The 57671-nt window shown below is 63.8% G+C and carries 44 protein-coding genes (2 of these 44 cut by a window edge); 33 read left to right on the top strand and 11 right to left on the bottom strand.

The features are described from left to right. Positions 1 to 518 carry the 3' portion of a recombinase RecA gene (gene recA, locus EBQ26_RS00510; protein WP_122237072.1) on the top strand. The gene continues 565 nt to the left of window position 1, outside the view, so only the last 518 of its 1083 coding nucleotides appear in the window; its start codon lies off the left edge, out of view; its stop codon occupies positions 516 to 518. Next, positions 518 to 1075 carry a regulatory protein RecX gene (locus EBQ26_RS00515; protein WP_122237073.1) on the top strand — a complete coding sequence of 186 codons (558 nt, stop codon included), beginning with the start codon at positions 518 to 520 and terminating at the stop codon, positions 1073 to 1075. The genes recA and EBQ26_RS00515 overlap by 1 nt, the downstream gene beginning before the upstream one ends. A 102-nt stretch (positions 1076 to 1177) precedes the next feature. Here the strand turns inward: EBQ26_RS00515 and EBQ26_RS00520 are convergent, their stop codons facing one another. Further along, on the bottom strand, positions 1178 to 2800 hold the full coding sequence (locus tag EBQ26_RS00520) for a YifB family Mg chelatase-like AAA ATPase (protein ID WP_122237074.1): 1623 nt from the start codon (positions 2798 to 2800) through the stop codon (positions 1178 to 1180). A 76-nt stretch (positions 2801 to 2876) separates the two neighbouring features. On the opposite strand from EBQ26_RS00520, the gene EBQ26_RS00525 reads away from it, so the two are divergent. The 11 genes from EBQ26_RS00525 to fdx all read left to right on the top strand — a co-directional run bounded on the left by EBQ26_RS00525 (position 2877) and on the right by fdx (position 11823). Next, positions 2877 to 4202 carry a methyltransferase domain-containing protein gene (locus EBQ26_RS00525; RefSeq protein WP_238944036.1) on the top strand — a complete coding sequence of 442 codons (1326 nt, stop codon included), beginning with the start codon at positions 2877 to 2879 and terminating at the stop codon, positions 4200 to 4202. 529 nt (positions 4203 to 4731) lie between these two features. Next, complete coding sequence (gene iscR, locus EBQ26_RS00530) at positions 4732 to 5256, top strand: Fe-S cluster assembly transcriptional regulator IscR (protein WP_122237076.1); 525 nt, start codon at positions 4732 to 4734, stop codon at positions 5254 to 5256. A gap of 33 nt (positions 5257 to 5289) precedes the next feature. After that, positions 5290 to 6504: an IscS subfamily cysteine desulfurase gene (locus tag EBQ26_RS00535; RefSeq protein ID WP_122237077.1), complete on the top strand. Its 1215-nt coding sequence runs from the start codon at positions 5290 to 5292 to the stop codon at positions 6502 to 6504. A 96-nt stretch (positions 6505 to 6600) separates the two neighbouring features. Further along, positions 6601 to 6987, top strand: a complete 387-nt coding sequence (gene iscU, locus EBQ26_RS00540; protein ID WP_122237078.1) for a Fe-S cluster assembly scaffold IscU — start codon at positions 6601 to 6603, stop codon at positions 6985 to 6987. Positions 6988 to 7008: 21 nt separating this feature from the next. Continuing rightward, a complete protein-coding gene (locus tag EBQ26_RS00545) occupies positions 7009 to 7335 on the top strand; it encodes a cupin domain-containing protein (protein ID WP_122237079.1) in 327 nt (108 codons plus the stop codon). Between the two features lie 26 nt (positions 7336 to 7361). Continuing rightward, positions 7362 to 7685: an iron-sulfur cluster assembly protein IscA gene (gene iscA / locus EBQ26_RS00550; protein WP_122237080.1), complete on the top strand. Its 324-nt coding sequence runs from the start codon at positions 7362 to 7364 to the stop codon at positions 7683 to 7685. A 171-nt stretch (positions 7686 to 7856) separates the two neighbouring features. Beyond that, entirely contained in the window at positions 7857 to 8372 is a 516-nt protein-coding gene (gene hscB, locus EBQ26_RS00555; RefSeq protein ID WP_122237081.1) for a Fe-S protein assembly co-chaperone HscB, read from the top strand. Positions 8373 to 8401: 29 nt separating this feature from the next. Beyond that, positions 8402 to 8764 (top strand): CidA/LrgA family protein, encoded by a 363-nt coding sequence (locus EBQ26_RS00560; RefSeq protein ID WP_122237082.1) that lies wholly within the window; start codon positions 8402 to 8404, stop codon positions 8762 to 8764. Further along, on the top strand, positions 8757 to 9479 hold the full coding sequence (locus tag EBQ26_RS00565; protein ID WP_122237083.1) for an LrgB family protein: 723 nt from the start codon (positions 8757 to 8759) through the stop codon (positions 9477 to 9479). The genes EBQ26_RS00560 and EBQ26_RS00565 overlap by 8 nt, the downstream gene beginning before the upstream one ends. A gap of 37 nt (positions 9480 to 9516) precedes the next feature. Then, on the top strand, positions 9517 to 11391 hold the full coding sequence (gene hscA, locus EBQ26_RS00570) for a Fe-S protein assembly chaperone HscA (protein ID WP_122237084.1): 1875 nt from the start codon (positions 9517 to 9519) through the stop codon (positions 11389 to 11391). A 93-nt stretch (positions 11392 to 11484) separates the two neighbouring features. After that, positions 11485 to 11823 (top strand): ISC system 2Fe-2S type ferredoxin, encoded by a 339-nt coding sequence (gene fdx, locus EBQ26_RS00575; RefSeq protein WP_122237085.1) that lies wholly within the window; start codon positions 11485 to 11487, stop codon positions 11821 to 11823. 101 nt (positions 11824 to 11924) lie between these two features. Here fdx and fdhE read toward each other — a convergent pair whose 3' ends face one another. From fdhE to putA, 3 genes are all read right to left on the bottom strand, one after another. After that, positions 11925 to 12917 (bottom strand): formate dehydrogenase accessory protein FdhE, encoded by a 993-nt coding sequence (gene fdhE / locus EBQ26_RS00580; protein ID WP_122237086.1) that lies wholly within the window; start codon positions 12915 to 12917, stop codon positions 11925 to 11927. 184 nt (positions 12918 to 13101) lie between these two features. After that, positions 13102 to 17376, bottom strand: coding sequence for an ATP-dependent RNA helicase HrpA (hrpA, locus tag EBQ26_RS00585; RefSeq protein WP_122237087.1), 4275 nt, complete (start codon positions 17374 to 17376; stop codon positions 13102 to 13104). A 163-nt stretch (positions 17377 to 17539) separates the two neighbouring features. Further along, positions 17540 to 21685 (bottom strand): trifunctional transcriptional regulator/proline dehydrogenase/L-glutamate gamma-semialdehyde dehydrogenase, encoded by a 4146-nt coding sequence (gene putA, locus EBQ26_RS00590; protein ID WP_122237088.1) that lies wholly within the window; start codon positions 21683 to 21685, stop codon positions 17540 to 17542. Positions 21686 to 21971: 286 nt separating this feature from the next. Here putA and EBQ26_RS00595 point away from each other — a divergent pair, with 286 nt between their 5' ends. From EBQ26_RS00595 to EBQ26_RS00610, 4 genes are all read left to right on the top strand, one after another. Further along, positions 21972 to 23816: an ABC transporter ATP-binding protein gene (locus tag EBQ26_RS00595; RefSeq protein WP_122237271.1), complete on the top strand. Its 1845-nt coding sequence runs from the start codon at positions 21972 to 21974 to the stop codon at positions 23814 to 23816. Between the two features lie 196 nt (positions 23817 to 24012). Further along, the gene (gene hppD / locus EBQ26_RS00600; RefSeq protein ID WP_122237089.1) at positions 24013 to 25101 is read left to right on the top strand and encodes a 4-hydroxyphenylpyruvate dioxygenase; all 1089 of its coding nucleotides are present in this window, start codon (positions 24013 to 24015) and stop codon (positions 25099 to 25101) included. A 130-nt stretch (positions 25102 to 25231) separates the two neighbouring features. Next, entirely contained in the window at positions 25232 to 25411 is a 180-nt protein-coding gene (locus EBQ26_RS00605; RefSeq protein WP_122237090.1) for a hypothetical protein, read from the top strand. A 90-nt stretch (positions 25412 to 25501) separates the two neighbouring features. Next, positions 25502 to 26119, top strand: coding sequence for a DJ-1/PfpI family protein (locus EBQ26_RS00610; RefSeq protein WP_122237272.1), 618 nt, complete (start codon positions 25502 to 25504; stop codon positions 26117 to 26119). Positions 26120 to 26369: 250 nt separating this feature from the next. Here EBQ26_RS00610 and EBQ26_RS00615 read toward each other — a convergent pair whose 3' ends face one another. Further along, complete coding sequence (locus EBQ26_RS00615; RefSeq protein ID WP_122237091.1) at positions 26370 to 28604, bottom strand: NADP-dependent isocitrate dehydrogenase; 2235 nt, start codon at positions 28602 to 28604, stop codon at positions 26370 to 26372. Between the two features lie 181 nt (positions 28605 to 28785). Between EBQ26_RS00615 and EBQ26_RS00620 the strand changes: the two genes are divergently transcribed. From EBQ26_RS00620 to EBQ26_RS00655, 8 genes are all read left to right on the top strand, one after another. Next, positions 28786 to 29640 carry a TatD family hydrolase gene (locus EBQ26_RS00620; RefSeq protein WP_122237092.1) on the top strand — a complete coding sequence of 285 codons (855 nt, stop codon included), beginning with the start codon at positions 28786 to 28788 and terminating at the stop codon, positions 29638 to 29640. Positions 29641 to 29725: 85 nt separating this feature from the next. Beyond that, positions 29726 to 30484, top strand: a complete 759-nt coding sequence (locus EBQ26_RS00625) for a class I SAM-dependent methyltransferase (RefSeq protein WP_122237093.1) — start codon at positions 29726 to 29728, stop codon at positions 30482 to 30484. A 247-nt stretch (positions 30485 to 30731) separates the two neighbouring features. Next, positions 30732 to 32039, top strand: a complete 1308-nt coding sequence (gene ugpB / locus EBQ26_RS00630; protein ID WP_122237094.1) for a sn-glycerol-3-phosphate ABC transporter substrate-binding protein UgpB — start codon at positions 30732 to 30734, stop codon at positions 32037 to 32039. Positions 32040 to 32396: 357 nt separating this feature from the next. Continuing rightward, positions 32397 to 34082 (top strand): L-lactate permease, encoded by a 1686-nt coding sequence (gene lldP, locus EBQ26_RS00635; RefSeq protein ID WP_122237095.1) that lies wholly within the window; start codon positions 32397 to 32399, stop codon positions 34080 to 34082. 81 nt (positions 34083 to 34163) lie between these two features. Next, positions 34164 to 34898 (top strand): transcriptional regulator LldR, encoded by a 735-nt coding sequence (gene lldR, locus EBQ26_RS00640; RefSeq protein WP_122237096.1) that lies wholly within the window; start codon positions 34164 to 34166, stop codon positions 34896 to 34898. A gap of 101 nt (positions 34899 to 34999) precedes the next feature. Continuing rightward, positions 35000 to 36175 (top strand): FMN-dependent L-lactate dehydrogenase LldD, encoded by a 1176-nt coding sequence (gene lldD / locus EBQ26_RS00645; RefSeq protein WP_122237097.1) that lies wholly within the window; start codon positions 35000 to 35002, stop codon positions 36173 to 36175. A gap of 313 nt (positions 36176 to 36488) precedes the next feature. Then, complete coding sequence (locus EBQ26_RS00650) at positions 36489 to 38822, top strand: arginine/lysine/ornithine decarboxylase (protein ID WP_122237098.1); 2334 nt, start codon at positions 36489 to 36491, stop codon at positions 38820 to 38822. 252 nt (positions 38823 to 39074) lie between these two features. Further along, positions 39075 to 41054, top strand: coding sequence for a recombinase (locus EBQ26_RS00655; RefSeq protein WP_122237099.1), 1980 nt, complete (start codon positions 39075 to 39077; stop codon positions 41052 to 41054). A 17-nt stretch (positions 41055 to 41071) separates the two neighbouring features. On the opposite strand, the gene EBQ26_RS12510 is transcribed toward EBQ26_RS00655, so the two are convergent. Beyond that, positions 41072 to 41254 (bottom strand): hypothetical protein, encoded by a 183-nt coding sequence (locus tag EBQ26_RS12510; protein WP_147473965.1) that lies wholly within the window; start codon positions 41252 to 41254, stop codon positions 41072 to 41074. Positions 41255 to 41300: 46 nt separating this feature from the next. Further along, a complete protein-coding gene (gene pepN / locus EBQ26_RS00660) occupies positions 41301 to 44072 on the bottom strand; it encodes an aminopeptidase N (RefSeq protein WP_122237100.1) in 2772 nt (923 codons plus the stop codon). A gap of 258 nt (positions 44073 to 44330) precedes the next feature. Between pepN and nrdF the strand changes: the two genes are divergently transcribed. From nrdF to kdsB, 7 genes are all read left to right on the top strand, one after another. Next, positions 44331 to 45290: a class 1b ribonucleoside-diphosphate reductase subunit beta gene (gene nrdF, locus EBQ26_RS00665; protein WP_122237101.1), complete on the top strand. Its 960-nt coding sequence runs from the start codon at positions 44331 to 44333 to the stop codon at positions 45288 to 45290. A gap of 136 nt (positions 45291 to 45426) precedes the next feature. Continuing rightward, positions 45427 to 46506 (top strand): EI24 domain-containing protein, encoded by a 1080-nt coding sequence (locus EBQ26_RS00670; RefSeq protein ID WP_122237102.1) that lies wholly within the window; start codon positions 45427 to 45429, stop codon positions 46504 to 46506. 42 nt (positions 46507 to 46548) lie between these two features. Further along, entirely contained in the window at positions 46549 to 48231 is a 1683-nt protein-coding gene (gene argS / locus EBQ26_RS00675; protein WP_122237103.1) for an arginine--tRNA ligase, read from the top strand. A gap of 36 nt (positions 48232 to 48267) precedes the next feature. After that, on the top strand, positions 48268 to 48984 hold the full coding sequence (locus tag EBQ26_RS00680) for an SPOR domain-containing protein (protein ID WP_238944038.1): 717 nt from the start codon (positions 48268 to 48270) through the stop codon (positions 48982 to 48984). A gap of 95 nt (positions 48985 to 49079) precedes the next feature. Further along, positions 49080 to 49463, top strand: coding sequence for a hypothetical protein (locus EBQ26_RS00685; RefSeq protein ID WP_122237104.1), 384 nt, complete (start codon positions 49080 to 49082; stop codon positions 49461 to 49463). Positions 49464 to 49708: 245 nt separating this feature from the next. Next, positions 49709 to 49897 carry a Trm112 family protein gene (locus tag EBQ26_RS00690; protein WP_122237274.1) on the top strand — a complete coding sequence of 63 codons (189 nt, stop codon included), beginning with the start codon at positions 49709 to 49711 and terminating at the stop codon, positions 49895 to 49897. 127 nt (positions 49898 to 50024) lie between these two features. Further along, the gene (gene kdsB / locus EBQ26_RS00695; RefSeq protein ID WP_122237105.1) at positions 50025 to 50801 is read left to right on the top strand and encodes a 3-deoxy-manno-octulosonate cytidylyltransferase; all 777 of its coding nucleotides are present in this window, start codon (positions 50025 to 50027) and stop codon (positions 50799 to 50801) included. A 92-nt stretch (positions 50802 to 50893) separates the two neighbouring features. Here the strand turns inward: kdsB and rlmH are convergent, their stop codons facing one another. Beyond that, positions 50894 to 51367, bottom strand: coding sequence for a 23S rRNA (pseudouridine(1915)-N(3))-methyltransferase RlmH (gene rlmH / locus EBQ26_RS00700; RefSeq protein WP_122237106.1), 474 nt, complete (start codon positions 51365 to 51367; stop codon positions 50894 to 50896). 120 nt (positions 51368 to 51487) lie between these two features. Between rlmH and msrAB the strand changes: the two genes are divergently transcribed. Continuing rightward, complete coding sequence (gene msrAB, locus EBQ26_RS00705) at positions 51488 to 53101, top strand: bifunctional peptide-methionine (S)-S-oxide reductase MsrA/peptide-methionine (R)-S-oxide reductase MsrB (protein ID WP_122237107.1); 1614 nt, start codon at positions 51488 to 51490, stop codon at positions 53099 to 53101. 228 nt (positions 53102 to 53329) lie between these two features. On the opposite strand, the gene EBQ26_RS00710 is transcribed toward msrAB, so the two are convergent. The 3 genes in view from EBQ26_RS00710 to EBQ26_RS00720 are tightly spaced (at most 23 nt apart) and all read right to left on the bottom strand, a layout consistent with a single transcriptional unit that may run on beyond the window. Then, positions 53330 to 53782, bottom strand: coding sequence for a type IV pilin protein (locus EBQ26_RS00710; RefSeq protein ID WP_275261421.1), 453 nt, complete (start codon positions 53780 to 53782; stop codon positions 53330 to 53332). 20 nt (positions 53783 to 53802) lie between these two features. Next, positions 53803 to 57318: a pilus assembly protein gene (locus tag EBQ26_RS00715; protein WP_122237109.1), complete on the bottom strand. Its 3516-nt coding sequence runs from the start codon at positions 57316 to 57318 to the stop codon at positions 53803 to 53805. 23 nt (positions 57319 to 57341) lie between these two features. Continuing rightward, on the bottom strand, positions 57342 to 57671 hold the 3' portion of the coding sequence (locus EBQ26_RS00720; protein ID WP_122237110.1) for a pilus assembly PilX family protein. It continues 447 nt past the right edge of the window; the window shows 330 of its 777 coding nt (coding positions 448-777); its start codon lies off the right edge, out of view; its stop codon occupies positions 57342 to 57344.

Consider the following 57671-nt stretch of genomic DNA (forward strand, 5'->3'; position numbering starts at 1 on the left):
CCGCCAGCATCAAGAAAACCAATTGCACCGTCATCTTCATCAACCAAATCCGCATGAAGATCGGCGTCATGTTCGGCAGCCCCGAAACCACCACCGGCGGCAACGCGCTCAAGTTCTACGCCAGCGTGCGGCTGGACATCCGCCGCACCGGCCAGATCAAGAAAGGCGAGGAAGTCATCGGCAACGAAACCAAGGTCAAAGTGGTGAAGAACAAAGTCTCGCCACCCTTCAAAGTGGCCCAGTTCGACATCATGTTCGGCAGCGGCATCTCGCGCGAAGGCGAAATCCTCGACATGGGCGTGGCCGCGCGCATCGTGGACAAATCCGGCGCCTGGTATGCCTACAACGGCGAAAAAATCGGTCAGGGCCGCGACAACGTCAAGGAATACCTCAAGGAAAACCCCGAACTGGCGCGCGAGATCGAAAACAAAATCCGCGCCAACCTGGGCGTGATCGCCGCCAACATCACCGAACTGCCCGACGGCGTGGATGAAGACGGCGTGCTGCACGAAGACTGATGCCCCCACCCACCGAAGGCCAGCCCCCCGGCGCACGCCGCACCCGCCCCCAGCCCAGCTTGCAGGCGCGCGCCCTGCAAGCGCTGGCGCGGCGCGAATACACATTCAGCGAACTGCGCCAAAAGCTCAGCCCCCATGCCCCGGATGCGCACGCGCAAGCCCATCTGGACGCACTGCTGGCCAACTTGCAGCGCAAAGGCCTGCTCAGCGACGAGCGCGCCGCCGCCTCGCTGGCGCGACAAAAAGCCAGCCGCTACGGCAACGCCCGCATCCGCCAGGATTTGAGGGCCAAAGGCGTGGACGCCGACACCATCAACGCCACGCTGGCCGAGCAAGACGATGAATGGGCGCGCGCGCAAGCCGTCTGGCGCGCGCGCTTTGGCGCCCACGCCCCGCAAGCAATGGATGAGGAAGCAGCCCCCACCACCCCCGAGCAACGCCGCGCCGCCTGGCAAGCACGCCAGAAGCAACAAGCCAAGCAAGCGCGCTTCATGCTCAGCCGTGGCTTTGCGCCCGATCTCGTGCGCAGACTGATGGATGGCGAGGCAGATGCTTGAAACGGCGCACCCAAGACAAATTACAAATCAAAAGAAAAATCACTATATAACCATCAAGCCGAAAAATATTGGTATTTTTTCTTTTTGATTAATCAATAAGCCCTACCCGCGCGCCCCCAGCAAAGCCCGCCGGTATTGGATGGCCTCGGCCACATGGGCCGGTGCGATGGGAATGGTGCCGGCAACCTCCGTGCCATCGGCCAAATCGGCAATCGTGCGGGCCACGCGCAACACGCGGTGCATGGCCCGGGCCGACCAGCCCATTTTCTCGGCCGCGCTTTGCATCAATTGGCGCGCCGCAGGCTCCAGCGGCGCAAAGCGCTCCAGTGCTTTGCCTTCGAGCAAATGGTTGGCGCAGCCCTGCCTCGCCTGCGCACGCTGGCGCGCCGCTTGCACGCGCTGCTGAATCGGGGCGCTGGCCTCACCCGGCGGCCCCTGCATCCACTCTTGCGGCGGCAGGGCCTGCACGTCGATATGAATGTCGATGCGATCGAGCAGCGGGCCGCTGATGCGCCCCTGGTAGCGCGCCACTTGATCGGGGGTGCAGCGGCAAGTGCGCGTGCGCGAGCCCCAATAGCCGCAAGGGCAAGGGTTCATCGCCGCAACAAGCTGGAAGCGGGCGGGAAATTGCGCCTGCCGTGCCGCCCGCGCGATGTGGATGGCGCCGGTTTCCAGCGGCTCGCGCAAGGCCTCCAGCGCCGCTTTGGGAAATTCGGGCAATTCATCCAGAAACAGAATGCCTTGGTGCGCCAATGAAATTTCGCCCGGGCGCGGGGGTGAGCCGCCCCCCACCAAAGCCACAGCGCTGGCGGTGTGGTGCGGGCTGCGCATGGGGCGGGCGTTCCAGCGCTCCCAGCGAAACTGCCCACCCAGGCTGGCCATGGCGGCGCTTTGCAACGCTTGGGCGGGCTCCAGTGCGGGCAGCAACCCGGCCAAGCGCTGCGCGAGCATGGATTTGCCCGCGCCGGGCGGGCCGACCATCAGCACATGGTGCCCGCCTGCAGCCGCGATCTCCAACGCGCGGCGCGCGGCCAGTTGGCCTTTGACATCGGCCATATCGGGGTAGCTGGGCGGCGGCACGCCAGCGGCAGGCTTCAGGCGCGTCATGCCAGGCCCTTCCGCCCCGCCCGCCTCCGCATCCCCGGGCTGGGGGCGGAAAAAAGCCACCACATCCAGCAAATGCCGGGCGCGCCAGACCACGGCATCGGGCGCCAGCGCGGCCTCCTGCGCGCTGGCCGGGGGCAGTACCCATTGCAGCGGCGTGGCGTCTTGGGTTTGCGGCTCTGCACCAGGCCAGCCCGCCATGTCTGGCTGCGCCTGCGGATCGTCCGTTTGCGCGGCCAGCACCATCGGCAACGCACCGCGCACAGGCCGCAGCGCGCCGGAGAGCGACAGCTCGCCCGCAAAGGCGAAGCCTTCCAGCCGCGCCGCCTCGATTTGACCGCTGGCAGCCAGAATGCCCAGCGCAATGGGCAGATCGAAGCGGCCCGAGTCCTTGGGCAAATCGGCAGGCGCCAGATTGACGATGATGCGCTTGTTGGTCGGAAATTCCAGCCCGCTGTTGAGAATGGCCGAGCGCACACGCTCGCGCGCCTCGCGCACCTCCACATCGGCCAAGCCCACCAGCGTGAAACTGGGCAGGCCATTGGCCAGGTGGACTTCCACGCTCACCGCCGGCGCTTGCAGCCCCAGCAAGGCGCGGCTATGCAGTTGGGCCAGTGCCATGTGTATGCCTCCTCAAAAATGCGAATTCCGACAAGCCTTCATAATGCGCCCCTTTTGCATCGCCCGCCCAAACTCCATGGACACCAACACTACGCTGCAAGAGCGCATCAAAGCCAACGATCCCTACATCAACCAAGCCTACCAACTGCTGGCGCAGAACAAGACCAAGGAAGTCGCCACGCTGTTGAACCATGCGCAGCGCAACACCACCGACGACCCGCGCATTTACATGATCGGCGCCCAACTGGCCGAGCGCACAGGCCGCTACGACGATGCCCTGCAAGCCCTGGAGCACGCGGTGGCGCTGACGCCGCAATGGTGGCCCGCGCAGTTGGAATATGGCTTGCTGCTGGCGCGGCTGGATAAATACACGCCCGCGCTGGAGCAGGCGGAAAAAATCTTCGCCCTGGAATCCACCGAACGCATGGCGCTGGCAGGCGTGATCGACATCGCCATCCGCTGCGGCGACCTGGGCAAAGCCGCGCAATACAACCGCCGCGCCCTGGAGGTATACCCCGACGACCCCGTGCTGGAGCTGAACCTGGCCCGCACCTTGCACCACAGCGCCCAATACGAACAGGCCCTGCCCCTGTGGGATCGCCTGATCGAGCGCGACCCCGAAACCATCGCCGCCCGCTATGGCCGGCTGCACAGCTTGATGGCGCTGGGGCGGCTGGAACAGGCGCGCGCCGATGTCGAGCACCTGCTGCACATCGATCCGCAAAACCCGGTTTACCTGTACTACCAGCAAGTGGTCAATGGCCAGCCCCCCAAGACACAGCCGCCCGAGCTGGTGCGCGAGCTGTTCGACGCCATGACGCAAAACTACGATTTGCACATGGTGCGCCGCCTGCGCTACGAACTGCCCAAGCTGATCGCGCAGCGCATCCTGGAAATCTTCCCCGAGCGGCAATTCAACCTCTTGGACCTGGGCTGCGGCACCGGCTTGCTGGGCCTGTACCTGGGCGCCATCAACGGCGCCATGGTGGGCGTGGATGTTTCCCGCGAGATGATGCAGCGCGCCTCCCTGCTGCGCGTGTACGACAAATTCCACAGCGTGGACCTGACCGACGCTGTGCGCGACACGCCCGCCAGCCTGTACGACATCGTCACCGCGCTGGATGTGTTCCCCTATATCGGCGATCTGTCGCCCATCATTGGCAACGTCCACCGCATCCTGCAAAACGACGGGTTTTTCTTCTTCTCCACCGAGGCCGCCGCCGAAGCCCCCAACGGCTACGTCTTGCAGGCCAACGGGCGCTACGCACACAGCCGCAAATACCTTGAGCAACTGCTGGCCGATGCAGGCTTTGCCATGGCCACACTGGAAGAAAAAACCCTGCGTTTCGAGGCCGACCAGCCCGTCAAAGGCTATGTCATCACGGCGCAAAAAGGCCACTAAGCACACAAAAATTACACAACAAAGGAAATAAAAAATTCAATTTCGGCAACACGAGCAATAAAAATTGAAATTTTTATTTCCTATTGATTGAAAAAACGAAACACATCACAAACACTGGCGCACGCCAGTGCACCGCCCGTTATTACCCGACAAAAATAATCAGGCTTCTGCTACAATCGCCGCCTTATACGAACTGAAGTCGCTTCAGCCAGAGCCAGCCCTGAACCGGCTGGCAGTTGACTGGACGTTGCGGCATCCCCAAAAGGCCCGCACAAGCCCCTCCCGACGATGATTGCCCGCCGCCTGTTTTTTTGCGCGGTTGGCCTGCGCAAACAAAACTGCCTGCGTTATGCGCGCGAACGCCGTAGTGGAGGAGCGATAGCGCGACCCGCCTTCTCCCTGTGGGTGGACATGCGCATTGCACGGGGCGTTTGAGTCATTTCCGGGCAGGGCTGCATGCCAATGCATGTGCCGCATGCCTTCATCCAGAAATGGAATTGGTCGAACCCACAACGAAAGGAGCCGCATCATGCGCTTGACTACCAAAGGGCGTTTTGCCGTCACCGCCATGATTGACTTGGCCCTGCGCGAAGGCAGCGGCCCCGTCACTCTGGCTGCCATCAGCCAGCGCCAGCAAATTTCCCTGTCCTATCTGGAGCAATTGTTCGGCAAACTGCGCCGCCACCAGCTCGTGGAATCCACCCGCGGCCCAGGCGGTGGCTACACACTCGCGCGCAAGGCGGAGGACATCACGGTAGCCGACATCATCGTCTCCGTCGATGAGCCTATCGACGCCACCCACTGCGGCGGCAAGGAAAACTGCCTGGGCGAAGGCATCCGCTGCATGACCCACGATTTGTGGACGGCGCTCAACCAGCGCATGGTGGAATTTCTCGACTCCATCACCCTGAAAAAACTGGTTGACGAGCAAATTGCCAAAGGCATCCAGGTGGAGGAGCGCAGCCCTGTGCGTCGTGCCATTTCTTCGGCGCCTGTGGTCAAGCCCATTCGCGTCAACGCCCCCAACTCCGTTTTTGCCCTGGGCAAGCCCTGACATACCGCCAATCGAACCCAAACCCACCCCACCATGACACCCCATTTCCCCATCTATCTCGACTACGGCGCGACCACGCCTGTGGATCCTCGCGTCGTCGAAGCCATGATTCCCTGGCTTTCCGAACACTTCGGCAACGCCGCCAGCCGCAGCCATGCCTGGGGCTGGGAGGCCGAAGCCGCCATTGAGAAAGCCCGCCAGCAAGTGGCCGATTTGATCGGCGCCGATCCGCGCGAAATTGTCTGGACCAGCGGCGCCACCGAATCCGACAACCTCGCCATCAAAGGCGCCGCCCACTTTTACCAAGGCAAGGGCAAGCACCTCATCACCGTCAAAACCGAGCACAAAGCCGTGCTCGACACCATGCGCGAGATGGAGCGCCAGGGCTTTGAAGTCACTTATCTCGACGTGCAGGAAGACGGCCTGCTGGATCTGGCCAAGCTCGAAGCCGCCATGCGCCCGGACACCACCCTCGTCAGCGTCATGGCCGTCAACAACGAAATCGGCGTGGTGCAAGACCTCAACGCCATCGGCCAGATGTGCCGCCAGCGCGGCATCATCTTCCACGTCGATGCCGCCCAGGCCACCGGCAAGATTGCGCTGGACATGCGCACCATGCCCATCGACCTGATGAGCCTGGCCTCGCACAAATCCTACGGCCCCAAAGGCATTGGCGCGCTGTATGTGCGCCGCAAACCGCGTGTGCGCATTGAGGCGCAAATCCACGGCGGCGGCCACGAGCGCGGCATGCGCTCGGGCACCTTGCCCACCCACCAAATCGTCGGCATGGGCGAGGCCTACCGCATCGCCCGCGAGGAGATGGACAAAGACCGCGAACACGCCGCCCGCCTGCAAAAGCGCCTGCTCGATGGCCTGAGCGACATCGAGCAAGTCTTCGTCAACGGCAGCCTGGAGCAGCGCGTGCCCCACAACCTCAACATCAGCTTCAACTATGTCGAGGGCGAGTCGCTCATCATGGGCATCAAAGGCATTGCCGTCTCCTCCGGCTCGGCCTGCACCTCGGCCAGCCTGGAGCCCAGCTATGTGCTGCGCGCCCTAGGCCGCAGCGATGAGCTGGCCCACAGCAGCCTGCGCATGACCTTTGGCCGCTTCACCACGGAGGAGGAAGTCGATTACGCCATCCAAACCATCCGTGAAAACGTCACCCGCCTGCGCGAACTCAGCCCGCTGTGGGAGATGTACAAGGACGGCGTCGATCTCAGCACCATCCAGTGGGCAGCGCATTGATCCCGCTGCCCACCTGACCCGCTCCCCCCCTGTTTCCCATCAAAAAACGCTGGCCTCCTTTCGCAACGCCAGCAACCAGCCCCATAAGGAACCGTCATGGCCTATTCAGACAAAGTCATCGACCACTATGAAAACCCGCGCAACGTCGGCTCCTTCGACAAGGACGATGCTACTGTGGGCACCGGCATGGTCGGCGCGCCCGCTTGCGGCGACGTCATGCGCCTGCAAATCAAGGTCAACCCCGCCACCGGCGTGATTGAAGACGCGCGCTTCAAAACCTACGGCTGCGGCTCGGCCATTGCCTCCTCCTCGCTGGTGACGGAGTGGGTCAAAGGCAAAACGCTGGATGAGGCCGAAGCGCTGAAAAACAGCGTCATCGCCGAAGAACTGGCGCTGCCGCCCGTGAAAGTGCACTGCTCCATCCTGGCCGAAGACGCGATCAAGGCCGCCGTGGAGGACTACAAGAAAAAGCACGCCTCCTGATTTTCCCCGCGCCCCGTTCTCATGGCACTGCCTCACGCCCAGCCCGGCCAGCCCGTTGACGTGCGCCCGTACGGCGCAGACATCGCGGCGGCCCAGTCCGTCGCCCTGTTCAAATCCAGCGGGCTGGAAGTGATGCGCCTGGTCTTGCCGGCCGGGCGCCACATGCCCGCGCATCAAGTGGCAGGCGAGATCACCATCCACTGCCTGGAGGGCAGCGTGCAGGTGCATTTGAGCGATACGCCTGCGGCACTGCTGCCAGCCGGACACTTGCTATACGTGCCCGGCGGCGTGCCGCACGCGCTGACAGCCTTGCAACCCAGCTCCGTGCTCGTCACCCTGGCGCTTTGAAGTCTTTCCACCGTCACATCTATCCCATGGCCGTAACACTCACCGAAGCCGCAGCGCGGCATGTCAGCAAATACCTCGCCAAGCGCGGCAAAGGCATTGGCGTGCGCCTGGGCGTGAAAACCACCGGCTGCTCGGGCCTGTCCTACAAGCTGGAATACGTGGATGAAATCGCCCCCGAAGACCAGCTTTTCGAGCAGCACGGCGTCAAGCTCATGGTCGATCCCAAAAGCCTGGCCTACATCGACGGCACGGAGCTGGACTACGTGCGCGAAGGGCTCAATGAGGGGTTCAAATTCAACAACCCCAAGGAGCGTGATCGCTGCGGCTGTGGCGAGTCCTTTCGTGTGTAAGCCGCACGCACTCCCTCACAGCGGGCGGCACATGCCGCCCGTTTCGTTGCTTGCACGGCTCGCCTCAACCCCATTTTTTACAAATCAAAGGAAATACAAAAAAAACCGTTTCGGCAACACAGGAAACAAAACTTCAATTTATTGTTGAACATTGATTTATAAAACCAAGCCATGCCTCTACAATCCACCGATTTTGAACTCTTCGACCTGCCCGCCCGCTACAGCCAGGATCTGGCCGTGCTGGATGCGCGCTGGAAGGCCTTGCAGCGCCAGGCCCACCCCGACAAATTCGCCGCCGAAGGCCCTGCCGCCCAGCGCGTGGCCGCGCAATGGTCGGCGCGCATCAACGAGGCCTACCGCCGCCTGAAAGACCCGCTGCAACGCGCCGCCTATCTGTGCGAGCTGAACGGCGCCCCCATCAACGCAGAGAACAACACCGCCATGCCCGCGGCCTTTCTCATGCAGCAAATGCAATTGCGCGAGCAGGCCGATGAGGCTCGAAGCCCCGCCGATTTCGACGCCCTCGAGGCGCTTGCACGCCAAATGCAGCGCGACATGCAGCGCACGCTGGAGCAGCAAATCGACGTCGCGCAGGACTGGGCCGCCGCCGCCCAAAGCGTGCGGGCGTTGATGTTCTTGCACAAGCTCGGCGATGACATCGATCGGCGCCGCGACGCGCACGCCTGAGATTGGCCGAGACTGCCCCCCTTCATCCCATGCAAGCTCTGCAAGGCTTCACCCTGATACTGCTGATGCAAGCCATTGGCGAGGGCATCGTGCGCCTGCTGCACCTGCCCTTGCCCGGCCCCGTCGTCGGCATGGCCTTGCTGCTGCTGGCGCTGAGCTGGCCGCCCATGCGCGCGCCGGTGCAGGCCTGCGCGGATTTTTTGCTCTCCCACATGGCGCTGCTGTTTGTGCCCATCAGCGTTGGCGTCATCAGCCAGTTGCCCCTGTTGCAGCAATACGGCGTGCGCATCGCCATCGTGTTGCTGGTCTCCACCGTCGCCGGGCTGGCCGTCACAGCCTGGTTCATGCAGGCGCTCATGCAAAGACAGACGAAGGGCCCCGCCGATGAATGACTTTGCGGCCTTTTTCACCTACCTCTCCAGCACCCCGCTGTTCGGGCTGACGGCCACCCTGGGCGCTTACGTGCTGGCCAGCGCCGTCTATCAGCGCCTGCACGCCAACCCCTGGGCCAATCCGGTGCTGTGGTCGGTCGTGCTGCTGATTGCGCTGCTGCTGGCCACCGGCATGCCTTACGAGCAGTATTTTTCCGGCGCGCAATTCATCCACTTCTTGCTCGGCCCGGCCGTCGTCGCCCTGGCCTGGCCGCTTTGGCTGCGCCGCCACATCATGGCCCGGCATCTGAAAACCCTGCTGCTGGCGGCGCTGATGGGCCTGCTCTCGGGCTGCGGCCTGGCCGTGCTGCTGGGCTGGGCGCTGGGCCTGCCGCCCGATGTGCTGCGCTCACTGGCTGCCAAGGCCATTACCGCGCCCGTGGCGATGGGCATTGCCCAGGCCATCGGTGGCCTGCCCGAGCTGGCGGCCATTGTCGTGCTCATCACCGGGCTGCTGGGCGCCATCGTCGGGCAATACGTGTTCAAAATTGCCCGCGTGCGCCCCTGGGCCGTGCGTGGCTTTGCCCTGGGCGCGCAATCGCATGGCATCGGCACCGCCCGCGCCCTCAACGTCAACGCCGAAGCGGGCGCTTTTGCCGGCCTGGCCCTGGGCCTGCAAGCCCTGCTGGGCGCCGTGCTCATCCCTTTGGCCGCGGCCCTGCTGCGCATGTTTTGAAAGCATGCCAGCACGCCGCCCCTTACAGAGACACTCCATGACCTTGCTGCAAATCTCCGAACCCGGCCAATCGCCCGATCCGCACCACCAGCGCCGCATTGCTGTGGGCATCGACCTGGGCACCACCCACTCGCTGGTGGCCGCTGTACGCCACGGCGTGCCCGAGTGCCTGCCCGATGCGCAAGGGCGCATCTTGCTGCCGTCGGCGTTGCGCTATCTCGCCGGGGGCGGCCGCCGCATCGGCTACGACGCGCTGCCAGAGCCTGCCGCGCCGCACGAGGCCGATGCGGCCAACACCATCACCTCCGTCAAGCGCCTGATGGGCCGCAGCCTGGCCGATGTGCAAGGCGCAGACAAGCTGCCCTACGCGCTGCTCGATCGCCCCGGCATGGTGGCCGTGCAAACCGTGCAGGGCGAGAAATCGCCCGTGGAAATCAGCGCCGAGCTGCTGGCCACGCTGCGCCAGCGCGCCGAGGACACTTTGGGCGACGAGCTGTGCGGCGCTGTCATCACCGTGCCCGCCTACTTCGACGACGCCCAGCGCCAGGCCACCAAAGACGCCGCCCAGCTTGCCGGACTGAACGTGCTGCGCCTAATCAACGAACCCACCGCCGCCGCCATCGCCTACGGGCTGGACAACGCCGCCGAAGGCATTTACGCCGTCTTTGACCTCGGCGGCGGTACCTTCGACATCTCCATCCTGCGCCTGACCCTGGGCGTGTTTGAAGTCATCGCCACCGGCGGCGATTCGGCCCTGGGCGGCGACGATTACGACCAGGCCCTGGCCGATTGGGCGCTGGCGCGCAGCGGCCTGGCCGCCCCGGCCACGGCGGGCGACCGCGCCGCGCTGCAAGCCGCCGCGCGCGCCACCAAGGAAGCTCTTTCACAAGCCGACAGCGCACCCTTTGTCGCCCAACTCTCCACCGGCCCCATCGAACTGATTTGCCACACCAGCGATCTGGATGCCGCCACCGCCGCCCTCACCCAGCGCTGCATCAGCGTCGCCCGCCGCGCCCTGCGCGATGCCAAGCTGGCGGTGGCGGATGTGCAAGGCGTGGTCATGGTGGGCGGCTCCACCCGCATGCCGCTGGTGCGCCGCGCCGTTGCCGAGCTGTTCGGGCGTGAGCCGCTGACCAACCTCAACCCCGACGAAGTCGTCGCCCTGGGCGCGGCCATCCAGGCCCACCAGCTCGCGGGCAACCGCAGCGGCGACGATCTGCTGCTGCTCGACGTCATCCCCCTCTCGCTGGGCATTGAAACCATGGGCGGGCTGGTCGAGCGCATCGTGCCGCGCAACCAAACCATCCCCATCCGCCTGGCGCAGGAATTCACCACCTACCAGGACGGCCAAACCGCCCTGGCGCTGCACGTGGTGCAAGGCGAGCGCGAAATGGTGCAGGACTGCCGCAGCCTGGCGCGCTTCGAGCTGCGCGGCATTCCCCCCATGGCGGCGGGCGCGGCGCGCATCCGCGTGACCTTCCACGTCGATGCCGATGGCCTGCTCAGCGTCACCGCCGAGGAAACCACCTCCGGCGTGCAAGCCAGCGTGCAAGTCAAACCCAGCTACGGCCTGGCCGATGACGACATCGCCCGCATGCTGCGCGAGAGCTTTGACAGCGCCGAGCAAGACATGCAAACCCGCGCCCTGGCGCAGGCCCGCATCGATGCCCAGCGCCTCATGCTCGCCACCGCCGCCGCGCTGGAAAAAGACGGCGACTTGCTCGACAGCGCCGAGCACGCACGCATCCAGGCCCTGCTGGCCACGCTGCAAACCCAGATCGAGCAAGGCAGCGCCGCCGCCATCGAAGCGGCCAGCCACGACCTGGCCCACGGCACCGAAGCCTTTGCCGCCGCGCGCATGAACCGCAGCATCCAGCAGGCGCTGGCGGGCAAATCCATCGGCCAGCTATGAACCAAACCCGGCTTGATCTGCATTGATCTTCCTCGATCTGCATAGATCTGCAATTCACCCCCCACGATTGACCCACCCTCTCCGGCGCACACCATGCCCAAAATCACCGTCCTTCCCCATGCCGAAATCCTCCCGCAAGGCAAAGAAATCGAAGTGCCCCCCGGCACCTCCATCTGCGAAGCCTTGCTGGAAAACGGCATCAAGATCGAGCACGCCTGCGACATGGTGTGCGCCTGCACCACCTGCCACGTCATCGTGCGCAAGGGCTACGACTCGCTCAACGAACCCGAGGAGCAGGAGGAAGATTTGCTGGACAAAGCCTGGGGCCTGGAGCCGCAATCGCGCCTGTCCTGCCAGGCCATCGTGGCGCGCGAAGACCTGACCGTCGAAATCCCCAAATACACCATCAACCACGCCAAGGAGAACCATTAAGCCTTTTGAATTACAAATCAAAAGGAAAAGAAATACCCCTATTTCGGCATGATGGGTATAAAGTCACATTTACCTATTGGAATAATTGCAGCAAAGCCCCGTTACGCCTGCTCTGGCGCCAGGGCCAGCAAGGGGTTGCCGCTGGCGCGGGCGTAGGCGGTCTGGCCCATGAGCAAATCCAGCCTCATGCTGGCCAAGTCATCGGCCAATGGCTCGGCGCTGGGGTCTTTCTCCTGGTTGATGAGCTTGCGGTAGGTGTGGCAGTTGTCGCAGGTTTCCGCCAGCACGACTTCCTTGCTGATATCGGGGCTGGTTTCGGGGTGGGCATCGGGGCTGGCTTCGGGGCCGTCCTGGCTGGCGCTGACCACGCCCTGGTAGCGAATACCGCCGGTGGATTCGCAGTGGCTGCATTTGACGCGCACCATGTGCCACTCCGTGCAGCACAGGCTGCAATGCAAAAAGCGCAGCCCGCCTTCGGCTCCGCCAACGCGCAACACGCTGGCCACGGGCTGGCTGGCGCACACGGGGCAAATCGTCATCGGCTGGGTGTAGGGCACATCGGCCTCACGCAACTGGCTGGCCTGGTGCGCGTAAAACAACTGCAAGGCGGCCATGACGATGGGGGCGGCCAGCACGTCGTCCGTCATCATGCGGCGATTGAGGATGCGGCCGGCCAGCGCGTCCTGCGCTTCGGGGGCGAGCTGGGCCAGCGCCTGCGCCGCCTGCTGCAAGGGCGCGGGCAGGTGGGGCGTTTGCCCGCTTTGCCCTAGCTGCTCCAGCAATTGCGCCAGCGCGGCGCGCCAGAGGGGGTCGGGCGCTTCGGCCGCGTTGCACAGCGGCATGGCATGCGCCTGGGCCTGGGCGATGGCTTCGGGCGCCCAGGCGCTGGTCTGGATGCGCCCGGCCAGCGCGGCTTGCGCCTGCACGATGTCGCTCATGGCGAGCAAATAGCCGCCGATTGGGTTGCCAGGGGCTTGCTGTTGCAGGCGCGCGGCGCGCTCGCGAAACAGGCTGGCGGGCTGGGGCAGACGCGCGTGCGGCATGCGCGTGCGGTCCAGGGCTTCGATTTCACCGGGTTGAAGAATGCGTTGCATGGGGCGGCTCGTTCAGGTCAATATCAGGTCAATCAGTGGGGGAATCGTTGGGGAGAGGGCGAACTCGGGCAATGCCGGGGGCCGGCTCTGCATTTTTCAATCAAATCAATCAAAGGAAAAATAACTTTAACCATAACATGCCGAAACAATGCGATTTTGTTTCCTTTGATATGCAAAAAATCTTTCAGGCCAGCACCTGCGCCCAGACTTTCTCCAGCCGCTTGACGGACACCGGCTGCGGGGTGCGCAACTGCTGGGCGAAGAAGCTCACGCGCAGTTCTTCCAGTAGCCAGCGGTAGTCCTGCAAGGCCGCATCTTGCTGGCCCTTGCGCTGGGCCAGCAGCTTCCAGTAGCGCGCTTCCAGCGGGGCGATTTCGCCCTGGCGGGCCTGGTCGCGCGCGGGGTCTTCGCGGTATTTGTCCAGCCGCATCAGCATGGCCTTGAGGTAGCGCGGGTAGTGCTTGAGCTGGGCCTGCGGCGTGGCCTGCACGAAGCGCTTGCCCATCAGGCGCTCGAGCTGCTGGCGCACGTCGGCCACGGCCTGCTCGGCGCCTTTCATGTCCTTGAACTTGCGCACGATTTGCGCGTATTCGGCCAGGATTTGCCCTGCCAGGCGCGCCACTTCCTGCGCCAGCAGCGACAGGCGCGGGCGGCCGTCCTTGAGGCGCTGCTCGAATTGCTCGGCGTTGATGGGCAGCGGCTCTTGCAGGAAGGCCAGCTCGATGGCCACGGCGATGATTTGCGCGCGCAGCTCCTCCAGCGTGCCCAGCGGCATGTAGGCCACGGCCATTTTTTGCAGCTCGGGGATGTTTTTTTCCAGGTATTTGAGCGCGTCCTTGATGTGCAGCGCGAACAGGCGCGCCAGGCCCTGGCGGTGGACTTGGGCGGCCGCTTCGGGCTCGTCAAAGACTTCGATGGTGACGGCATCGCCTTGATCGACCAGGGCCGGAAAGCCGATGAGTTTGCGGCTGCCTTTGCCCCATTCCATGATTTCGGGCAGCTCGCCAAAGTCCCAACTGGTGTGGCGTTGCTCGGGCTCGCCCAGGGCGTTGGACTCGCTCTGGGCGGCGGGCGTTTGCCCCTTGCCCTGCCCTGCCCCGCTGGCGGCGGTGGGCGTTGCAGCGGCGGTTGGGCGAGCGTTTTTGCCCGCTTCTTTGCCCGTTTTTTCGCCACTGTTCTTGCCGCCCTCCTCGCTTTGCGCCAGTTTCAGCCCGGCCAGGGCCTGAAACGCCCCGCGCGCTTGCTGGCCCAGCTCGGCCTTGAGGGCGGCGAGGTTGCGGCCCTGACCGAGCTGGCGGCCGTGCTCGTCCACGACGCGGAAGTTCATGAACAAGTGCGCGCTGAGCATGTCGGCCTTGAAGTCCGTGGGCTTGATCTCCAGCCCGGTCTTGGCGCGCACCCATTGGCGCAGGCGCTCGTGCAAATCGCCCTGGGCGAAGCTGCCCTCCTCCAGCCAGACCTGGGCAATGGCCCCAGCCGTTTCGGCCAGCGGCAGCAGGCGCGAGCGCGGGCGCTGCGGCAGGCTTTTGAGCAGAGCCTGCACTTTGGCTTTGAGCATGCCGGGCACCAGCCAGTCGGCGCGCGCTTCCTGCACCTGGTTGAGGGCGTACAGCGGGATGGTGACGGTGACGCCATCGCGCGGGTTGCCCGGCTCGTGCAGGTAACTGGCGTTCAAATCCATGCCCGCCAGCTTGATGGTGGGCGGGAAGGCGGCGGTGGTGATGCCCGCGGCCTCGTGGCGCATCAGCTCGTCTTTTTGCAGCTCCAGCAGTTGCGGCTGCTGGCGGCGCTCCTGGCGGTACCACTGCTCGAGCTGGCGGCCGTTGCACACGGCCTCGGGGATGAGGCGGTCGTAGAAGGCGTAAATCAGCTCCTCATCGACCAGCACATCCTGGCGGCGCGATTTGTGCTCCAGCTCCTCGACCTTGGCGATGCGCTTGCGGTTGGTGGCCAGGAAGGGGAATTTGCGCTCCCACTCGCTGGCGTAGTCGCCCTGTACCAGCGCCTGGCGGATCATGATCTCGCGCGCGGCGGCCGGGTCGATGCGGGCAAAGGGCACGCGCCGCCCGCTGTAGACGACCAGGCCGTAGAGCGTGGCGCGCTCCAGCGCCACGGCCTCGCCCGCTTTTTGCTCCCAGTGCGGCTCCAGCAATTGTTTTTTCAGCAGGTGCGCGCCCACTTCCTCCAGCCATTGCGGCTCGATGTTGGCCATGCCGCGGCCATACAGGCGCGTGGTTTCCACCAGCTCGGCGGCCACCACCCAGCGGCCGGGCTTTTTGCGCAGCCGCGCGCCGGGGTGGCGGTAGAACTTGATGCCGCGCGCGCCCAGGTAGTGCTCGGCCTCATCAGGCTTGAAGCCGACGTTGCCCAGCAGGCCCGCCAGCAGCGAGAGGTGCAGCGCCTCGTAGCTGGCCGGGCCGTTTTGCTCGTGCAGCTTCCAGCCCTGCTCGGCCACGGCGGCGGCCAGTTGCTGGTGGATGTCGCGCCACTCGCGCACGCGCCGTACGTTGATGTAGTGGCTGCGCAGCAGGTTTTCGTATTGGCGGTTGGAGAGGCGGTGCGTGGCCTGGGCTGGCGCTGCGCCCTCCGGCCCTGGCGCTGCGGGCGCGGTGGCCGCTGCGGGTGGGGCGGGCGCGACCACGGCGCGCTGCGCCACCGGCAGGGCCGCGTGGCCTCGCCCGGCCTTGCCACGGCCTTGCGCCTGCGCGGCGGCCTGGGCCTGCTGGCGCGCCGAGGGCAGGTTGGCGGCCTTGCCGCCGCGCGCGTCGTGAATCCACTGCCAGAGCTTGAGGTAGCTGGTGAATTCGCTTTTCTCGTCGTCAAAGCGCGCGTGGGCCTGGTCGGCCTGGGCCTGCTTGTCCAGCGGGCGGTCGCGCACGTCCTGCACCGACAAGGCGGCGGCCACCACCAGCACCTCCTGCAAGGCGCCGCGCGCGCGCGCCTCGATCAGCATGCGCGCCACGCGCGGATCCAGCGGCAGGCGCGCCATCTGGCGGCCCATCTCGGTCAGCTCGCGCTGCTCGTCCACCGCGCCCAGCTCCTGCAAGAGCTGGTAGCCATCGGTGATGGCGCGCTGCGAGGGCGCTTCCAGAAACGGGAACTCCTCCACTGCGCCCAGGCCCAGCGACTTCATGCGCAAAATCACCCCGGCCAGCGAGGAGCGCAGGATTTCCGGATCGGTAAAGCGCGCTCGGGCGGCAAAGTCCGCCTCCTCGTACAGGCGGATGGCCACGCCATCGGCCACGCGCCCCGAGCGCCCGCTGCGCTGGTTGGCCGCGGCCTGGCTGATCGGCTCGACCAACAGTTGCTCGACCTTGCTGCGGTAGCTGTAGCGCTTGACGCGCGCCGTGCCCGCATCGATCACATAGCGCACGCCGGGCACGGTCAGCGAGGTTTCGGCCACGTTGGTGGCCAGCACCACGCGCGGCGGCCCGCCGGTCTCGAACACGCGGTCTTGCTCGGCCTGCGAGAGGCGTGCAAACAGCGGCAGCACGGTGCAGTGGCGGCGCACCGGGTCGTGCGAGAGGTGCTTGTGCACGTGGTCGGCGGCCTCGCGGATCTCGCGCTCGCCGGGCAGGAACACCAGAATGTCCCCGCCCGGGCGGCCTTGCCACAGCTCATCGACGGCATCGGCGATGGCGGTGTTCAAGTCCGTCTCGCGGCTTTCCTCGAACGGCCGCCAGCGGATTTCCACCGGATAGGTGCGGCCCGAGACGTACAACACCGGCGCAGGCCCCTTGGCCGAGGCGAAATGCTGGGCAAAGCGCTCGGCATCGATGGTGGCGGAGGTGATGATGAGCTTGAGATCGGGCCGGCGCGGCAGGATTTGCTTGAGGTAGCCCAGCAAAAAATCGATGTTCAGGCTGCGCTCGTGCGCCTCGTCGATGATGAGCGTGTCGTAGGCCTTGAGCAGTGGGTCGGTCTGCGTCTCGGCCAGCAAGATGCCGTCGGTCATCAGCTTCACGCGCGCGTTGGGCCCCAGCCGGTCGTTGAAGCGCACCTTGTAGCCCACCACCTCGCCCAGCGGCGTTTGCAGCTCCTCGGCAATGCGCTTGGCCACGCTGGAGGCGGCAATGCGCCTGGGCTGGGTGTGGCCGATCCACTGCCCGCGCCGCCCATCCTTGCCGCGCTGGCCGCGCCCCAGCCCCCGGCCCAGCGCCAGGGCGATCTTGGGCAGTTGCGTGGTCTTGCCCGAGCCGGTCTCGCCACAGACGATGACCACCTGATGCGCGCGCAGGGCACGCTCGATCTCCTGCCGCCGTGCAGACACGGGCAGGCTGTCTGGGAAGGTGATGTGCAACGGGGCCGCTGGCGCAGCGGGCGTGTTCGGGGCCGCTGGCGGCGTGGCGGCCGGGCCGGGCGCGGCGCGGCGGCGCGGCGCAGGCCGGGATCGGCCGGATGCAGAGCCGGATGCAGGATCGGTGGCGGCGTCGGTAGCGGAGTCGGAGGGGGAATTCATGGGGGGCGGATTATCGTGCAGGCATGGCGGGCCGCTCCGCCTCGCGGCGGCCCGCCTGCCCCGGCGCGTCAGGGGCGCAATACAATTCCAACCAAAAGAAATTTGATTTCAATACCAACACGCCGAAACAAGGTAATTTTATTTCTTTTGATTGGCAAAAATATCACCCCATAGTCATCAATTGCGCATTGCCGCCGGCAGCGGCGGTGTTGGTGCTGATGGATTGCTCGTGCGCCAGGGCCGCCAGGTCGTAGCCGAGGCCCTCGCGCAGCTCTTCACTGCGGCGGCTTTCGATGCGCACCAAGGCCCCCTCGCGGTCGGCGGCGGCGCGCAGCACTTGCAGCAGCGCGTCGCCATCGCCTTCAAACAAGATGGTGGCGATATCAACGGGCACGGCAAATGCCTCTTGCCCGGGCGCGGCAGGCAGGCTGCGCAGCCAATCGCCCAGCGCTGGGCTTTGCGCTTTGCCCGGCGCTGCGCCCGCCCCTTTCTGCCCCTGGGTCAGCGCAGTCTGCAACGCGGCTTGCACCTCGGCCAAGGCCTGGGCCAGCGCCGCATCGCCCTCGGGCAAGCGCACCTGGCACACGCTGCCGCTGGCCCACGCGGCGCACACCTGGGCCAGCAGGCCCAGCGGGCTGCTGGGCAGCGCCAGCACGGGGCCGCGCGGCAGCAGGCGGTAGCGGTTGGCTTCGCCCGTGGGGCCGGGCAGCAGGGTATCGATGCCCAGGAAGGAGGCCGCTTGCGCCTGTACGCACAGGGCCTGGGCGGCGGCGCTGTCGCTGCCCAACAGGGTTTGGGCGGCAGGGCCTTGCAGCCAGTGCGCCAGCGCGTACAGGGCTTGCAAGGCGGGCGAGGCCGCTGCCGGGATGGCTCGCGCATCGCCTGCGGCGGGTTGCGCCGCGTGCACTGGCGGGGCCGGGGGCGAGGCGGGCGGGGCCGCCAGCGCTTGCAGCGCGGCGTTGGCCGGGGCGTGCACCAGGCGATAGAGGTACAGCGGCCCGCCCGCCTTGGGGCCGGTGCCCGAGAGGCCCATGCCGCCAAAGGGCTGCACGCCGACGACGGCGCCGATGACGTTGCGATTGACGTAGATGTTGCCCGCATGGATACGGGCGCTGAGGCGCGCAATGGTTTCGTCGATGCGGCTGTGGATGCCGAAGGTCAGGCCGTAGCCGGTGGCGTTGATGGCATCGATCAGGCCCTCCAGCTCCTCGCGACGGTAGCGCAGCACGTGCAGCACGGGGCCAAAGACTTCGCGCTCGAGCCGCTGCACGCTGTCGATTTCGATCAGCGCGGGCGGCACGAAATGGCCTGGCGCTTCGCCATCGCCGCGCCGCGCCGCACGGGTGACGCGCTGGCCCTGGGCCTGCATGTGGGCGATGTGCGCCTCGATCTGCTCGCGCGCGGCTTCATCGATGACGGGGCCAATGTCGGTGCTGAGGCGGTCGGGGTTGCCCAGCGTCCACTCCTGCAGGGCCTGGCCGATCATGGCGATGGTGCGATCGGCCACATCTTCCTGCACACACAAAAGGCGCAAGGCCGAGCAGCGCTGCCCGGCCGAATCGAAGGCGGACGCGAGCACATCGGCCACGACTTGCTCGGCCAGTGCGGAGGAATCGACCACCATGGCGTTTTGCCCGCCCGTTTCTGCAATCAGCACGACGGGCTGGCCCGCAGGCGAAAGCCGCCCGGCCAGCGTACGGGCGATGATGCGGGCCACATCGGTGGAGCCGGTGAACATCACCGCCGCCACTTGCGGATGCGCCACCAGCGCCGCGCCCAGGCTTTCGCCCTCGCCGGGCATCAGTTGCAGCGCATCGGCGGGCACGCCCGCTTCGTGCAGGATGGCCGTCATGGCGGCGGCGGTCAGCGGCGTTTGCTCGGCGGGCTTGGCGATCACGGCATTGCCCGCGGCCAGCGCGGCGGCAATCTGGCCGCAGAAGATGGCCAGCGGGAAGTTCCAAGGGCTGATGGCCAGCACCAGACCCAGCGGGCGGTGCGTGGCGTTGTCGAACTGGCTGGCGGCCTGCGCGCCGTAGTAGCGCAGAAAGTCCACCGCCTCGCGGATTTCGGCAATGGCATTGGGCAGGGTTTTGCCCGCCTCGCGCATGATCAGGCCCAGCAGGGGCTGGCTGCGTTGCTCCAGCAAATCGGCGGCGCGCGCCAGCACATCGGCCCGCGCCGCCGCTGGCGTGCCAGACCAGATGGGCGCAGCCTGGGCGGCGCGCTCGACGGCGGCGGGCACGTCCTCAGCGCGGGCTTGCCATACCCAGCCCACGACATCGCACAGTTGTGCCGGATTGCGCACCGCGCACCAACCTTTGACATGCTGCGGCTCCTGCAAGAGGGGCACGCCCGGCGGCGCGGCCAAGTGCAGCGTGCGCGTGCTGCCCAGCAAAGCAGCCGCCAGCGAGGCCAATTGCTGCTCATGCGCCAGGTTCAGGCCCTGCGAGTTGGGCCGCGCCAGTGCGCCGGGCTGGGCCAGCAAATCGCCCGGTAGAGGAATGCGCGGATGCGGCGCGCCCAGCACGCCCTCTTCCCTGGCGCTGGCGAGCACTTGGGCCACTGGATCGGCCACCAGATCGCTGATGCGCAAGCTGGCATCGCCAATGCGGTTGACGAAGGAGGTATTGGCGCCGTTTTCCAGCAAGCGGCGCACCAGGTAGGCCAGCAGCGTGTCGTAATGCCCCACGGGCGCATACACGCGGCAGGGCCGCGCCAGCTTGCCATCGGCGACCGGGCCGGTGACTTGCTCATACAGCGGCTCGCCCATGCCGTGCAGGCATTGGAACTCGTATTGCCCGCTGTAGTAGCTGCCACTGAAGGTTTGCGCCAGGTGGTAGATGGCCGAGAGCGTTTGCGCGTTGTGGGTGGCAAATTGCGGATAAACGGCGTCCGGCGCGGCCAGCAGCTTGCGCGCGCAGGCCAGATAGCTCACGTCGGTGTGCACCTTGCGGGTGTAAACGGGGTAGCCGGCCAGGCCATCGATCTGGGCGCGCTTGATCTCGCTATCCCAATACGCGCCTTTGACCAGCCGCACCATCAGGCGGCGGCGGCTGCGGCGGGCCAGGTCGATGAGGTAATCAATCACATAGGGGCAGCGCTTTTGATAAGCCTGCACGACAAAGCCAATGCCGCCCCAGCCCTTGAGCGAGGGCGCGGCGCACAGTGCTTCGAGCAAATCCAGCGAAAGCTCGAGCCGATCGGCCTCCTCGGCGTCGATATTCATGCCGATGTCGTACTTTCTGGCCAGCTCGGCCAAGTGCAGCACGCGCGGGAGCAACTCGCTCATCACCCGCTCGTACTGCGCGCGGCTGTAGCGCGGGTGCAGGGCCGAGAGCTTGATGGAGATGCCCGGCCCCTCGAAAATGCCCCGCCCGGCCGAGGCCGCGCCAATGGCGTGGATGGCCTGCTCATACGCTTGCATGTAGCGCTGGGCGTCGGCCTCCGTCGCCGCCGCCTCGCCCAGCATGTCGTAGCTGTAGCGAAAGCCTTTTTTCTCCCACGCGCGGCTGTTGGCCAGCGCCTGGGCGATGTTCTGGCCGGTGACGAACTGCTCGCCCATCATCTTCATGGCCTGGTTGACGCCCTGACGGATCAGCGGCTCGCCGCCCTTGCCGATCAGGCGCGTAAGCGCCGCCGAAAGCCCTTTTTCACTACTGGTGCTGGTGAGCTTGCCCGTCAGCACCAGCCCCCAGGCCGCAGCGTTGACGAACATCGAGGGCGAATGCCCCACGTGCGAGCGCCAATCGCCCTTGCTGATCTTGTCGCGAATCAGCGCATCGCGCGTGGCGCTGTCGGGGATGCGCAGCAGCGCTTCGGCCAGACACATCAGCGCCACGCCCTCCTGGCTGGAGAGCGAAAACTCCTGCACCAGCGCCCCCACGCCGCTGCTCACCGGCGCATCGCGCAGGCCCTGCACCAGCCGCGCAGCCAGCGCGGCAATCGACTGCGCTTGCGCCGCATCGTGGGTTTGCGCCAGCGGCAGCAGCATCGACAAGCACTCCGGCTCGGGCCGGTGCCAAGCCGCCGTGATGGCCGCACGCAGCTCGGTTTGCGGCAGCACGGATTGGGCGAATTCCAGGAAAGGTTGCACCTGATCGGGGCAGGGTTGCACCTCCACCGTATCGTCTGGCAATGGACCGCCCGCCTGCACCACGGGGATGGTGGGCGCCCCCCGCTCCAGCGCATCGACATACTGGATCACCGCCTGCTTGATCAGCCAATGTGGTGTGCGCCCTACCCCCTGCGCCGCCGCACGGATGCGCTCGCGCAAAGCCTCATCGACCTTGATACCAACTGTGGTGGACATGTGTGCAATTACTCCTGATGCTGCGTTGAGCCATGTTTAAAACAGCGCGCATGCTACAGGGGTTGCACCTCGTAGCTCATAGGGTTAACCCGATCAAGCATTTCTGCCATCAAGGACACGACAACCACCCCCAAAAATACAATTCAAAAGAAAATGATTAACCATGCTTAGGCTTTATTTCATTGATGTTTAATTTACCATTGATATATAAAATGAATTTCTCCCAATATCCCCCCGAATGCACCTTGGCCGATAATGGCCCACCGCTGTAATGTTGGAGAGTGCCTTGTTTCACTGGTTCGAGCGCCTTTTCGCCCCCTTCCCGCCCGAGGCCCCAAAGCCTTTGCCCCAAGGGGTTTTGCCTTTTGTCTGGGCCTGCACGCAAGGCGCGCGCGGCTACCTGGCGGCGCTGGCCCTGTTCAGCGCCGGGAGGGCGGTTTACGAGGCGTGGCTGTTTGCCGTGCTCGGGCAGGTGGTCGATTCGCTGGCCGCCTGGCAAAGCGGCGACGCTGCCGCCGCTGTCCAGCAGCAGCGCATGCTGTGGCAAATCGCCTTGGTCATGCTGGCCAGCATTGCGCTGGTGGGTTTGCACACGCTGATGCAGCATCAGGCGCTGGCGATCAATCTGCCGCTGCGCCTGCGCTGGAACTTTCACCGGCTGATGCTGCGCCAAAGCATTTCCTTTTTCGCCGATGAGTTCGCCGGCCGCGTGACGGCCAAGATCATGCAATCGGCCCTGGCGGTGCGCGAGGTGCTGTTCACCCTTTCGGAAATCGTGCTGGGCATTGGCGTGCATTTCGTGGCGGTGGTGGCGCTGGCGGGCAGTTTCGATATGCGCCTGATGCTGCCCTTCGTGGCCTGGCTGGTGTTGTTTGGCGCGGCAATGGCGTTTTTCGTGCCACGGCTGGGCAAGGTGGGGCAAGAGCAGGCGCATGCGCGCTCCTCCATGACCGGACGGGTGACCGATGCTTACGCCAATATCGCCACCGTCAAGCTGTTTTCGCACACCCAGCGCGAGGCGCTGTTTGCCCGCGCGGCGATGGAGGATTTCATGCACACCGGCTACCGCCAGATGCGGCTGGTCAGCCTGTTTGAAATCGTCAACCAGACGCTGCTGGTGGCCCTGATCGCGGGCGCGGGCGGCTATGCCCTGGCGCTGTGGCATGCGGGCGAAGTCGGTCCCGGCGCGGTGGCGGCGGTTTCGGCCATGGCCTTGCGCGCCAGCGGCCTGTCGCACTGGATCATGTGGCAAATGGCCTCGCTGTTTGAAAACATCGGCACGGTGCAAGATGGCATCGCCATCCTCACGCAACAAGCCAAGGTGCAGGACGCGCCCGGCGCTGCCCAGTTGCGCGTCACGCAAGGGCTGGTGGAGTTCGAGCAGGTGCGCTTCAACTACAACGGCGAGCGGCAGGTGCTCGAGCAGCTCAGCCTGGTGGTGCGCCCGGGCGAAAAAATCGGCCTGGTGGGGCGATCGGGCGCGGGCAAATCCACCCTGGTGAATCTGCTGCTGCGCTTTTACGACGTGGATGCGGGGCGCATCCGCATCGATGGGCAGGACATCTCCGCCGTCACGCAAGACAGCCTGCGCGCAGCCATTGGCATGGTGACGCAGGACACCTCGCTGCTGCACCGCTCCATCCGCGACAACATCGCCTACGGCAAGCCCGATGCGAAGGAGGACGAAATCATCGCCGCCGCCGTGCGCGCCCAGGCCGATCCGTTCATCCGCGCCTTGAGCGACCCCGACGGGCGCAGCGGCTACGACACCATGGTGGGCGAGCGCGGCGTCAAGCTCTCGGGCGGGCAGCGCCAGCGCATCGCCATTGCCCGTGTGATGCTGAAAAACGCCCCCATCCTGCTGCTCGACGAAGCCACCAGCGCGCTGGATTCGGAGGTGGAGCAGGCCATCCAGGAAAGCCTTAACGCCATGATGGAGGGCAAAACCGTGATTGCCATTGCGCACCGCCTCTCCACCATCGCCGCCATGGACCGGCTCATCGTGATGGACCAAGGCCGCATCGTGGAAGAAGGCAGCCACGAACAACTGCTGGCCCAAGGCGGCCTGTACGCGCGCCTGTGGCGTCACCAAAGCGGGGGCTTTTTGGGGCAAGAGGGCGGCGAGGCGTGAACGCCTGCGCTCCAGTCAACGCCCTTGCGCTCCCTTGCGCTCCCTTGTGCGCCCTTCGCCTTCCTTGACCTGCCCGCAGCGCCCCTATCATTGGCGGCTTGCTTTTCCCCAAAACGGCGCCCTCGTGCGCCATACACACGCGCTGCCCGGCCCATGCCGCGGTGGCGCCAACCCTACCCCTATCAGGAGACACCCCATGGCCGATTTGTTTGACAACCCCGCCGGTCTTGACGGCTTTGAATTCGTCGAATTCGCCTCGCCCACGCCCGGCGTGCTCGAGCCGTTATTCGAAAAAATGGGCTTTACCGAAGTGGCCCGCCACCGCTCCAAGGACGTATCGCTGTACCGCCAGGGCGGCATCAACTTCATCATCAACCGCGAGCCCAAAAGCCTGGCGGGCTATTTCGCCGCCGAGCATGGTCCTTCGGCCTGCGGCCTGGCCTTTCGCGTGCGTGACGCCCACCACGCCTACAACCTGCTGCTGGAAAAAGGCGCCCAGCCAATCCACATCGCCACCGGGCCGATGGAGCTGAACCTGCCGGCCATCAAGGGCATTGGCGGCATGCCGATCTACCTGATCGACCGCTACGAGGAAGGCAAGACGATTTACGACATCGACTTTCAGTGGCTCGATGGCGTGGATCGCAACCCCGTGGGCCACGGTTTTCAAGTGGTCGATCACCTCACGCACAACGTCTATCGCGGCCGCATGGCCTATTGGGCCGATTTTTACGAGCGCTTGTTCAACTTCCGCGAAATCCGCTATTTCGACATCAAGGGCGAGTACACCGGCCTGACCTCCAAAGCCATGACCGCGCCGGACGGCAAGATCCGCATCCCGCTCAACGAGGAAGCCAAGCAAGGCGGCGGCCAGATCGAAGAATTTTTGATGAAGTTCAACGGCGAGGGCATCCAGCACATCGCGCTGCTGTGCGACAACCTGATCGAAGCCATCGACAAGCTGCGCGCCTCTGGCATTCCGCTGCTGACCGCGCCCAATGCCATTTACTACCAGAACCTGGAAAAGCGCCTGCCCGGCCACGGCCAGCCCGTGCCCGAGCTGCAAGCGCGCGGCATCCTGCTCGACGGCACGACCGAGGGCGGCCAGCCGCGCCTGCTGCTGCAAATCTTCTCTGAAACCCTGCTGGGCCCGGTGTTCTTCGAGTTCATCGAACGCCAGGGCGACTACCGCGAAGGCTTTGGCGAGGGCAACTTCAAAGCCTTGTTCGAATCGCTGGAGCGCGACCAGATCAACCGCGGCGTACTGCAAACCGAACAAGCCTGAAGCCCGGGGGGCGCCGCCATGCAACGCCTGGACCGATGCCCAGCGCGCGCACGCCCTGCCCGCCTGAAGCGCGCGACATCGCGCTGGCGCGCCGCATCGACGCCATTGCCGCCCGCTTCGCGTCAGCGCCATGACCGCGCAGCGTGCGCAGGCAGCCACCTGCGCACGCTGGCAAAAGCTGGCACAAGACTCGACAAAACCCAGGCATGGCGCCTTGGGCGTGCATGTTCGCCCAAACAAGGCGACACCGCACGAACGCCGCGCAAACCATTTTTTTCAAATCAATAAACAAAAAAATAAACCATTTTAGGCAACATATAAATCAAGCAATTTTTACATTGAATTGTAAAATAACACCCGCTTGCGCCACAGGCAGGCCAAGTACAAGGAGGCAACGGAAATGGACGCATACAGCTTGCTGTTCCCCGACTTTGACGCGCTGGACTTGATGGGGCCAGTAGAAATGCTGCACCACGCCGGGGCGAGGCTGCACTACGTATCGCAGCACGGCGGGCTGGTGCACAGCCGTGCGGGGTTTGCGGTGGCGACGCTGGCGCTGCAAGCCTTGCCCGCGCCTGCGCTGGCCCCTGAGCCAACGCAGGCGCGGACTTTGCTGCTGGTGCCTGGCGGGCAAGGCACGCGGGCGCTGGTGCAGGACGCGGCTTTTCTGCACGCGCTGCAACAGTGGGCAGGGCAGGCGGAGAGGGTGCTTTCCGTCTGCACGGGGGCGGCGCTGCTGGCCGCTGCCGGGGTGCTGGACGGTTTGCCCGCCACCAGCAACAAAAAGGCGTTTGCCTGGGTGCAAAGCTGCGGCCCGCGTGTGCAGTGGCAGCCGCGGGCGCGTTGGGTACATGCGGGCAAGTTCTACACATCCTCGGGCGTTTCGGCGGGCATGGACGCAGCCTTGGCCCTGATTGCCGCGCACCACGGCGAGGCAGAGGCCAGGCGCATTGCCCGGCATTGCGAATACCTCTGGAACGAAGATCCGCAAGACGATCCCTTTGCGGCAAGCCTTTGAAGCGCAAAAAAACGCCACGCCGATCAGCGCCGGCAACAGCAGACGCCCCCGCACAACCAGGGGCAACAGCAAAAAGCGCAGACACGAAAAAAATGCGGCCCTGTCAAGAGCCGCATTTTTTTCGTGTGCATCAAGGGCAAAGCCCTTCAAGCGCCCGGGATCTCACCCAAACATCAGGCAAGCCAGACAAACCCGCCGGGCGTTTGCCCGCCCGGCAGGCCCATCTTCACAATCCGATGATTGCCAAAGCTCAGTCCAATTGCGCAATGGCCGCGTTGAAGGTCGCGCTGGGGCGCATCACGGCGTCGAGCTTGGCCAGATCGGGCATGTAGTAACCGCCGATATCGGCTGGCTTGCCTTGTACGTCCTTGAGTTCGGCCACGATCTTGGCCTCGTTGTCGGCCAATTGCTTGGCCACAGGGGCGAACTTGGCGGCCAGCTCCTTGTCCTGGGTTTGCTCGGCCAGCGCCTGCGCCCAGTACAGGGCGATGTAGAACTGGCTACCGCGGTTATCCAGCTCGCCGGTGCGGCGCGAGGGGGATTTGTCCTCATCGAGCAGCTTGCCGGTGGCCTGATCCAGCGTTTGAGCCAGCAGCTTGGCGCGATCATTGTTTTCCTTGATGCCCAGCTCCTCCAGCGAAACGGCCAGCGCCAGGAACTCGCCCAGCGAATCCCAGCGCAGGTGGTTTTCTTCCACCAACTGCTGCACGTGCTTGGGCGCGGAGCCGCCTGCGCCGGTTTCGTACAGACCACCACCGGCCATCAGCGGCACGATGGAGAGCATCTTGGCGCTGGTGCCCAGCTCCATGATGGGGAACAGGTCGGTGAGGTAGTCGCGCAGGATGTTGCCGGTCACGGAGATGGTGTCCAGCCCGCGCGCGACGCGCTCCAGCGTGTAGCGCATGGCGCGCACCTGGCTCATGATCTGGATGTCCAGCCCGGTAGTGTCGTGGTCCTTGAGGTACTTCTGCACCTTCTTGATCAGCTCGTTTTCGTGCGGGCGGTAGGGGTCGAGCCAGAACACGGCGGGCGTGTTGGAGTTGCGCGCACGGGTGACGGCGAGCTTGACCCAGTCGCGGATAGGCGCGTCCTTGACCTGGCACATGCGCCAGATATCGCCCTCTTCCACGTTTTGCGTCATCAGCACTTCGCCCGTGGCCAGATCGACGATGTTGGCCTGGCCTGCTTCGGGGATTTCAAAGGTCTTGTCGTGGCTGCCGTATTCCTCGGCCTTTTGCGCCATCAGGCCCACGTTGGGCACGGTGCCCATGGTGGCAGGATCGAAGTTGCCGTGCCATTTGCAGAAGTTGATCATCTCCTGGTAGATGCGGGCAAAGGTCGATTCAGGCATCACCGCCTTGCAGTCGTAAGGCTTGCCGTCGGCGCCCCACATCTTGCCGCCGCTGCGGATCATGGCGGGCATGGAGGCATCCACAATCACATCGTTGGGCGAGTGGAAGTTGGTAATGCCCTTGGCCGAATCCACCATCGCCAGCGGCGGCCGGCCCTCCTGGCATTTGTGCAGATCGCGCTCGATCTCCTCGCGCAGCGAGTTGGGCAGCGTGGCGATCTTGGCGTACAGATCGGCCATGCCGTTGTTGACGTTCACGCCCAGCTCTTCGAACAGCTTGCCGTGCTTCTCGAAAGCGTCCTTGTAGAAAATCTTGACGCAGTGGCCGAACACGATGGGGTGGGAGACCTTCATCATCGTGGCCTTGACGTGCAGCGAGAACAGAATGCCCGCTTCCTTGCAGTCCTCGATCTCGCGCTCGTAGAACTCGCACAGCGCCTTCTTGCTCATGAACATGGAGTCGATGACTTCGCCCTCCTGCAAAGCCACCTTGGGTTTGAGCACGATGGTTTTGCCGCTGTGGGTCACCAGCTCCATCTTCACATCGCGGGCCTTGTCCAACGTCATGGATTTTTCGCCGTGGTAGAAGTCGCCGCCGTGCATGTGCGAGACATGCGTTTGCGACCACTGCTTCCACTCGCCCATGGAGTGGGGGAATTTTTTCGCGTAGTTCTTCACCGCCGCAGGCGCGCGGCGGTCGGAGTTGCCCTCGCGCAGCACGGGGTTGACCGCCGAGCCCAGGCACTTGGCGTAGCGCGCCTTGATGGCTTTTTCTTCCTCCGTTGTGGGGTTTTCGGGGTAAGCCGGCACGGCGTAGCCCTTGGCCTGCAACTCCTTGATGGCGGCATTGAGCTGGCCGACCGAGGCGCTGATGTTGGGCAGCTTGATGATGTTGGCCTCAGGCTCGAGCGTGAGCTTGCCCAGCTCCTCCAGGTAATTGGGCACGCGCTGGTCCTCTTTCAGGAATTCGGGGAACTCGCCCAGAATGCGCGCGGCCAGCGAGATATCGCTTTGCGTCACATCGATGCCCGCCGCCGACGCGAAGCTGCGCACGATGGGCAAAAAGGATGCCGTCGCCAGGCGCGGGGCCTCGTCGGTCAGGGTATAGACGATGGTGGGTTGCTTAGTGGTCATCTGGTTTCTGTCTCTCGTATTGGCAGCCATTTGAAAAAATACTTCGGCGGCGCGCTGCGGGCGCCCCAAAAGGCGGCGGCGATTGTCGCCGCTTTTGAAGTCTTATACAAGAATCCGCCCCCGCGCACCGACCGCCAGCGCTCGCAGACAATACGCCCCCGCCCACCCCGTGAAATTGCCCATGCCCGCCTGCTGGATCGACACCCACTGCCACCTCGACGCCCCCGAGTTCGACGCCGACCGCGCCGCCGTGCGCGCGCAAGCCCGCGCCGCCGGGGTCATCTGCTGCGTCATCCCCGCCGTGGCGCGGCGCACCTGGGCCGCGGCCCGCCAGTGCGCCCATGTTTTTGGCGATGCCTATGCGCTGGGCATCCACCCGCTTTACACCCCCGAAAGCCAGCCGGGCGACCTGGCCGCGCTGGCCCACGCCCTGCAAGCCCACGAAAGTGATGCACGGCTGGTCGCCGTGGGCGAGATCGGGCTGGACTTTTTCGACGCCACGCTCGACGCCGCCTGGCAGACCCAGGCGCTGCGCGAGCAACTGCGCCTGGCCCAGGCCCAGCGCCTGCCCGTGCTGCTGCACGTGCGCCGCTCCGTCGATGCCGTGCTCAAGCAACTGCGCCAGGCGCACTTTGCGCACGGCGGCATCGCCCACGCCTTCAACGGCAGCCTCCAGCAAGCCCACGCATTGCTGGATTTGGGCTTCAAACTCGGCTTCGGCGGCGCAGCCACGCACGAGCGCGCCCTGCAACTGCGGCGCCTGGCCGCGCAATTGCCCGCCGACGCCATCGTGATGGAAACCGACGCACCCGACATCCCCCCGCAATGGCTGTACGTACCCGCCCAGGCCCGCGCCAACGGCCAGCCCCAGGGCCGCAACAACCCCGCCGAGCTGCCGCGCATCGCCGCCGAAATCGCCCGCCTGCGCGGCCTGCCCCTTGAACAATGGATGCAGCAAAGCCATCGCAACGCGCTGGCCGCCCTGCCCCGGCTGCAAGCGCTGATGCCAGCCGTGCAAGCCCTTGAAACCACCTAAAATTACAAATCAAAAGGAAATTAAAACCATGTGTTTCGGCATATTGCGTATAAAATCGCTTTTCCTTTGATAGAACAACCCCACCATGCCCCACACCCCCGCCTGCCTGCCCGATGTCAGCATCTCCGAAGAAGACGGCGTGCGCCACCTGCACCTGGATTCGCCCTGGATTCAAGGCTCCATGCGCATCGCCCGCCCCATCGACATCGAGCTGGAATACGTCCAGCGCATGATGGCCTGGCTGCTGTTCGTGCCGCCCGATGAAGTCGCCGAGCGCCATGCCATGCAACTGGGCCTGGGCGCCGCCGCGCTCACCAAGTTCTGCTACCGCCGCCTGGGCATGCGCACCACCACCATCGAGCTCAACCCCCAAGTCGTCGCAGCCTGCATGCGCTGGTTTCGCCTGCCCGCCAACGACGAGCGCCTGCAAGTGCTGGTGGCCAATGCCGCCGATGCCGTGCAAGACCCCGACTGGCACGCCAGCGTCGATGCCCTGCAAGTCGATCTCTACGACCACGAAGCCGCCGGCCCCGTGCTCGAGAGCGCCGAGTTCTACCGCCACTGCTGGGACATGCTCGTCCCCGGCGGCTGCATGAGCGTCAACCTCTTTGGCCGCAGCGCCAGCTTCGAGCGCAACATGCGCCACATCGCCAGCGCCTTCGGCCCGCACCTGTGGCACTTCAAACCCACGCGCGAAGGCAACACCGTCATCCTCGCACGCAGGCAGCCGCAAGACGTGCCCATGCCCGTGCTGCGCGAACGGGCCGAAGAAATCGAACGCCGCTGGAAGCTCCCCGCTCGCCTCTGGGTGCATGCCCTGCAAACCTGGCGCGGCACGCCCTGACCCAAAGCCGATCGCATCCATTTTTCAAATCAAAAGGAAATAAAATCACCTGTTTTTGGCAACTTATACATAGAATCAATTTTTCCAATTAATAGAAAACACCCCCACCACACACGCACCCGCCAGCGGGCGCGCCTCATCCCCCAGCCCCAAGCTGCGGGATGCGCGCAGCAGCGCGAAGGTCAAAAAACTGCAACAAATCTGACTTACCATCGCCCTTTCTTTTGTCCTCATCCAAGGAGAACCGATGAAATTGCGTCACATCACCCTGGCCGCTGCGGCCGCCCTGGCCGTCACCGGCGCCCAAGCCCAGACCGAAATCCAATGGTGGCACTCCATGTCCGCCGCCCTGGGTGAATGGGTTAACGACCTGGCCAAGCAATACAACGAAAGCCAAAGCGAATACCGCGTCGTGCCCACCTTCAAAGGCACTTACGACGAGGCCATGACCGGCGCCATCGCCGCCTTCCGCGCCGGCAACGCGCCGCATTTGCTGCAAGTCTTTGAAGTGGGCACCGCCACCATGATGGCCGCCAAAGGCGCCACCGTGCCCGTGGGCAAAGTACTCGACGACGCGGGCTTCCAATTCGACCCCAACGCCTACATCTCGGCTGTGACGGGCTACTACACCGCCCCCAACGGCCAGATGCTCAGCTACCCCTTCAACAGCTCCACCACCGTCTTCTACTACAACAAGGACGCCTTCAAGGCCGCCGGTCTGGACCCCGAAAAAGCCCCCAAAACCTGGCCCGAAGTCTTTGAAGCAGCCACCAAACTCAAAGACAGCGGCCACAAATGCGCCCTTACCACCAGCTGGATCAGCTGGACGCAACTGGAGAGCTTCTCCCTGTGGCACAACACCTTGTTCGCCAGCGCCAACAACGGCTTTGACGGCAACAGCGCCCGCCTGCAAGTGAACTCCCCGCTGCACCTGCGCCACTTTGAAAACCTGGCCAAGGCCGCCAAGGAAGGCAGCTTTGTCTACAAAGGCCGCGGCAACAAGGCCGACACCATCTTCGCCGCTGGCGAATGCGCCATGATGACCGGCAGCTCCGGCGTGTACTCCCTCCTGGCCAAGGAGTCGAAATTCGACTACGGCATCTCCACCCTGCCCTACTACGCCGACGTGGAAGGCGCACCGCAAAACACCGCCATCGGCGGCGCCAGCCTGTGGGTGCTCTCGGGCAAGAGCGCCAAGGAATACAAAGGCGTGGCCGATTTCCTGAACTTCCTCTCCAAAACCGAAGTGCAAGCGGCCAGCCACCAGCGCACCGGCTACCTGCCCGTGACTACCGCCGCGTTTGAGCTGACCGAGCAATCGGGCTTCTACAAGGAAAAACCCGGCACCGACGTGGCCGTGACGCAGATGATCCGCAAGACCACCGACAAATCGCGCGGCATCCGCCTGGGCAACTTCGTGCAAATCCGCACCATCGCCGACGAGGAAACCGAGCAAATCTGGGCCGGCAAGAAATCGCCCAAAGACGCGCTGGACGCCATCGTCAAACGCGGCAACGAGGAGCTGGAGCGCTTCGAGAAAGCCAACAACCGCTAAGCCGCCATTGCATCACTTGCCATGCCTGCTGGGCATGGCAATCCACGCGCCAGGGACTGCCCCTCGGCGCGTTTTTTTGTGCCATTTCACAGCCAATCTTTGCCCCAAATTGGTATGACCAAAATGCGATTCGATTCAGACCGATAGGCATTTTCAAGGGTTTCCCCCAATTCGCTTCGGCCGATCGATCTCCAGAATCACGCCGCGTTTTCGCGCAAGGCAAAATTGGTATGACCAATAGTGGGCTCCACCAATTCCCACCCAGCCCGATGCGCAGGCCGCAACCCAGCCAGTGGCGCGCGCACTGCCGCCGCTGCGGCTGGTTGTTCATTTTTTTATGACATGGAGCTTCGGGCTATGGATCCCACCATCTGGCAACAAAACTACGACCCGGCGGGCAACGTCTGGGTCTCGGCGCTGGTTGCGCTCATCCCCATCATCTTTTTCTTCCTGGCGCTGACCAAGCTGCGCCTCAAAGGCTATGTGGCCGGCACCATCACGGTGCTGCTGGCGCTGGCTGTGGCGCTGCTGTTTTATCGCATGCCAGTTTCGGCGGCGCTGGCCTCGGGCGTGTACGGCTTTTTCTACGGGCTGTGGCCGATTGCCTGGATCATCGTCGCCGCCGTGTTTCTCTACAAAGTCTCGGTCAAGACGGGGCAGTTCGATGTGATCCGCTCCTCGATCCTGTCCATCACGCCCGATCAGCGGCTGCAATTGATTCTGGTGGGCTTTTGCTTTGGCGCGTTTCTGGAAGGCGCGGCGGGCTTTGGCGCGCCGGTGGCCATCACGGCGGCGCTGCTGGTGGGCCTGGGCTTCAAGCCGCTGTATGCCGCGGGCCTGTGCCTGATTGGCAATACCGCGCCGGTGGCCTTTGGCGCCATGGGCATTCCCATCATCGTGGCCGGGCAGGTCTCGGGCGTGGATGCGATGGCCATCAGCCAGATGGCCGGGCGGCAATTGCCCTTCATGACCATCATCGTGCTGTTCTGGCTGATGGCCATCATGGACGGCTGGCGCGGCATCAAGGAGACCTGGCCCGCCGTGCTGGTGGGCGGCGGCAGCTTTGCCATCGTGCAGTTTCTCACCGCCAACTACATCGGGCCGGAGCTGCCGGACATCACCTCGGCCATCGTCTCGCTGGTGGCGCTGACGCTGTTTCTCAAGGTCTGGCAACCCAAGCGCATCTTCCGCTTCGAAACCGAAGGCGGCGCCCAGGCCGTGGCCGCCCAGCAGGCCCAGGCGCAGAAAGAGGCCGAAGTGCAGCTGACCCTGGGCAAGGTGCTCAAGGCCTGGTCGCCCTTCATCATCCTCACGGCGATGGTGACGATCTGGAGCCTCAAGCCCTTCAAGGATTTGTTCGCCAAGGGCGGCGCGCTGGCCGATTGGGTGATTGCCATCCCCGTGCCCATGCTGCACAACCTGGTGGAAAAAATGCCGCCCGTGGTCGCCAGCGCCTCGCCCTATGGCGCGGTGTATTCCTTTAACTGGTTCTCCGCCACCGGCACGGCCATCATGATTGGAGCGCTGCTGACCATCCTGTATTTGCGCATGCGCCCGGCCCAGGCCGCCTGCACGCTGGCGGAAACCTTCAAGGAATTGGCCCTGCCCATCTACTCCATCGGCATGGTGCTGGCCTTTGCCTTCATCGCCAATTACTCGGGCCTGTCGGCCACGTTGGCGCTGGCCTTGGCGCACACGGGCGATGCGTTCACCTTCTTCTCGCCCTTTTTGGGCTGGATTGGCGTGTTCCTCACCGGCTCGGATACTTCGGCAAACGCCCTGTTTGGCGCGCTGCAAGCCACCACGGCCCAGCAGTTGGGCCTGCCCGAGGTGCTGACGGTGGCGGCCAACACCACCGGCGGCGTGACGGGCAAGATGATCTCGCCCCAATCGATTGCCATTGCCTGCGCGGCCGTGGGGCTGGCCGGGCGCGAATCCGATCTGTTCCGCTTCACCGTCAAGCACAGCCTGATCTTTGCGGTCATCATCGGCGCCATGACCACGCTGCAAGCCTATGTGCTGCCGTGGATGATTCCGCACTGAAATCCGCCGTCGCCCCCATGCGGTTCGGCGGCAGGCCCCGCGCCTTCGCCGCACCGCCCGTCTGAAAGAAAGATTCGCCCCATGCGCTTAGCCGAACAAGTCGCCCAGCGGCTGCAAGAATGGATCGGGCAAGGCCAATGGCAGCCCGGCCAGCGCCTGCCCGCCGAGCGCGCGCTGGCGCAGCAATTGGGCGTTTCGCGCCCTTCACTGCGCGAGGCCATCGGGCTGCTGGCCAGCCAGGGCATTCTCAGCACCCGCCGGGGTGACGGCACTTATGTGCAAGCGCCCAGCAACGCCTTTTTGCTGCCCGGCCAGATCGAACCCAAAGCGCCCATCCTCAGCGATCCGGAATACTCCTTCGATGTGCTGGAGGCGCGCGCCGCGCTGGAGAGCAGCACCGCCTGGCTGGCCGCCCAGCGCGCCACCACGGTGGACAAGGAGCGCATCCGCCGCTGTTTCGACGCGATGGTGCGCCACCAGCAAAGCGGCCAAAGCCAGCTCTCGGCGCAAGCCGATGTGCAGTTTCACCTGGCCATTGCCGAGGCTTCGCACAACGTGGTGCTGCTGCGCGTCATGCACAGCCTGTTCGAGCTGCTCTCCAGCACCGTGCTGCAAAGTCGCCGCGCCATTTTTGCCATGAGCGAAGCGCAAACCGCCGAGGCCCTCACCCAGCAGCACTACGCGCTGATGCAGGCCATCATCGAGGGCGATGCCGACGGCGCGCGCCAAGCCATCGAGCAGCACCTGGGCTATGTGCGCGACAGCGTGCACCAGTTGCACGGCAAGACCCGCACCTTGCAGCCCCAACCCGCGTGAGGCCCCGCAGACGCTTCCAGACGCCCCCCTCATACGGCCCCTATTGCTCAGCCCCTATTGACTTTCCCTTCACCCCCTTTAACCCAGAAAGCGAGCGAGCCATGATCATCTCCTCCGCCAGCGACTACCGCGCCGCTGCCCAGCGCCGCCTGCCGCCCTTTTTGTTCCACTACATCGACGGCGGCGCCTACGCCGAGAAAACCCTGCGCCGCAACGTCGAAGACCTGGCCGACATCGCCTTGCGCCAGCGCGTGCTCAAGGACATGAGCGAGCTGGACACCCGCATCGAGCTGTTCGGCGAGCAGCTCGCCCTGCCCGTGGCCCTCTCGCCCGTGGGCCTGACGGGCATGTACGCGCGGCGCGGCGAAGTGCAGGCGGCCAAGGCGGCCTACAACAAAGGCGTGCCCTTTTGCCTCTCCAGCGTCTCCGTCTGCCCCATCGAGGAAGTCACCCCCGCCATCGGGCGGCCCATGTGGTTCCAGCTCTATGTGCTCAAGGATCGCGGCTTCATGAAAAACGCGCTGGAGCGCGCCAAGGCTGCGGGCTGCTCCACGCTGGTTTTCACCGTGGACATGCCCGTGCCCGGCGCGCGCTACCGCGACGCCCACTCCGGCATGAGCGGCCCCAACGCCAAGTGGCGCCGCTACCTGCAAGCCGCGCTGCACCCGCAATGGGCCTGGGACGTGGGCCTGCACGGCAAGCCGCACGATCTGGGCAACATCTCCAAATACACCGGCCGCGTCATCGGCCTGGAGGACTACATCGGCTACCTGGGCGCGAACTTCGACCCCTCCATCTCCTGGAAAGACCTGGAATGGATTCGCGACTTCTGGACGGGGCCGATGGTCATCAAAGGCATTCTCGACCCCGAGGACGCCAAGGACGCCGTGCGCTTTGGCGCGGACGGCATCGTCGTCTCCAACCACGGCGGGCGCCAGCTCGACGGCGTGCTCTCCTCGGCGCGCGCGCTGCCGCCCATTGCCGATGCCGTCAAGGGCCAGATCAAAATCCTGGCCGATTCGGGCATCCGCAACGGCCTGGACGTGGTGCGCATGCTGGCGCTGGGCGCGGACTGCACCATGATCGGCCGCGCCTTCGTCTATGCCCTGGCCGCGCGCGGCCAGGCTGGCGTGGAAAACCTGCTGGACTTGATGCTCAAGGAAATGCGCGTGGCCATGACGCTGACCAGCGTGAAAAACGTGGGCGAAATCACCAGCGACCTGCTGGCGCGCGACGTGGACGCACTGGCGTCAGCGCACACCCCGCAAGCCTCATAAATTTACAATTCAAAGTAAATTCAAAATAACCACCATCATGCCGAAACAAGGCAGTTTTTTATCCTATTGATTTATAAATAAAACAACCCAAGCCTGCGCAGCACAGCGCGCCAGCCAAGGCGCTACACTGCGCACCTTTTGCCGCACTGCCCGCCCCGTGAAGGACAGCCCTTTGCCGGGCGGGCAGCGCTTCATTTGTCCTTGGAGCCTGTCCTCAAAATCCACGCGCCGCGCTCATCCCCGGGATTGGGCGCCCTGCCACGGTTTTGGGGACAAGCGCTTTCTGGCCATCGCACCTTGCAGGAGTGCCCTCATGAAATTTCGCTTCCCCATCGTCATCATTGACGAGGACTACCGCTCCGACAACACCTCCGGCCTGGGCATTCGCGCGCTGGCCGAAGCCATCGAGAAAGAAGGCTTTGAAGTCGTCGGCGCCACCAGCTACGGCGATTTGCGCCAGTTTGCCCAGCAGCAAAGCCGCGCCAGCGCCTTCGTGCTCTCCATCGACGACGAGGAACTGGCCGAAAGCGAAGGCGACCAGGAGGCCGAAGTCATCGCCAAGCTGCGCGACTTCATCGGCGAAGTGCGCCGCCGCAACGACGAAGTGCCCATCTACATCCACGGCGAAACCAAAACCAGCCAGCACCTGCCCAACGACATCCTGCGCGAGCTGCACGGCTTCATCCACATGTTCGAGGACACGCCCGAATTCGTCGCGCGCCACCTCATCCGCGAGGCCAAAAGCTATCTGGAGAGCATCCAGCCGCCGTTTTTCAAGGCCCTGCTCGATTACGCCGACGACGGCTCCTACTCCTGGCACTGCCCCGGCCACTCCGGCGGCGTGGCCTTCCTCAAAAGCCCCATCGGCCAGATGTACCACCAGTTCTACGGCGAAAACATGCTGCGCGCCGACGTGTGCAACGCCGTGGAGGAGCTGGGCCAACTGCTGGACCACAACGGCGCCATTGGCGAGAGCGAGCGCAACGCCGCGCGCATCTTCAATGCCGACCACTGCTTTTTCGTCACCAACGGCACCAGCACGTCCAACAAAATCGTCTGGCACCACAACGTGGCGCCGGGCGACGTGGTGGTGGTGGACCGCAACTGCCACAAGTCCATCCTGCACAGCATCATCATGACCGGGGCGATTCCCGTCTTTCTCAAGCCCACGCGCAACCACTACGGCATCATCGGCCCCATCCCCAAGGATGAGTTCGAGCCCGCCACCATCCGCAAGAAAATCCGCGCCAACCCGCTGCTCCAGGGCGTGGACGCGAAAAAGGTCAAACCCCGCGTGCTGACGCTGACGCAATCGACCTACGACGGTGTGCTCTACAACACCGAAACCATCAAGCAAATGCTCGACGGCTACGTGGACAACCTGCACTTTGACGAAGCCTGGCTGCCCCACGCCGCCTTCAACCCCTTCTATGGCACCTACCACGCCATGGGCCGCAAGCGCCCCCGCCCCAAGACCAGCGTGGTCTATTCCACCCAATCCATCCACAAACTGCTGGCAGGCATCAGCCAGGCCAGCCACGTGCTGGTGCAGGACTCGCAAAAGCAAAAGCTCGACCGGGCCTTGTTCAACGAAGCCTATCTGATGCACACCAGCACCAGCCCGCAATACAGCATCATCGCCAGTTGCGACGTCGCCGCCGCCATGATGGAGCTGCCCGGCGGCCAGGCGCTGGTGGAAGAAAGCCTGCTGGAGGCGCTGGACTTTCGCCGCGCCATGCGCAAGGTGGAAGAAGACTTCGGCAAAAACGACTGGTGGTTCAAAGTCTGGGGGCCGGAAAAACTCGCCGAACACGGCGTGGGCCGCTCGGACGACTGGATCATCCGCGGCAGCGATGACAGCAGCAGCGCCAGCGAAGCCGCGCCCGCCAAGGGCCGCAGCCGCAAAGCCCGCAAGGCTTCGAGCAACTGGCACGGCTTTGGCGACCTGGCCGACGGCTTCAACATGCTCGACCCCATCAAGGCCACCATCGTCACGCCCGGGCTGGATCTGGACGGGCACTTTGCCGACACCGGCATCCCCGCCGCCATCGTCACCAAATTCCTGGCCGAGCACGGCGTGGTGGTGGAGAAAACGGGCCTGTACAGCTTCTTCGTCATGTTCACCATCGGCATCACCAAGGGCCGCTGGAACACGCTGCTGACGGCCCTGCAGCAGTTCAAGGACGACTACGACAAAAACCAGCCGCTGTGGCGCATCATGCCCGAGTTCAGCCACCAGCACCCGCGCTACGAGCGCATGGGCCTGCGCGACTTGTGCCAGCACGTGCACGCGCTCTACGCCAAGTACGACATTGCGCGGCTGACCACGGAGATTTACCTCTCCGACCTCACCCCCGCCATGCGCCCGGCCGATGCCTACGCCCACATCGCGCGCCGCCAGACCGAGCGCGTGCCCATTGACGAGCTGGAAGGGCGCATCACCGTCGGCCTGGTCACCCCCTACCCGCCGGGCATCCCGCTGCTCATCCCCGGCGAAGTGTTCAACCGCAAGATCGTGGACTACCTCAAGTTCGCGCGCGAGTTCGCCACCCAGTTGCCCGGCTTTGAAACCGACATCCACGGCCTGGTAGTGGAAGTGGCGCCCGACGGCAGCAAGCGCTTTTTTGCTGACTGCGTGGCGCAGTAACAGCCTGCCCAAGGTCGTTGGCCCCAAATGCGCCAGACAGCCTGGCGCACCCGGCACTCTCACCCGTCGCGCCCTGCGCAAAGCCTGCCTCACGCAACGCCGCAGGCAGGCACTTCTATCATTCAAAAGTAAAAAAATCACCGAATTTCGGCATGATATGCATAAAATCATTTTTCTTTTGATGTAGAAAATACTCCACCTCAAGCGCCGCCACACCGCCCAAAGTTTCCCCCCGCATTGCCCCTCTCGCCCATGCCCCCTGTGGATTTGCAACCCTTTGCCCAAAGCCCCGACTTTCCCACCGCCTTGCAGCACCTGGTGCGCTACCTGCGCGCCCACGCCACGCGGGCCGACGAGGCCATGCGCGATTTCATCGAGGCGCTCAAGGCCGATGAAGCCGCCTGCGCCCATCTGGCCGTGCTCTACCACCAATGGCTGCAAGGCTGCCGCCTCTCCAACGGGCTGATCCGCACCGGCATCTACTCGCGCCAGGACTTCATGCGCGAACTCAAGCGCCGCATTTACGACCGCCTCAACCCGCCGCCGCACCAGTTGGAGCTGTTCGAGGACGTGCTGCAAACCGTGCTGCGCCCCAGCGATCTGGACTGGCTCAACCAAATCACCCCACGCCAGTGGCTGCGGCTGCACGAGCAGCTGGGCCATGACGAACTCGGCCCGCAAAGCCAGCGCTATGTGCGCGAGCAACTGCTGCGCGGCGCGGAAATGCTGGCGCTGTGGGTGGCAGGCGAAGACCTCAACCCCGATCTGATCCGCCTCAACCCGCGCCTGCTGGAGGTCGATTCCGCCTTTCTCAGCCTGCAACGCGAGGTGCAAAACCTCGTCGAAGCCGTGCGCGCGGGCCAGCCCCTGCCCGATACCGCGCCGCTGGAAGTCATGCTCGACCAAAGCCGCCAACAAGTGGCCCACCTGCGCCGCCTGGGCAACCAAAGCGGCGCCTCGCTGACCACCGCCCACTTGCTGGAGCGGCTGGAGCAAAGCCTGGACCGGCTCGAAGGCATCCTCACCATCCTCACCGGCGAGCGCGAAGAAAGCAGCGCCCGCGCCTGGCTGGTGCAACTGGGGCAAATGCTCAACAGCGGCCTGGAGCAGCGCAGCATCCGCGCCTTCGTGCGCGCCAGCGCGGGCATGCTCAGCAAAAGCATCAGCTCCAGCAAAAGCGCGCATGGCGAGCACTACATCACCACCACCGCCAAAGAGTGGTGGCACATGCTGCGCTCAGCCGCCGGCGCGGGCATCGTCATCGCCCTGATGGCGCTGCTGAAAATCGAGATTGCCCGCTGGCAGCTCGCCCCCCTGTGGAGCACGTTGCTCATCAGCCTGAACTACGGCCTGGGCTTTGTCATCGTCCACCTGCTGGGCTGCACCATCGCCACCAAACAACCGGCCATGACCGCCGCCAGCATGGCCGAGAGCGTGCAGCAAGGCCAAAACAGCCGCAACCTGCCCAAGCATCTGGCAGAGCTGCTCATCAGCGTCAACCGCTCGCAAAGCGTGGCCGTGCTAGGCAACATCAGCCTGGCCATGCTCACCGCCGCGGCGCTGGCCTGGCTGTACCAGCGCCACACCGGCGGCGCTTTGCTCAGCGCTGACGAAGTGGCCTATCAGCTCAAGGCACTGCAACCCATCGCCGCGCTGTGGTATGCCGCCATCGCCGCGCTGTGGCTGTTTTGCGCCGGCATCATCTCCGGCTACTACGACAACCGCGCCGACTACCTGCGCCTGCGCGAGCGCCTGGCCGCCCACCCGGCGCTGCGCTGGCTGGGCCAAGCGCGCCAGCAACGCCTGGCCGATTACCTGCACGCGCACTTTGGCGCGCTGCACGGCAACTTCTACTTCGGCGTGCTGCTGGGCGTCACGCCCTACATCGGCCACCTGCTGCACCTGCCGCTGGACATCCGCCACATCGCCTTCTCCTCGGCCAACCTCAGCTACGCCGCCGGCAGCGCCTCACTGGGCTGGCAGGCGCTGGCGCTGGGCCTGCTGTATGTGCTGATGATTGGCATGGTCAACCTGTGGCTGAGCTTTTTCCTGGCCCTGCGCGTAGCCCTGCGCGCCCGCGAAACCAGCCTGCCCACCCCCAGCCGCCTGCTCGCCGCCCTGGCCCGCCAAATCCGCGCCCAGCCCCGGGCGCTGTTTTTGCCCGTGGCCGCCAAACCAGCCGCGACCAAAGACGCCAAAGAGCCAGTCAGCAAGGAGGCGGAAGAGACTTAGGCATGCCAATTTACCATTCAAAAAGCAAAAAAATTACCTTGTTTTGGCAATTTCAGCATCAAATCAATTTCACTCTGATTTGTAAATTCAAGCACCTGGAAGCGACCCCAACGACGTGAAGGTGCGGCGGTATTGCGGTTATCGGGAGTGCCGCCGCAGACCAGCCCGTTCTGGCGCTGCACACGAACCAGCTTGGCCAAGCGCAGACGCGCTTGGCCAACACTTTTTTGAACCGCCCCTTGCGCCTCAAGCCGCTGGCGCAGCCAGGGCTTTTTGCACGATCTCGCGCACGTCCTTGCTCAGCGGCTCGTGGGCGGCCACGCGCGCGATGGCCGTGCGGGCGGCGGTGCGGTACGGCTCGGCCAGCTTGGCCCAGCGGTCCAGCGCGCGGGCCAGGCGGGCGGCGACCTGGGCGTTGATAGCGTCCAGCGCGATGACTTGCTCGGCCCAGAACTGGTAGCCCGCGCCATCGGCGCGGTGAAAGCCCGCCGGGTTGCCCTGGGCGTAGGCAAAGATCAGGCTGCGCGCGCGGTTGGGGTTGCGCAGCGAGAAGTCGGGGTGCTGCATCAGGCGCTGCACGCGCGCCAGCACGCTGGCGGCTTCGCCCTGCCCTTGCGCGGGCGCGCTGGCTTGCAGTTGGAACCATTTGTCCAACACCAGCGCTTCGCCCTGAAAGACTTGGTGGAAACGCTCCAGCGCGGGTTGGGCCAGCGGGTGGCCGGCCTGCACCAGTGCGCTCAGGGCGTTGAAGCGGTCGGTCATGTTGCCCGCATCCTTGAAGCGCTGGTAGGCCTTGCCGGGCCAGACGGCATCGCCCGTGCGGCGCGCATCGCGCACCAACATGGCCAGGGCTTTGCCGGCCAGCGCGCGGCGGCCGGCGCTGTGGGCGTCTGGCTGGTAGGCGCCGGTGTCGTGATGTTGCTCCCACACGGTTTGCCACTGGGCATGCAGGGCCTGGGCCAGATGGTCTTGCAGCGCCTCGCGCACGGCGTGGATGCGTTGGGGATCAACGCTATCGAGCTGCTCGGCGATGTAGCCCTCGCTGGGCAGGGTGAGCACCAAGTCCTTGAAGGCGGCATCGAGCTGCGCATCAGCCAGCAAGTGGCGCAGCGCGGCCAGGTAGCGCTCAGGCAGACGCGGTGCGGCCTGCGCATCGCCATCGGCCAAGGCTTGCACGATGATGCGCTGCGCCCATTGCTGGCTGGCCTCCCAGCGGTTGAAAGGGTCGCTGTCGTGTTGCAACAAGGTTTCCAGCGCGTCGTCGTCCAGGTTTTGGTGCAGCACCACGGGGGCGCTGAAGCCGCGCAGCAGCGAGGGCACGGGCGACTCGCCCACCTGGGTGAAGACAAAGCTCTGCTGGCCCTCGTGCAGCACCAAGGTGGCCTCCAGCCCCAGCTCTTGCACGCCTTGTTCGCTCTGCAACTGCAAGGGCAGCGCCGCGCCATTGCGGCCCAACAGCCCAAGGCGCACGGGGATGATGAGCGGGTGCTTCTCATCCTGGCCCGGCGTGGGCGGGGTGGTTTGCGTCAGCGTCAGGGTGTAGGTCTGGGCTGCGGCGTCGTAGCGGCCCTCGGCCTGCACCTGGGGCGTGCCGGCCTGGCTGTACCAGCGCTTGAACTGCGCCAGATGCGTCGCCAGAGCGCTATCGGGGTTGGCATCGGCAATGGCCTGGGCGAAGTCGTCGCAGGTGACTGCCTGGCCGTCGTGGCGCTCGAAGTACAGCGCCATGCCTTTGCGAAAGCCCGCCTCGCCCACCAGGGTGTGCATCATGCGCACCACTTCGGCGCCCTTTTCGTAAATGGTCAGGGTGTAGAAGTTGTTGATTTCCTGGTAGCTGTCGGGCCGCACGGGGTGGGCCATGGGGCCGGCATCCTCGGCAAACTGCATGGTACGCAGCAGGCGTACGTCCTCGATGCGCTTGACGGCGCGGGCGCTGGCGCTGCCGGCCATGTCCATGGAGAACTCCTGGTCGCGAAACACCGTCAGCCCCTCTTTGAGCGAGAGCTGGAACCAGTCGCGGCAGGTGATGCGGTTGCCCGTCCAGTTGTGGAAGTATTCGTGGCCGATCACGCTTTCCACGTTGGCGAAGTCCTGATCGGTGGCCGTGGCCTGGCTGGCCAGCACGAACTTGGTGTTGAAGATGTTCAGGCCCTTGTTCTCCATCGCGCCCATGTTGAAGTCGCTGGTGGCGACGACCATGAAGCGCTCCAGATCCAGGTGCAGGCCAAAGCGGGTTTCATCCCAGGCGATGCTGGCCATGAGCGAGCGCATTGCGTGCTCGGTTTTTTCCAGATCGCCCGCTCGCACGTAAATCTGCAACAAATGCTCGCGCCCGTCGCGCGCGGTGATGCGTTGCTCGCGCGCCACCAGTGGCCCGGCCACCAGCGCAAACAAATAGCTGGGCTTTTTGAACGGATCGCTCCAGCGGGCGAAGTGGCGGCCATCCTCCAGATCGCCTTGCTCGACCAGATTGCCGTTGGAGAGCAACACGGGGTAGGCCGCCTTGTCGGCGCGCAGCGTGACGGTGTACACGCTCATCACATCGGGCCGGTCCAGAAAGTAGGTGATGCGGCGAAAGCCCTCGGCCTCGCATTGCGTGAAAAACGTGCCCTGGCTGACGTACAGGCCCGAGAGCTGGGTGTTTTTCTCCGGCTGACAGGTGGTGAAGATCTCCAGATCAAAAGGCGCATCCCCTTCGGGCAGGTTGGAGAGCACCAGTTGCCCATGCTCCAGTTTGAAAGACGCGCCCTGCCCATTGACCAATACGCGCGCGAGGTTCAGCGCTTCGCCATCCAGGCGCAGCGGCTGCGCGGGCACCGCCATATTGCGGCGCACCTGCATTTTGTTGAGCACGCGCGTCTTGGCGGGGTCCAGATCGAAGGTCAATGCAACGCTATCGATCCAGAACGCAGGCGGCTGGTAATCCTCGCGGTGCACCGTCGTCGCGTCTGTCGCTTCACGCGCCTGCTGTGGCGCGTCAGCGGGCAAAGTTTCTGGCGTTGGGGTTGTGTCGGTCATGGTGTAGGGACGGCAGCGGCCTCAAGCGCGGCAAGCCAGAGGCCAAACAAAAACAACGCCGCTCGGCGGCGGCGGAAAGCAATGCGGTCGATTATGCCAATGCATTGGCAAAGAACCCGCCGCCGCTCTCCGCAAGGCAGACAAGAAAGCGGATGGGCGCGATCTGCGACGCGGCAAAGCGCGTGCTATAAACCGGCGATTTATAGCCATCGCTATACATCAACCTCTCACTGTTTTATTTCAGCCAGCTCTGCAGCCATGGACTTGAAAATCACCCGCGCCGTCAACTGGAACCAACTCGAAGACCCCATGGATCTGACCATGTGGAACCGCGTCACAGGCAACTTCTGGCTGCCGGAAAAAGTGCCGCTGTCCAACGATCTGCCCTCCTGGCGCACGCTCACCGAGCAGGAACAGCGCACCACCATGCACGTCTTCACCGGCCTGACCATGCTCGACACCGTGCAAGCGGCCGTAGGCGCGCCGCGCATGATTGCCGATGCGCAAACCCAGCACGAAGAAGCCGTATTCGCCAACTTCACCTTCATGGAGGCGGTGCACGCGCGCAGCTACAGCTCGATCTTCTCAACCCTGTGCAGCACGCAGGAGATCGACGCCGCCTTCCGCTGGAGTGAGGAAAACCCCTGGCTGCAGGAGAAGGCCGCCATCATCGCGCGCGCCTACCGGGGCGACGACCCGCTCAAGGTCAAGATCCTGTCCGTGCTGATGGAGTCGTATTTGTTCTACAGCGGCTTCTTCTGCCCCTTCTACTGGGCCAGCAAAGGCAAGTTGACCAACACGGCCGACCTGATCCGCCTGATCCTGCGCGATGAGGTCTGCCACGGGTACTACATCGGCTATAAATTCCAGCAGCAGTACCAGCGCCAGCCATTGCCCCGACAGGAACAGCTGCAGCGCTTCACTTACGACACGCTGCAAACGCTAATGGCCAACGAGTACCGCTACGCCGCCGATTTGTACGACCCGCTGGGCTGGACCGAGGACGTCAAGCACTACATGCACTACAACGCCAACAAGGCGCTGATGAACCTGGGCTTCGAAGCGCTCTACCCCAAAGAGCGCTGCCAGGCGCCCGCCGCCATCCTCGCCGCGCTCGACCCCGGCGCCAACGAAAACCACGACTTCTTCTCCGGCTCCGGCTCGTCCTACGTCATCGGCAAAACCGAAGTGACCGCAGACGAAGATTGGGCCTTTTAGCCGCCTTTTCGTCACCTGTTCGCGCGCCAGACAAAACCAGCCACTGATGCATGGATAGGGACGACGGGCGCTGACGCAACAACAGGCGGGTGGTACATTGCCAGCCCTTTTTTTGGCTCCCCCCTGCTGCACATCCATGAAACAAGTGATGGAATCCTTCTGGCGCGCGCTACTCGACAGTTTCAGCCCGCGCGTAGTGGCCCTGTCCCTTTTGCCCCTGGGCGTCATCATCGTCAGCGCCCTGTTGCTGGGCTATTTTTATTGGCACACCGCAGTAGCAGGCGTCGGCGCCTGGATGGAAGCCAGCCGCGTGTGGCTCTGGATCAATGGCCAGCTCTCCCAACTCGGCCTGCCCCCCACCAGCGATTGGCTGGCGCCGGTTTTGGTGGTGGCCATGGTCACACCTGTGCTTATCATCACCAGCCTCCTGCTGGTGACCATGTTCATGACCCCGGCCATGGCCAAGGACGTCGCCCGGCGGCGCTTTCCCGAGCTGGAGAGCCGGGGCCGCCCCTCTTTTCTGCATAGCCTGGCCTGGTCTTGTATCTCCACGGCCTTGGCCGTACTGGCACTGATTGCCAGCTCGCCGCTGTGGCTCATCCCCCCGCTGGCACTGGTATTGCCGCCGCTGATTTGGGGTTGGTTGGCCTATCGCGTGCTCAGCTTCGATGTGCTGGCCCAGCACGCCAACGCCAGCGAACGCCAGTGGATCCTGCAGCAACACCGCTGGCCGCTATTGCTGCTGGGGGTGCTGTGCGGCTTTCTGGGCGCAGCGCCTAGCGTGCTGTGGGCTTCCGGCGTGCTGTTTGCCGTCGCCTTCCCGGTTCTGGTGCCTGTGGCCGTGTGGCTATTCACTTGGGTCTTTGCCTTGACTTCACTGTGGTATGCCCATTACTGCCTGGAAGCCCTCGCCCGCCTGCGCGGCGGGCAAGCGGGGGCAGCGCCTGTTTCGCCGCTACCACTGCCTCAGCCGCCTGCCTCTCCCGCAGAATCTGCCAGTCCTGTCGCGGCCCTGCCCCATAGCGCGGTGAATGGGGCTTCAGTGGCCCCCCAGCCACCATGCACCAACAAGTCAGACCCCTCGGCGTTGCCATCCTGCATGACGAAAGATGGCGCACCGTCTGCAACAGACAACACCTCCCCGGCGGCGAACCCATCGTCACCTTCCTCCGATAGCAGCTCCTCCTCGGATTCAGGCTCGTCTTCCAGCGATTGAGGGCCGCCGCAGGGGGGGTGGCCCTAGATAGAATCCGCCCCCATGCAAAACATCAAACAAGAACTATTGGCCGGACTGGCCAGCGTGCTCGAAAACCTTTCCTCGGGCGCAGGCGCCAAAGCGGCCTTTGAGCTGCCGCGCCAAAGCGAACATGGCGATTGGGCCATTACCGCCGCCATGCAATTGGCCAAGCCCCTGAAGCAAAACCCGCGCGCCTTGGGCGAACAGATCAAGGCCGCTCTGGAGGCGCTGCCGCCCTACCAGCAATGGGTGGCTGCCATTGAGCTGGCAGGCCCGGGCTTTTTGAACCTGCGCCTCAAGCCCGAAGCCAAGCAACAAGTCGTGCGCGACGTTCTGCAAGCGGGCGCATCGTTTGGCTCCCAGCCCGCCCGCGCAGACAAGGTGATGGTGGAATTCGTCTCGGCCAATCCCACCGGCCCTCTGCACGTCGGTCATGGCCGCCAGGCGGCGCTGGGCGACGCCATTTGCAACCTGCTCGCCACACAGGGCTGGCAAGTGCACCGGGAGTTTTATTACAACGATGCCGGCGTGCAAATCGCCACCCTGGCTCAATCGGTGCAAGCGCGCGCCAAGGGCCTGAAGCCCGGCGATGCCGATTGGCCCGAGGCCGCCTACAACGGCGACTACATTGCCGACATCGCCCAGGACTTTCTGGATCGAAAAACCGTCCACGCCGATGACCGCGCCTTCACGGCCAGCGGCGACATGCAAGACCTGGACAACATCCGCCAGTTCGCCGTGGCCTATCTGCGCAACGAGCAGGACAAGGACTTGCAGGCCTTCCGCCTGAAATTCGACCACTACTACCTGGAAAGCAGCCTGTACGCCGACGGCCGCGTAGCACGCACCGTGCAGCGCCTGATCGACCAAGGCCACACCTACGAGGAAGGCGGCGCGCTGTGGCTGCGCACCACCGATTTCGGCGACGACAAAGACCGCGTCATGCGCAAGCAAGACGGCGGCTACACCTACTTCGTGCCCGACGTGGCCTACCACCAGGCCAAGTGGGAGCGCGGCTTTACCAAGGCCATCAACATCCAGGGCACCGACCACCACGGCACCATCGCCCGCGTGCGCGCCGGCCTGCAGGGGCTGGAGGCCGGCATCCCCAAAGGCTACCCCGACTACGTGCTGCACACCATGGTGCGCGTGGTGCGCGGCGGCGAGGAGGTCAAGATCAGCAAGCGCGCCGGCAGCTACGTCACGCTGCGCGACTTGATCGAGTGGACGAGTGCCGATGCCGTGCGCTTTTTCCTGCTCTCGCGCAAGCCCGATACCGAATACACCTTCGATGTCGATCTGGCCGTACAGAAAAACAACGACAACCCCGTGTACTACGTGCAATACGCGCACGCGCGCATTTGCTCCGTGCTGGCCGCCTGGGCCGAGCAAGGCGGCGATGTGGCCACCCTCAAGGACGTGAGCCTGGCCGCGCTGGACACCCCCGCCGCCCAAGCCCTGCTGCTGCAACTGGCCAAATACCCCGACATGCTCAGCGCCGCAGCGCGCGACTTCGCCCCGCACGACGTCAGCTTCTACCTGCGCGATCTGGCCGCCAGCTACCACAGCTATTACGACGCCGAGCGCATTTTGGTGGAAGACGAAGCGGTTAAACTGGCCCGGCTTGCGCTCATCGCAGCCACCGCCCAGGTGCTGCGCAACGGCTTGGCCGTGCTGGGCGTCTCGGCCCCCGAGCGCATGTAACCCACGCCCCCGAGAGAGAACCCCCTTCACCTGACCATGAACACCATGCGCCCCCCCAGCACCGCTCCAACAGGCATCGGCAGGCAGCGCGGCGGCACCATCGCCGGCATCCTGATCGGGCTGACCATCGGCTTTGCCATCGCCATTGGTGTGGCGCTGTACATCTCGCGCATGCCCCTGCCCTTCATCAACACCAGCGCCAATACCCGGCCCTCGGCACTGGACTCGACCGAGCAAGAGCGCAATCGCACCTGGAACCCCAACGCCTCCCTGAGCAGCCGCACCGGCGCGGCATCCGCGCCTGCTGCCCCCGCGCCAAGCACGGCGCGCCCCAAGCGCCCGCCCGAGCCGGAAGCCCCGCCCGTCGAGCCAGAGCCCCCCTCCGAAGTCGTCGCCGTGGCGCCACCGCGCGCCACCCCGTCCGACCCGCTGGGCGAGCTGGCCGCCAAAGTCGGCAACCGCCCGGCGCCCACCGAGCCGACCCAAGCGCCTGCCGCCCCGCCCGCTTCGACTGACACCTACCAATACTTCGTGCAAGCGGGCGCCTACCGCTCGCGCGCCGACGCCGACGCGCAACGCGCCCGTCTGGCGATGAACGGTTGGGACGCCCGCATCACCAGCCGCGAGCAACAAGGCCAAACCATTTACCGCGTGCGCGTAGGCCCCTTCGGCAAAAGCCAGGATGCCGCCAACATCAAACGGCAGTTTGACCTGCAAGGCTTTGACTCCGCCGTTGTGCGCCAATCGCGCTGAGCGCCTCGGCCCCCAGGCGCTACGCAATCCGGCGATGGTTTTACGCTGAGGTTTTGAAATTCGGTCGTCTTTTCTCAACCTGAAAGGAGCACTTCATGACTGCCATCCGTCACGTTTTTGCCGCTGCAAGCGCCGTATGCGCCTTCGCGTTCGCCGCTGGCCTGCCCTTGGCCCAGGCCCAGGCCCAAGCTCAAAACAGACATGCAGCCAGCGCCTATGCCGTCTGTGAAGACGGGCAGCAAGACCGCGCCGCCTGCCGCCGCGAAATCGGCGCTGTGCGCCAGCGCGCTCCGCAAGACCCCGCCTCCGCCGACTTCCAGCAAAACGCCCTGCGCCGCTGCCAGGCCCACGGCCACCACAGCGAAGCCCGCCAGGCCTGCGAGGAGCGCGTGCGCCGTGGCCAGCACACCCATATGCACGGCAGCGTCATGGGCGGGGGCGTGCTGTATGAGCACCAATCCGGCCCTGGCGCGCAGTAAACGCCTGCTCAAAGGCCCTTAGCGGTTTTGGTGTTCCGCGCCGTCGTGCAATGCATTGCCCAAGCGCATCCCAACCAATCGGCAGGCCCGCAAAAAGCGGCCTGCCCCTGCGCCGGGCAGAATGCGCGCGGCGCTTCTCCCTTTCCTTATTTCGTTTCCCCATTTCCTTTCCCCACGCCTGAACGGCTGGCCGCCTGCGCTGGCCCTGCCGTTTCAGCCCCTCTCCTGCATGGATTTGTCACGTGATCGACTCCAAACTCCTTGAACTGTTGGTCTGCCCCGTCACCAAAGGCAGCCTGCGCTACGACCGCGAGCGCCAAGAGCTGATCTCCCTCAGCGCCCGCCTGGCCTATCCCATCCGCGACGGCATCCCCATCCTGCTGGAAAACGAAGCCCGCCCGCTGGAGGAGCGGGAGTTGGAGCAGCAGACTTGAATCCCTTACCCCGCCTCAACGAAAAGCACATTATTTACAAATCAAAAAGAAACAAAATATCCTTTTTTCGGCATAATTCGAATCAAATCAATTTTCCAATTGATCGATAAGTAAACACACCCACCCCATGCCCTTTACGGTTCTCATCCCCGCCCGCATGGCTTCTGGCCGCCTGCCGGACAAACCCCTGGCCGACATCGGCGGCCTGCCCATGGTGGTGCGCGTGGCGCGCCAGGCCCAGCAAAGCCAGGCGCAAACCGTCGTTGTCGCCGCCGATGACGAGCGCATCGCGCGCGCCTGTGCGCACTACGACATCGCCTGCGTGATGACCCGGCCAGAGCATCCCAGCGGCAGCGATCGCCTGGCCGAAGCCGTCGACATCCTGGGCCTGGACGACCAAGCCCTGGTGGTCAACGTGCAAGGCGATGAGCCATTCATCCCGCCCGCGCTGATTGACGCGACGGCGCACGCGCTGGCCACCCACGCCCACGCCGTCATGGGCACTGCCGCCCACCCCATTGAGCGGCTGGAGGAGTTCACCAGCCCGCACGTCGTCAAACTCGTGCTCAACGGCCAAGGCGATGCGCAGTATTTCAGCCGCGCGCCCATCCCCTGCTACCGCGACGCGCAGCAGGGCAACTGGTGGCAAGGCGAGGACGTGCAGCCGCTGCACCGCCCCCTGCGCCACATCGGCATTTACAGCTACCGCGCGGGCTTTTTGCGCCGTTTTCCCACGCTGGCCGCCGCCCCGACCGAGCGCACCGAATCGCTGGAGCAACTCAGAGCGCTCTGGCACGGCTACCGCATTGCCGTGCATCTTGCGCAGCAAGCGCCCCCGGCCGGGGTAGATACCCCGGAAGATTTGCAGCGGGCACGCCAATGGGCGGCCACGCGCTCGCCTTGAAGGCTTTGGTTGGCATATTTACCAACCAAAGACAAGAAAATACCCCTACTTCGGCAATCCTCTATTCAATACGAATTTTCTTTGAAATGGAATTATTCGCGATGATAGGGATGATTCATCAGCAGCGACCAGGCGCGGTAAAGCTGCTCGGCCAGCAGCACGCGCACCAGCGGATGGGGCAAGGTCAAATCCGATAGCCGCAAGCGCTCATGCGCCTGATCACGCAACGCGCCATCGAGCCCATCAGGCCCGCCGATCAGAAACACCACATCGCTGCCCCGCTCGCGCCAGCCGCGCAGGCGCTGGGCCAACTGCATGCTCGTGCCCTGCTGGCCACGCTCATCCAGCGCCACCACATGCGCTTGCGGCGGAATCTGCGCCTGCATGCGCTGCGCTTCCGCAGCCATCATTTGCTGCGCCGTTTTACCGCTGGTGCGCGGTTCGGCTTTGACGGCGCGCAACTCCAGCCGCATATCGGGCGGAAAGCGCTTGGCGTAATCTTCATACCCCGCCTGCGCCCAGGCAGGCATCTTTTGCCCCACGGCCACAATCATCAGTTTTCGCATGGGCGGCGATGGTACAAGCTCCCCAAGCAGCAAAAGCCCACACCCCAAACCGTCCGTTTGTCAGGTTTTTGCCTGGCGCGCGACTGATGCAGTCATCCATCGACTGCAAAGGAGAAAACCATGCCCTTATCAACGATACGCCAGCGTGGCTGGCTGGCGCTATGGATTGCGGCCTGCGCACTGGCCATCGCTGCGCTGCTGCACTGGATCCCGCCCGCACGCGCCGACAAGCCCGCCGCCCTGTCGGCCACCCAACCCGCCCCGGCCTGGGCCATGCTGGCCGCACTCAAAGACGTGCACGGCCAAGACGCCCGCACGCATCTGCACGCCGACCGCCCCACGCTGGTCAAATTCTGGGCCAGTTGGTGCCCCCTGTGCCTGGCTGAACTGCAACAAACCAACGATTGGGCGCGTGAGCAGACGCTGGGCCGCGTCAACCTCGTCAGCCTGGCCTCGCCCGGCCATTTGGGTGAGAAAGCCAGCGGCGCTTTCGAGCATTGGTATGCCCGCCTGAACTACCCCGCCCTGCCCGTGCTGCTCGATCATGGCGGCCGTATCGGGCAGATGCTGCAAATTCGCGGCTATCCATCCTGGGCGCTGTTCGACGCCAACGGGCAGCTCGTGCGCACCATCAGCGGCAGCCTGGAGGCCGCCCAACTGCAAGCCCTGCTGGCCAATCCAGCCGCCCCACTTTCTTCATCCACCCCATCGTCCCCCCCTACATCAAAGGAGACTCCCAGCATGAACCCCAAAACCATTTACCTGGCCGGCGGCTGCTTCTGGGGCCTGGAAGCGTACTTCCAGCGCGTGCCCGGCGTGATCGATGCCGTTTCCGGCTACGCCAATGGCAAGACCGACAAACCCAGCTATGAGGACGTGATCTACCGCGGCACCGGCCACGCCGAAACCGTCCGTGTGGATTACGACGCCGCTCGCCTCAGCCTGGAGGACGTGCTGGAGTACTACTTCCGCGTGATCGACCCCACCAGCCTGAACCAGCAAGGCAACGACCGCGGCACGCAATACCGCACCGGCATTTACTACACCGACCCCGCCGAACAACCCGTGATTGCCGCCGCCCTCGCCGCCGAGCAGAAACAATACGGCCAACCCTTGGTAGTAGAAAACCTGCCGCTGCGCCAATTCCACCCCGCCGAGGACTACCACCAGGACTACCTGCTGAAAAACCCCGGCGGCTATTGCCACATCGACATCCGCAAAGCCGATGAACCTTTGCGCGGGCGACGCCAGGAGCCATCGCAGCCCCCCGCTGCCGCTTTCGATGCCGCCAGCTGGCGCAAGCCCGACGATGCGACGCTGCGCAGCCAGCTCACCGCCGAGCAATACCGCATCACCCAGCAAAGCGGCACCGAGCGCGCCTTCAGCCACGCCTACGACCATTTGTTCGAGCCGGGCATTTACGTGGACGTCGTCAGCGGCGAGCCGCTGTTCAGCTCAGCCGACAAATACGACTCCGGCTGCGGCTGGCCCAGCTTCACCCGCCCCATCGAAGCCATCGCCGTGACCGAGCATGAAGACTTGAGCTACAACATGCGCCGCGTCGAAGTGCGCAGCCGCGCCGCTCATTCGCACCTGGGCCACGTCTTCCCCGACGGCCCGCGCGACAAAGGCGGCCTGCGCTACTGCATCAACGGCGCCAGCTTGCGCTTCATCCCCCTCGATCAAATGGATGCGCAGGGCTATGGCGCTTACAAAGCGCAAGTGCTGCGTTAAACGCCAGCGGGCCAGCGCCGCACAAGCGATGGCCCGCCACCCCCTTTTATTTCAATCAAAGGAAATCAATCATCAATAAATACATGCCAAAACACCGGCATTTTTTTGCTTTTGATTGAAAAGAAAGAGGCTCCTTGTCACCAAGGAGCCTCTTTATTTTCAGGGCCCGATCACGAGCTCAACAAGGCCAGCAAGCAAGGCGCTTGACCATAACCTGCCGCAGCCCCATCACCGGCCCCAACAATCGCCAATGATGCTGCCCGTAGTGACCCCATTGGCGCCGCGCAAGCCCGTATTGGTCAGGGTATAGGCGCCGCACTTATCACCTGACTGGCTGCCCTGCGGGGTTGCGGTCAATGTGAACGTCGCCCCATCCGATTGCAACGCAATGGTGTAGCGCCCATTGGGCACCGTCGTCAAACCGGACGGGAATTGATTGGTCAGTGGATACGTGCCCTGCGCCGTGGCCGCGCGCTCCAGCCACTGCGCGCCTTGCAGCAAGGCCGAGCGGGCTTCAGCACGATGCCCCCGGCGCACGAACTCCTGATAGCTAGGGTACGCGATTGCCGCAAGAATGGCCACGATCACCACCGTAATCATGACTTCGATCAAGGTAAACCCTTGGGCGCGCATCGCCGCAAACTGACGCGAAGCGTGCGCGGGAGTATGTGTCAATACCATGCAGATCTCCTTGGCTTGGATTATTGAAGCTGGCGCCAGCTAGGACGCATCGCCTGAATGGGCATCAAGGCCAGCTTGTTGTCCTTGGTCTTGCCGCTGCCAGAGCTGGTCACCACGGTGCGGTCGCCTGACTTGATGGATGTCATGCTGTCTGGCAGCAAAGACATGCGCGAAACGCCACGATCATCCCCGTTATACAGGCCATCGCCATTCAAATCCATCAGCTGCACAGAAGGCGGCTTGCCCGTCATGATGTTCAGCATGGTCATGTAGCGCTTGCCCGCCTCGGGCACGGCCGAGCAGGTTTCATCCTCCAAATCGCCCGAGCCGCGCGCAGGCACCTGGGAGTTCACCGTCAGGATATTGCTTCCATCGTAAAAACCCATGGTCTGCAACAAACGCTCACCGCTTGCGGGCAAGTTGAGGAACCAACCCTTCGTATTGGCATCGCTCCAGTCCACTGCGTTGCCGCTGGTAGCCCAAAAATCGGTGCCCGCACTTTCGCCAGAGCCGCCCTCTGTCGTGCTGCTGACCGTCTGGGAGACCAGGCTGGTTGAAGCGGACAGGGCCTGCGGCGCGGCAATACCATCTGCGTCGCTTCCTGGATGCACTTGCAACAAGGTCTTGGCTGTATTGCGGAACTTGTATCGCGTGTTATCCAACACCGAGTAAATCGCCTGCGTATCCGTGGTCGAGCGATCAGGCATCGTCACGTTACGCCCCGTTCCAAACGCCACCATCATGCCCCTGCCCGCCGGGTGGGCGCGCACGGTCGGCGCCACGGTAATGGGCTGGCGCACGCAAGAGGATGGGCTGACCTGACCACTATTGGAGCGGCGGCATGCCGTGAACAACGGCTGACCGCCAAAGGCGACACCCCAGTCGCTTGGCGAACTGCTGGAGACATCGAACTTCCACAGATTGCCTTTGAGGTCACCCGCGTAAATGACATCGGGCCTGTCGTCACCATTGATATCCACCAGGCGCGGGGCGGACAAGCCGTTCTCGCTCTTGTTCTCACCCGAGGTGGTAGCTGCCGTGATGGCCTCGATCTTGCGTACGCTCTTGTCGCCATCCAGGTACTGGATGTAAAGCACCGGCTGCTCATTGGCGCTGTTATACCCATTGCCCAGCACCACCGCCCAGCGGCCGTTATTCATTTGCGCCACTTGCGCTGCGCGCATGGGATAGGTTTCATGCGGCACTGGCGCGCCGAAAATGTGACCTAAGTCGGGATCCAGACCCACAGGATCGGGTGCGCCAGTCAGGCTGCGCGGGATCTGCGTTTTGTCCATCATCACCAGGCTGCTGGCGTTGCTGGCCGAGAAGTTGTCGGGATTGGTCACATCCAGCACAAAGTAGCCGCGCCCACCTGCGCCCAAAGTGCCTACCAGCACGGTTTTCCAGTTGCCATCAATTTCAGCATCGCCAGCGAATGGCGAGCCATCGACGTAGAACTTGTGCCCATAGGTAGGCAGCGTCAGCTCACGCAAGCCCGGGATAACGCCCTTGGGGACGTAAGCAATCCGCTCTTGGCCGTTATGCGCAGAAAATCCGTGCAACATGCCGTCGTTACCGCCCACGTAAATCATGGCATCTTCAGCGTCTTGACGGGTGGTGTTGGCAAAGCGCAAGTAATCCTCTACGCCATAACCACTGGCGGGCTTTCCAACATACCAAATACTGGAGTTCACAATATCGCCCTGGCGCGATTGGCGCACACGGAAGTCAGCATTTACCCCTTCAAGCAATCGACTCCCACGCAAAAAATTAACGCGGTTTTCCCCTTCAGGATCAGCCAAGTTACCGGATAACGCCGAACGTTGAGCATTACTCAATGGGTACGTATTTCCGATACTCCAGATAAACGGCACTCCCACCCCCGTCGCATCATTGGTGGTGAGAATCACTCGATTAGCAATAGCCCCCTCCGCCAATTCATCTAATATGTCTGCGGTATTCTTAGGATTACTTCCATTCATCCCCCAAGAGCCATTGGGGTTTCGACGCCCCTCTGTATCCATAACCCAAGACTCAACATGCCCCCTCCATGCTCTTGCTGAATCGAAGGTGGAAGTAAATAAACCGACATCGGTATAAACATTATTACTACCACTAGCTGCAATGGCAGTCGTCCCTGGCTGAGTATCCGCGCTAATACGTTTGAAAATTTCTGTAAAAGCTGCCGTCAAACGTTCCCCACTATCAACGGGATAGAACTTTCCTCGGCTATTCAAGGCCATATGCCATAAATCCGAAGGCCGAGTCGCAGACCTGTCTCCTGGCTGATTGACCTCCAGATTAGGCCAGCTCTGGTTGGTCGTATACAGCCGTTCGAAGTCCCCTGCGTAGTTATCAGCCAATACAGTAGGACCGGCTGTGACCCAAGATTGATCAAATTGTGGGAACGGTCTCCACGCATAGGCTGATGCACTATAGCCAATAGAAAATGTCGTCAAATGTTGCCAAGTAGCCGGATTGAAGCGCGGGTTCCAAAATTTTGGAACTGTCACGCTGCCCACAATTGTGGTGTTAGGAGCATTGAGATAGTCAGGCAAAAGCGAAACTTCATTCGGGATGTCTTCCTGCAAGTCAGTCACCCAGCTCTTGAATGCCCAATCAGCCAACGTCCCCGACTCTATCCCACGGAATACCTTGGCATAACCTGCATTAGGATTGTACGATTCACCACTCCCCCCAACATTCCCGATGCTATCTTGATCCAGGTTTCCATGAGGTAACATGGCCCTAGTTTGGCTATTCCAAGAGCCATCCGTCAAAAAAATATGATAAGCACGGCGACACCCCAAGTAAGGCTTTTCAGTTACACCGGGATCTTTAGCCCATGGGCTATTTTTTCCAGCTCCGCTAGACATGTAATCATGGGCCTGCTGCATCATCCGATGCGAAGGCGTTCCATTAGTAGGCCTGAGAGAGTTAAGGTAGGCTTGAAAAGTGCTGCGATGAGCTCCTTCAAACAACCTCATGGAGTTTCTAGCCCCCTGCGTCAAGTTTCTAGCATCAAAAATTTCGCGATTATTATGCATTGACTGCCACGCCAACCGTATGGAACCATCCGTCACCACATTATCCATGGCTGTCGCCAATGAATGCTTCAGCGTGCGCATGCGTGACTGACCGGGATCTGCCTTGAAAAACCTCTGCGATCCCTGATCAGAAAAAGTGTACAGTTTGAACTGCCCCCAGCCACCAACTTGATTCCTAGTAGCATAACCGCCAGACCACAATTCATAACGACATTGAGCCTCGCCCGCATTATTCCGAATATAAACCTCTCCATTACGAACAATCCCCCCTCCATAAATCGGAATAGAGTCAGGAGTACGACAGCCATCAATATCCCATGACATGCTCCCAGAATTATCCAGAGACAAAATAACATTAGGCTTCGGCGGTTTATATCCAGTTCCTGGCGGCGTATCTGCCAACTCCAAAGGCGCAGCCATAACTTGCGTGGCCCCAGCTACAGCCAGAAGAGCAAGAACAGCTTGATAAAGGGCGGATTTTTTAAACATGGGAGTCCTCCTCGTACATCATCTCAGTCTTTGAGTTTTTGGGGCACAAAGGTTTGTTGCAAAACAACACGCGTGCCATCCTTGCGGCCATAAGCAATAGCCGTCACACGATAAACCACCAGCGGGTCAACGCTCAAGGGCAAAAGGTCTGTGGCGCCGCCCACAATCAGCCCCGTGCTTTGCGCCGTATCCGAATAGGGCAACACCTCAATCCAATACCAGGCGCCAATATTGCCATCACCTGTCTGGTTAAGAATCGCGCTACCACTTGAGCCCAATTCATCCGTATTGGATCCACTCGCAGCACCGGTGTATTGACCATAACGCGCACCCACATTGGCTCGCTGCATGGC

The sequence above is a fragment of the Allofranklinella schreckenbergeri genome, assembly GCF_003703475.1.
Lineage (GTDB): Bacteria > Pseudomonadota > Gammaproteobacteria > Burkholderiales > Burkholderiaceae_C > Lampropedia > Lampropedia schreckenbergeri.

What these genes read in the sequence shown, in the direction of transcription:
- kdsB (WP_122237105.1), top strand. Translation starts at nt 50,025, where the DNA reads ATGCCCTTTACGGTTCTCATCCCCGCCCGCATGGCTTCTGGCCGCCTG.
- lldD (WP_122237097.1), top strand. Translation starts at nt 35,000, where the DNA reads ATGATCATCTCCTCCGCCAGCGACTACCGCGCCGCTGCCCAGCGCCGC.
- EBQ26_RS00655 (WP_122237099.1), top strand. Translation starts at nt 39,075, where the DNA reads ATGCCCCCTGTGGATTTGCAACCCTTTGCCCAAAGCCCCGACTTTCCC.
- EBQ26_RS00535 (WP_122237077.1), top strand. Translation starts at nt 5,290, where the DNA reads ATGACACCCCATTTCCCCATCTATCTCGACTACGGCGCGACCACGCCT.
- hppD (WP_122237089.1), top strand. Translation starts at nt 24,013, where the DNA reads ATGGCCGATTTGTTTGACAACCCCGCCGGTCTTGACGGCTTTGAATTC.
- EBQ26_RS00650 (WP_122237098.1), top strand. Translation starts at nt 36,489, where the DNA reads ATGAAATTTCGCTTCCCCATCGTCATCATTGACGAGGACTACCGCTCC.
- EBQ26_RS00620 (WP_122237092.1), top strand. Translation starts at nt 28,786, where the DNA reads ATGCCCGCCTGCTGGATCGACACCCACTGCCACCTCGACGCCCCCGAG.
- hscB (WP_122237081.1), top strand. Translation starts at nt 7,857, where the DNA reads ATGCCTCTACAATCCACCGATTTTGAACTCTTCGACCTGCCCGCCCGC.
- EBQ26_RS00515 (WP_122237073.1), top strand. Translation starts at nt 518, where the DNA reads ATGCCCCCACCCACCGAAGGCCAGCCCCCCGGCGCACGCCGCACCCGC.
- EBQ26_RS00710 (WP_275261421.1), bottom strand. Translation starts at nt 53,782, where the DNA reads ATGGTATTGACACATACTCCCGCGCACGCTTCGCGTCAGTTTGCGGCG.
- EBQ26_RS00605 (WP_122237090.1), top strand. Translation starts at nt 25,232, where the DNA reads ATGACCGCGCAGCGTGCGCAGGCAGCCACCTGCGCACGCTGGCAAAAG.
- EBQ26_RS00520 (WP_122237074.1), bottom strand. Translation starts at nt 2,800, where the DNA reads ATGGCACTGGCCCAACTGCATAGCCGCGCCTTGCTGGGGCTGCAAGCG.
- EBQ26_RS00560 (WP_122237082.1), top strand. Translation starts at nt 8,402, where the DNA reads ATGCAAGCTCTGCAAGGCTTCACCCTGATACTGCTGATGCAAGCCATT.
- rlmH (WP_122237106.1), bottom strand. Translation starts at nt 51,367, where the DNA reads ATGCGAAAACTGATGATTGTGGCCGTGGGGCAAAAGATGCCTGCCTGG.
- EBQ26_RS00615 (WP_122237091.1), bottom strand. Translation starts at nt 28,604, where the DNA reads ATGACCACTAAGCAACCCACCATCGTCTATACCCTGACCGACGAGGCC.
- iscU (WP_122237078.1), top strand. Translation starts at nt 6,601, where the DNA reads ATGGCCTATTCAGACAAAGTCATCGACCACTATGAAAACCCGCGCAAC.
- msrAB (WP_122237107.1), top strand. Translation starts at nt 51,488, where the DNA reads ATGCCCTTATCAACGATACGCCAGCGTGGCTGGCTGGCGCTATGGATT.
- EBQ26_RS00670 (WP_122237102.1), top strand. Translation starts at nt 45,427, where the DNA reads ATGAAACAAGTGATGGAATCCTTCTGGCGCGCGCTACTCGACAGTTTC.
- putA (WP_122237088.1), bottom strand. Translation starts at nt 21,685, where the DNA reads ATGTCCACCACAGTTGGTATCAAGGTCGATGAGGCTTTGCGCGAGCGC.
- iscA (WP_122237080.1), top strand. Translation starts at nt 7,362, where the DNA reads ATGGCCGTAACACTCACCGAAGCCGCAGCGCGGCATGTCAGCAAATAC.
- fdx (WP_122237085.1), top strand. Translation starts at nt 11,485, where the DNA reads ATGCCCAAAATCACCGTCCTTCCCCATGCCGAAATCCTCCCGCAAGGC.
- EBQ26_RS00565 (WP_122237083.1), top strand. Translation starts at nt 8,757, where the DNA reads ATGAATGACTTTGCGGCCTTTTTCACCTACCTCTCCAGCACCCCGCTG.
- EBQ26_RS00715 (WP_122237109.1), bottom strand. Translation starts at nt 57,318, where the DNA reads ATGTTTAAAAAATCCGCCCTTTATCAAGCTGTTCTTGCTCTTCTGGCT.
- argS (WP_122237103.1), top strand. Translation starts at nt 46,549, where the DNA reads ATGCAAAACATCAAACAAGAACTATTGGCCGGACTGGCCAGCGTGCTC.
- EBQ26_RS00545 (WP_122237079.1), top strand. Translation starts at nt 7,009, where the DNA reads ATGGCACTGCCTCACGCCCAGCCCGGCCAGCCCGTTGACGTGCGCCCG.
- ugpB (WP_122237094.1), top strand. Translation starts at nt 30,732, where the DNA reads ATGAAATTGCGTCACATCACCCTGGCCGCTGCGGCCGCCCTGGCCGTC.
- hrpA (WP_122237087.1), bottom strand. Translation starts at nt 17,376, where the DNA reads ATGAATTCCCCCTCCGACTCCGCTACCGACGCCGCCACCGATCCTGCA.
- nrdF (WP_122237101.1), top strand. Translation starts at nt 44,331, where the DNA reads ATGGACTTGAAAATCACCCGCGCCGTCAACTGGAACCAACTCGAAGAC.
- hscA (WP_122237084.1), top strand. Translation starts at nt 9,517, where the DNA reads ATGACCTTGCTGCAAATCTCCGAACCCGGCCAATCGCCCGATCCGCAC.
- pepN (WP_122237100.1), bottom strand. Translation starts at nt 44,072, where the DNA reads ATGACCGACACAACCCCAACGCCAGAAACTTTGCCCGCTGACGCGCCA.
- EBQ26_RS00685 (WP_122237104.1), top strand. Translation starts at nt 49,080, where the DNA reads ATGACTGCCATCCGTCACGTTTTTGCCGCTGCAAGCGCCGTATGCGCC.
- EBQ26_RS00525 (WP_238944036.1), top strand. Translation starts at nt 2,877, where the DNA reads ATGGACACCAACACTACGCTGCAAGAGCGCATCAAAGCCAACGATCCC.
- iscR (WP_122237076.1), top strand. Translation starts at nt 4,732, where the DNA reads ATGCGCTTGACTACCAAAGGGCGTTTTGCCGTCACCGCCATGATTGAC.
- lldP (WP_122237095.1), top strand. Translation starts at nt 32,397, where the DNA reads ATGGATCCCACCATCTGGCAACAAAACTACGACCCGGCGGGCAACGTC.
- EBQ26_RS00625 (WP_122237093.1), top strand. Translation starts at nt 29,726, where the DNA reads ATGCCCCACACCCCCGCCTGCCTGCCCGATGTCAGCATCTCCGAAGAA.
- lldR (WP_122237096.1), top strand. Translation starts at nt 34,164, where the DNA reads ATGCGCTTAGCCGAACAAGTCGCCCAGCGGCTGCAAGAATGGATCGGG.
- EBQ26_RS00610 (WP_122237272.1), top strand. Translation starts at nt 25,502, where the DNA reads ATGGACGCATACAGCTTGCTGTTCCCCGACTTTGACGCGCTGGACTTG.
- fdhE (WP_122237086.1), bottom strand. Translation starts at nt 12,917, where the DNA reads ATGCAACGCATTCTTCAACCCGGTGAAATCGAAGCCCTGGACCGCACG.
- EBQ26_RS00680 (WP_238944038.1), top strand. Translation starts at nt 48,268, where the DNA reads ATGAACACCATGCGCCCCCCCAGCACCGCTCCAACAGGCATCGGCAGG.